Genomic DNA, 54,844 nt, shown 5'->3' on the forward strand with positions numbered 1-54,844 from the left:
GCCGGCGAGCAGGCCATAGGCTTCGCCCAGATGGCCCCACCAGCGGGCATTGGGCACCGGTTGATCGCTGGCCCCAGCACGCCCCGAAAGGCAGTGCAGGCCGGCACCGTAACAGAGCATCTGGCCGTGATAGTCATCGCCGGGCACCGCCCCGCCGGCCTGCCAGACGGGCGTGAGCATCGCCTTCACCGTTGCAGGCTTCAGCAGGCGCAAACCGCCGACCTCGCCGCGACGCAGCAGCAACTGGCCGATGCGGGCGAGATCGGGGATGCTGATCCTGAGGCCACCCTGCGGGGAGAAAATGGTGCCATTGGTGCCAGGCAAATAGGCCGCCAGATCGCAGGCAGCATTGGCGCGCACCGGGCACGCGCTGCGCTGGCCTTTCAGGTCATCCACCTGAGGCACCCATGGCCCAGCCGGGTTCCAGGCGGTTTCATCGCGGCCCTTGCGGTAGAGGACGGCGGCGCGGGCGATGGCGGCATCCGAAGCGCCCTGCCAGTTGTAGCCGGCGTCGATCTTCAGCGGCGCCAGCACCAGCCGGGTCATCAACCGGTCAAAGCGTTCGCCCGTGGCCTTTTCCATCACCGTGGCGATAAGGCCATAATTGAGATTGGCATATTCGAATCGCTTGCCCGGCGCGCCCGCGCCCCAATGCTGCGGGGTGAGCGTGTCCTGCAGCTTTTCTTCCAGCGCAAAGCCATAGCCCGGCCCATCGACGATGCCGCTGGTGTGCGAGAGCAGCTGGCGCAGCGTGACCGGCGTTTCGGGGTGGGTGGGGTGGCGCAGTTGCCAGCCGAGGTACAGGCTCACATCACGATCGAGATCCAGCCTGCCTTGCTCCACCAGCCGCCACACCGCGATGGCGACAACGAGTTTGGAGATGGACGCGACGCGGATCACGCTTTCGGTCTGGAGCGGGCGGCCCGCGGCGATATCGGCAAGGCCATGGGCTTCGGCGCGGATGACGCTGTTCTTGTCGGCCACCACGCCGACGACGCCCGAAAGCTGCGGCGCGCGAGGTTCCGTGCCGGCGACCAGAGCCGCCAGCGGATTGGCGGCGGCCGGGCTGGCCAGCAACAGGCAGAGGGCAAGAACGGCGCGCATTTCCCGCTTCATAGGCAGGCGCGGCAGGCATGGCCAGCCGGCATCGGCTGCGCTAGCGTAGCGGAATGACGACGCGACTTGCCATTGGCCTGATGTCCGGAACCTCGATGGACGGCATCGATGCCGCGCTGGTGGAAACCGATGGCGAAGGCGTGGTGAACCCGATCGCCTTCATGTTTTTCCCCTATGAACCGGATTTCCGCCCGCGCCTGCGCGCCGCCATGGCCCGCGCGCTGGAGATGCACGCCCCGGCCCGCGATGCGTTGATCGACGCGGTGGAACAGGAATCAACCGGCCTGCACGCCATGGCCGTGCACCGCCTGCTCGCCGCCACCCACACGCGGCGTGATGATGTGACGGTGATCGGCTTTCACGGCCAAACGATCGCGCACAGGCCCGACCGCAAGTGGACCTGGCAAATCGGCTGCGGGGCGACGCTGAAGGCCGCGACGCGCATTCCGGTCGCCTTTGATTTCCGCAGCGCCGATGTGGCGGCCGGCGGCCAGGGGGCGCCGCTGGCGCCGGGTTATCACCGGGCGCGATCGGAAGAGTTGGGCCGGCCACTGGGTGTGCTCAACCTCGGCGGGGTTGGCAATCTCACCTGGTTTGCAGCGGACGGCAGTTGGGGCAGTTTCGACACCGGGCCGGGCAACGCGCTGATCGATGATTGGGTGCGCGCCCACACCGGGCGCGGCTTTGACGAGGATGGCAAGGTCGCGGCCAGCGGCATGTGTCACGACAATGTGCTGATGACGCTCGCCGACAATCCCTGGTTCGATGCACCCCCGCCCAAATCGCTGGACCGTAACGCGTGGGATATCGGCGCGCTGCGCGGCCTCTCCCCCGCCGACGGCGCGGCAACGCTGACGGCGTTCACGGCCGAGACGGTGCGCCTTGCCCTCACCCATGTCCCGCCGATCGGCCGCTTGCTGGTGACGGGCGGCGGACGCTTGAACCATGTCTTGATGGCCGAACTTGCCCAGCGCTGCGCCGTGCCCTGCGATGCAGTGGAAGCCGTCGGCTGGAACGGCGACGCGCTGGAGGCCGAAGCCTTTGCGTGGCTGGCCGTACGCGTGCTTGACGGCAAGCCGCTCAGCTGGCCGGAGACGACCGGAGTGCCAGTGGCGATGACTGGCGGGCGGGTGGCTTAACGCCCGCCGTTGGCCAGCCGCATGTCCAGATAACCGTCCACCTCACCCATCAGCAGGTCCATTTCATTCTGGAAGAAATGGTTGGCGCCGGGGATGGTGCTGTGATGGATGGTGATGTGGCGCTGCGTCTTCAGCTTGTCCACCAGCTTGAGCACGGCAGATGGCGGCACCACTTCGTCGTTTTCGCCGTCCACGATGATCCCGCTCGACGGGCACGGCGCCAGGAAGGTGAAATCATACATGTTGGCCGGCGGCGCGATCGAGATGAAGCCCTTGATCTCTGGCCGGCGCATCAGCAGCTGCATGCCGATCCAGGCGCCGAAGGAGAAGCCACCCACCCAGGTGGTGTGGGCTTCCGGGTTGAACTGCTGCAGCCAATCGAGCGCCGAGGCGGCGTCGGATAATTCGCCGATGCCGTTATCGAATGTGCCCTGGCTGCGGCCGACACCGCGGAAATTGAAGCGCAGCGTCGCAAAGCCGCGGCGCACGAAGCTTTGATAGAGCGCCAGCACGATCGGATGGTTCATCGTGCCCTGCGCCGGGTGCGGCTGCAGCAGGATGGCGACCGGCGCACGCGGGCCGGCACCAGGCTGGTAACGGCCTTCGAGACGGCCTTCGGGGCCGGTAAGAATGACTTCGGGCATGCTGATCCCAATTCTGGTGCAAGGCGGCTGTTGCGCCCTATATGGGCTGCAGAGGCCCTGTTGCAATGAAAAGCCGAATCTATCTTGATCATGCCGCCACCACGCCGGCGAGCGATGCTGCGCGTGCGGCGCTGGTAGAAGCGCTGGGCCTGACCGGGAACCCGTCGAGCGTGCATGGCGGCGGCCGTGCGGCCAATGCGTTGCTGGAAGGCGCGCGCGATACCGTGGCGCGCTTTGCCGGGGTGGCACCGGAGCATGTGGTGTTCACCAGCGGCGGCACCGAGGCGATTGCTTTGGCATCGAATGGCGCGCGGCTGGCGGGGCCGACGCGCCCGCGCTTGCTGGTGGGCGCGACCGAGCACAGCGCGGTGTTGCAGGCGCGCGATGATGTGGTGCTGCTGCCGGTGGATGGCGACGGCAAGATCGACCTTGCCGCCTTGCGTGCAGCGCTGTCCGAAGGCCCGGCGCTCGTGGCGGTGCAGGCGGCGAACAACGAGACGGGCGTGATCCAGTCGCTGGCCGAGGTGGCGGCGCTGGTGCGGGACGCGGGCTGCCTGCTGCTGGTGGATGCGGTGCAAGCGGCGGGCAAGATGGCGCTGCCGGAAGCTGATTTTACCGCACTTTCAGCGCACAAGCTGGGCGGGCCGCCCGGCGTTGGCGCGCTGATCGTGCGTGATCCCGAAAGCCTGATCGCCATCCAGCGCGGCGGCGGGCAGGAGCGTGGCCATCGCGGCGGCACACCCAATCTGCCCGGCATCGCCGGCTTTGCCGCGGCCGTGGCACAAGCGCACGACTGGAACGCGGTTGCCGCCCGCCGCATCGCGCTGGAAACACGGTTGAAAGCCGGCGGCGCGATCATCCATGGCGAAGCCGCGCCGCGCCTGCCCAACATCAGCAGCATCGGCCTGCCCGGCGTGGCCGCATCAACGCAGGTGATGATGCTGGATCTGGAGGGATTCATGGTCTCCGCCGGCGCGGCCTGCTCGTCGGGCAAGGTGAAGTCCAGCCATGTACTCACCGCGATGGGGCTTGGGCCAGCGGCGGGGGAGGCTATTCGCGTCAGCCTGTCACCGGCCACCACGGATGCCGAGATTGACGCATTCGCCGCCGCCTGGCTTGCCATGGCAACGCGGTTGGGCCGAAAGGGTGCGGCATGAGCATGCAGATTTACCTTGATTATGGCGCGACGACGCCGCTTGATCCTGCCGTGGCAGCAGCGATGCAGCCATGGGGTGTGGACGGCTTCGGCAATCCACACAGCGCGCACACGTGGGGATACAAGGCCAAGGCCGCAGTGGAACGGGCGCGCGATCAGGTCGCCCAGTTGATCAACGCGCCGGCGGAAAGCATCGCCTTCACCAGCGGCGCCACCGAAAGCAACAACTGGGCGCTGAAGGGCCTGCTCACCGCCCCCGGCCAGACGCGGCGGCGGATCGTGACGCTGGCTACCGAGCATTCGTCCGTGCTGGAAACGGCGCAGTATCTGGCCGGCATCGGGGCGCAGCTGACCATCGTGCCTGTGCGCGAACACGGCCTGGTTGATCTGGGCGACCTTGAGCGCGCGCTGGGCGAGGATGTGGCGCTGGTTTCGGTGATGGCTGTGAACAACGAGATCGGGGTGGTGCAGGATCTGGCCGGCATCGGCCGACGGGCCCACGCGTTTGGTGCGGTGTTCCATGTCGATGCAGCGCAGGGCTTCGGCAAGCTGCCACTGGATGTCGACGTCATGGGCATCGATCTGATGAGTGTCACCGCGCACAAGATCTACGGCCCCAAGGGTGTCGGCGCGCTTTATCGCCGGCCATTCACCGTCATCACGCCGCTGCTGCACGGCGGCGGGCAGGAGGATGGCCGTTCGGGCACATTGCCCACCGCGCTGATCGCCGGATTGGGCGAAGCGGCGCGTATCGCCGGTGAGCGGATGGCCGCCGATCTTGCACATGCCCTGCAGCTGCGCGAGCGCTTGCTGGCGGGCCTGAGCGTGCTGCATCGCATCAATGGCGACCTTGATCGGCGCTGGCCGGGCAATCTCAATCTGTCATTCCCGGGCCTGGTGATGCCGTTGATCCAGCAACTCCCCGGCCTGGCCATTAGTTCGGGTTCGGCCTGCGCGGCCGTCACCGGGCGGGCCAGCCATGTGCTCACCGCGCTGGGCCTGCCCGAACCCACCGCCAAGGCATCGCTGCGGCTGGGCTTTGGCCGTTTCACGACCGCCACAGATATTGATACCGCAGCCATCCTGATAAATGCTGCAGTGCAGCGCCAGCTTGAAGAATTGGCCTGATCGCGCCACTATAAGCGCATGGCCCGCATCCGCTTCATCTCCGCAGATGGCTCACAGGAAGCCATCGCCGAAAGCAAACCCGGCGATCGCCTGCTTGATGTGGCGCAGGCGCATGGCATGCCGCTGGAAGGCACCTGCGAAGGCGCGATGGCCTGTTCCACCTGCCATGTCTATCTCGTCGGCGGCGATGTCGAAAAACTGCCGGCGCCCATCGAAGAAGAGGAAGACATGCTGGATTTCGCCGCTGGCGCCAACCGCCAGAGCCGGCTCGCCTGCCAGGTGAAATTGACGGCGGATATCCACAGTTTGGACGTACGGATGCCGCGCAGTGTGGTCGACAACAGCCGGTAAGGCTGGCAAAATTGCTCCGAAGAACAAACTGGGGAGCTGATTGATGCCTGCCTTGCTTGTCGCGCTGCTGTTGCAGGCGGCAGATCCTGCCCCGCCTGCTGTTGCCCCGCCCGCCACCACCGATACCCCGGTCCCGGCCAGCGCTGACACCCCGGAAGAGATCGCCAAGGACAGCGCCCGCGATCTGAAGCACAGCCGCTATTACAACAAGCCCGGCGCCACCCGCGCCGATTATGACAAGGATTGGCAGGAATGCCGCCTGATCGCCCGCGGCAGCCGCACGCCAGGTGGATCGCCGGTGGTGGTGTATAATCCGGCCATCATCTCGCCCGCTGCTGCCGCTGCCGGTGGCCTGTTGGGCGGGTTGATCGCGGGCGCCATTGCCGATGGCGAAACCCGCCGCGCCAATCGCCGTTCATGCCTGATGTATCGCGGCTGGCGCATGGTGGAAGTAACTGATGCGCAGGAAAAATTGTTCCTCACCATGCCTGATCCCGAACGGGAAGCCTGATTCAACCGCATGCTGGGGTCGGAAAATCCCGAAGGCAAATCGGTAACGCGCTGGAACAATCATTTCGCCGTGACGCCTGCGCTCGCTGCCGCGCCGCCGCCCAAGCCCTGAACACGAGGCCCCGCCCGATGCGCCTTTCGCCCTTCATCCTCGCCGCGCTTCTCGCCACACCGGCCGCCGCGCAATTGTCTGTCACCAAGCCGACGCCGCTGGAGTTGCCGGTTACCATGGCGCCGCACCAGGGCGCGCTGCTGGTCGCCTTCCGCCGCCCCGATGGCTGGAGCGCGGGTAAATCCGGCAGCATTGCCTTTGCCCGTTATGATCCAGCCCGGCACGACATGATCGCCCGGCCCAAGGATGCCAAGAAGAACGGCGACACCAACACCTACTGGATCCAGGCCAGTTCCAAGGATCGCAAGGCGACGCTGGAATATCGCCTGATGCTGGTTTCGGCCGGCGATTACGTGCTCTACGGCGCCGCGCCCGGCCCGGGCGGCATGGTGATGAACAGCTTCTGCTACAACAGTGTCACCTTGCGCGTGAATGCCGGCGAAGTGGTCTATTTCGGTGACATCACGCCCTATATCGCTGCCAAACGCGCCGATGGCGGCCCCTTCTATTTCGGCATGCCGTGGAGCTGGCACCCAGATGAGGCGAAAGCCGCGTTGGCCAGCCAGCCGGCGCTGCAAGCAGCGTTCAAGCCGGGCGAACTGAAGGGCGGCGCCGGCTATAGCTGTTCTGGCCAGATGATGACGGCTTATGATCTGCCGGGGCTGCCGCCCCTCACCGCCGAAGAGAAAGCCAAGATCGCCGCCGAAGCGCTGGTCGCGCCGCCGCGCCAGGCCGGACCGAACACGGCGCAAACGCCGATTCTCGTTCCTGTGCGCTGATGGGGTGGGAGCCGGGAACGACCCAGACCGGAATCGTTGCGGCTGCTTCCTTCCGGACCTGACCGGGTTGGCGAGCGGCCTGTCCGCCCGGCTCCCACGGCGCATATGGCGGCTGTGACGCCGAAGTGCAAGCCCAGCTTCAAAGCCTGCGTGACGCGCCAGCCCGGCCCGGCTAGAACAGGACAACATGTCAGACGAATCCGATATCGCCTTTCCGGGCCTTGAACTGCCGGCCGCAGTGCCCGCACCCGCTTACCGTGTGCTGGCACGCAAATATCGCCCGGCGACCTTTGATTCGCTGCTCGGGCAAGCGGCGATGGTGCAGACGCTGGGCAACGCCATCGCGCGCGGCCGGCTGGCGCAGGCCTGGCTGCTGACCGGCGTGCGCGGGGTGGGCAAGACCAGCACGGCGCGCATCATTTCGAAAGCGCTGAACTGCATCGGCGCCGATGGCCAGGGCGGCCCGACGATCAACCCGTGCGGGGTGTGCGAGCCCTGCACAGCCATCGCGGCCGGCCGCCATATGGACGTTGTGGAAATGGACGCCGCGTCCAACACCGGCGTCGATGATGTGCGCGAGATCATCGAGGGCGTGCGCTATGCCGCCGTATCGGCCCGTTACAAGATCCACATTATCGACGAAGTCCACATGCTGTCGAAGGCGGCGTTCAACGCGCTGTTGAAAACGCTGGAAGAACCGCCGCCGGGCGTGAAGTTCATCATGGCCACCACCGAAGTGAACAAGGTGCCGGCCACGATCCTGTCGCGTTGCCAGCGGTTCGATCTTAAGCGCGTGCCGGCCGAGATGTTGGCCGACCATTTCGCCCGCATCCTGGAGCAGGAGCATGTGCAGTTTGAAACCGACGCGCTGGCGCTGGTGGCCCGCGCCGCCGAGGGCAGCGTGCGCGACGGGCTGTCGATCCTTGATCAGGCCATCGCCCACAGCGGCGAGACGATCACGGCAGATGCCGTTCGCGACATGCTGGGCCTGGCCGATCGCGGCGCCGTGCGCGCCCTGTTCGGCCATGTGCTGGAAGGTCGGGTGGGCGAGGTGATGGCCGCCGTCGCCCACCAATATGATCTGGGGCAAGACCCGGCGCAGCTGATGCGCGAGCTGCTGGGCCTGGTCCACGGCATCACCCGCCAGCGCCTCGCCCCGCGCCGGGATCCGCTGCTCTCGGCGGAAGAGCAGGCGGCGCTGGATGGCTGGGCGCAGGCGCTCACCTTCCCGCGATTGTCGATGCTGTGGCAGATGCTGCTCAAGGGCCTGGAGGAGGTGCAGGCGGCGCCAATGCCGCTGCAGGCCGCCGAAATGGCGCTGCTGCGGCTGTGCCATGCCGCCGATCTGCCCGATCCCGGCGCGCTGGTGAAACAGTTGCAGCAGCAGGGCGCGACGATCACCGCCCCATCTGCTCCAGCCCCTGCCCCATCGGGTGCACCCGCCGCTGCACTGCCCGCAGCACCGCCCGTCAGCGCGCCGCCGGCTGGCGAAATGCCAGACAGTTTCGAAGCGATGGTGGCGCTGTTCCGCCGCCAGAGCGAGGCGCGGCTGGCGCATTACCTGACCGACGATGTGCGGCTGGTAAGCTGGGCCCCGCCCCGGCTGGCGCTCGCCGCTGCCGGCCTGCCCAAGGACGTGCCGCTGGCGATCGCGCGCAGCCTGGAGGAATGGACCGGCCAGAAATGGCAGATTGAATGGCAGACCGAAGGCGGCCGACCCACATTGCGCGAAACCGAGCTTGCCCGCCTGGCCGCGCTGGAAGCCCAGATGCGCGCCGATCCCACCGTGGCCGCGTTGATGGCTGCCTTTCCCGACGCCGAACTTTCCCCCCTCAAACAAACGGCCTGAGAAGAACCATGCCCAGCCTTGAAGAACTGATGAACGCCGCCCGCAACGTGCAGGAGCAGATGGCCCGTGCCCAGGCCGAGCTCGACAATATCGAGGTTGAAGGCGCATCTGGTGGGGGCCTGGTGACAGTGCGCGCCACCGCCCGCGGCGCCGTGCGCGGCCTGACCATCGACCCGTCGCTGCTGACTGCTGACAGCAAGGAAATGTTGGAAGACCTGATCGTCGCGGCCTTCAACGACGCCAAGACCAAGGCCGATCAGGCCGGCAGCGCCGAGATGGGCAAGCTGACCGCCGGCATGCAGCTGCCACCGGGCTTCAAGTTGCCGGATTTCTGATTTCAACCGAAGGACCAAAGTCCCATGCGCCAGATCCAATCGACCATCACCTCCGCCGGTGAACTCATCCTCGCGCTGGCCGACGTGCCGGAGCCGGAGGCTGGGGCTGGCGAGATCAAGATCCGCATCGAAGCCGCGCCGATCAATCCGTCGGACATCGGCCTGCTTACCGGCGCGGCTGGCATGACGACGGCGCGCGGCGAGCCCGACGCCATTCGTGCCACCGTGCCGCCAGCGTTGATGCGGGCAATGGCGGCGCGCGCTGACCAGGCGATGCCGTGCGGCAATGAAGGCGCCGGCACCGTGGTCGCTGCTGGCGCCGGCGCAGAGCATCTGCTGGACCGCAAGGTCGCCATCATCGGCGGCGCGACGTACGCGGATTATCGCGTGGTGAAGGCCGAGGAAGCATTGCTGCTACCCGAAGGCGCGACGGCTGAACAGGGCGCGTCCTGCTTCGTCAACCCGCTGACAGCGCTGGGTTTTGTCGAGACGATGCGCGCTGAAGGCCACAGTGCCATCATCCACACCGCCGCTGCGTCCAACCTCGGGCAGATGCTGGTAAAGATCTGCAAGGCCGATGGCGTTCCGCTGGTCAACATTGTGCGCTCAGCGGAACAGGTGGCGATCCTGAAGGGCATCGGTGCCACCCATGTGATCGATTCCACCGCGCCAGATTTCATGGCGCAACTGGTGGCGGCCTGCACCGAAACCGGCGCGACGCTGGCCTTTGATGCCATCGGCGGCGGGCAACTGGCCGGGCAGATCCTGACCGCTATGGAAGCGGCGATCAACGCGCGCGCCGGTGGCTACAGCCGCTATGGCTCGGAAGTGCTGAAGCAGGTCTATATCTATGGCGGGCTCGACATGGCGCCGACGACGTTCGGGCGCGGGTTCGGCATGGCATGGGCGGTCGGCGGCTGGCTGCTGTTCCCGCGCATGCGCACCTTCGGCCCCGGCACTTATGCCCGCCTGAAGCAACGCGTTGCCGATGAGCTGACCACGACCTTTGCCAGCCATTACAGCCACAAGGTCAGTCTGGCCGGGATGCTGGAACCCGAAGCCGTGGCCGGCTGGTATCGCCGGGCGACGGGGCAGAAATATCTGGTGGTGCCGGACTGACGCCGCCCGTCACTTCCACAGGCAGGTATCAATCCCCTCGTCGCGCACCACCTTCACCCGCCGTTCGATACGGCGGGCGTAGCGGCGCACGGACTTTGATGGCTTGGCCACGCTGCGCTTGATCGGCTGCGGCAGGATGGCGGTCAGCCGAGCCGCCTGCTTGGGGCTCAGGCGATCGACGGTGGTGCCGAAATAATGTTTCGAGGCCGCCGGCATCCCGTAGATGCCCGGGCCCATCTCGACGATGTTGAGATAGACTTCCATGATGCGCGGCTTGCCCCAGAAAATCTCGATGAGGCCGGTGAAATACGCTTCCAGGCCCTTCCGCACATAGGATCGGCCCGGCCACAGAAAGGCGTTCTTAGCGGTCTGCTGGCTGATGGTGGAACCGCCGCGCAGCTTGCGGCCCTGGTAATTGGCCTGCGCCGCCGCCTTTACGGCTTCGAAATCAATGCCGTGGTGATAGCAGAAGTTGGCATCTTCCGCCCCGATCACGGCGCGCGGCAGGCTGCGTGACATGGCGGTGAGGGGCACCCACGTATATTGCACCTTCCGGCCATCCACGGAATCGCGCGCCATCAGCCAGGTCATCGGCGGCGGCAGGAAGCGATAAGCAATCACCCAGATCAGGCTGAGCACGAAAACAGCGCCGAGCACCCGGAAGAACCAGCTGACAAGAAATCCGATGGCGCGCCCGATCATGGCTGCATCTGCCGCCAGTCGGGCGCGGTCGTCAATGTGTTAGCGCTTGTTTGGGCGTACGAAGGGTTGGGATAGCGAGCGATTTTTCGTCACCACAAGGAGCAGCCGCAGCCGCGATGTCTGCGCATCGAGGCAAGGATACGACGCTGGGGTGGCGGAAAAGCGCCGCTAGGCCGGCCCGCCGCACGGCCAAACAGGCGCTCAGACTTGTTCCGGCAGCAAGCGCTGTTCGGCCGCGGCTTCCTGCATCGCCTTGGCGAGCTTTTCAAAGGCGCGCACCTCGATCTGGCGCACGCGCTCGCGGCTGATGCTGTACCGCTGGCTCAACTCCTCCAGCGTTTCCGGCTCGTCGATCAGGCGGCGCTGGGTGAGAATGTCGCGCTCGCGCTCGTTCAGGCTCGCCATCGCGGTCACCAGCAACGTGTGGCGCTGGTCACGCTCTTCGCTGTCGGCCAGCAGTTCATCGGCCAGCGGGCCATCATCGGCCAGCCAATCCTGCCACTGGCCTTCGCCTTCCTCGCGCAGCGGCGTGTTGAGGCTGGCGTCACCGCCATGCCCCATCCTCCGGTTCATCGAGACGACTTCGTCTTCATTCACGCCCAGCGTGGTGGCGATATGTTCGACCTGTTCGGGGCGCAGATCGCCATCCTCCACCGCGCCGATCTTGCCCTTCAGGCGGCGCAGGTTGAAGAACAGCTTCTTCTGGGCCGCCGTCGTGCCGATCTTCACCAGGCTCCAGCTGCGCAGGATATATTCCTGGATCGCCGCCTTGATCCACCACATGGCATAGGTGGCGAGGCGGAAGCCTTTTTCGGCATCGAATTTGCGCACGCCCTGCATCAGGCCGATATTGCCTTCGGCAATCAGCTCGTTCACCGGCAGACCATAGCCGCGATAGCCCATGGCGATGCGCGCCACGAGCCGCAGGTGGCTGGTCACCAGCTTGGTGGCGGCCGCGGGGTCCTGATGCTCGGCCCAGCGCTTGGCCAGCATATATTCCTGTTCCGGCGCCAGCAGCGGGAACTTGCGGATTTCGGCCAGATAGCGGTTCAGCCCGGCTTCCGAGCCCAGGGAAGGAATGCTGGTCTGCTTCACGGCGGGAAGATTTGAACTCATCGTGTCACTCCAGTCCGGTCCCATCAAGGCGACCGATCAACGCCACCATATCGGCTGGCAGGGGGCTTTCGAAACAAAGCTTTTCTTGGGTCACGGGATGCACAAACCCCAGTGTCGCGGCGTGCAGGGCTTGCCGCTCAAAGGCCATATCCTTCAGCAGAGGAGCCAGCTTGCCAGGGGTGCGTCCGTACACGGCATCACCCAATAGGGCATGGCCGATGGACGCCATGTGAACGCGGATCTGGTGGGTGCGGCCCGTTTCCAGCCGGCATTCCACTTGCGCTGCGCCGTCAAAGGCCGCCACGGTGCGGAAATGGGTGATGGCATGCTTGCCGCGGCCATCCTTCACGATCGCCATCTTTTGGCGGTTGGCCGTGCTGCGCGCCAGCGCGCCTTCGATGCGGCCGGCGGGCGGCACCGGCACGCCAGCAACGACGGCGGTGTAGCGGCGATCGACATCGTGGCGGGCGAATTGCGCGGCGAGGCCTTCGTGGGCCTTGTCCGTCTTGGCGACGACCAGCAGCCCCGATGTATCCTTGTCGATACGGTGGACGATGCCCGGCCGCGCCACCCCGCCGATGCCCGAAAGCCGCCCGGCGCAATGGTGCAGCAGAGCGTTGACCATGGTGCCATCATAATTGCCGGCGGCGGGATGCACGACCAGCCCGGCCGGCTTGTCGACCACCAGCAGATGATCATCTTCATGAACGATGGTGAGCGGGATATCCTGGGCGACCGTATCCGATGGGCGGGCTTCGGGCACGTCCAGCGTAAGCGCCTCGCCGCCCTTCATCTTGGTGGCCGGATCCCAGATCACTCCAGCCAGGCCGGACAGGCGCCCGCCCTGCACCAGGTTCTTCAGGCGCTCACGGCTGTACAGCGGCACGGCTTCGGCCAGCGCCTTGTCCAGGCGCTGGCCGGCCGCCGTGGCCGGCAAGGTGATCAATATCGACTTTTCAGCCCCCATAGCCTAGCGATGTTGGCATGAAGTTGCAGATATCAAGCGGGGATCGGCAGATTTTGCTGGAAGCAGCAGCCGCCTCCCCGCAAGCGGAAGTGTGCGGGCTGCTGCTCGGGCAGAACAGGGATGGGGCTGGCCAGGTGGAAAGCCTTGTGCCCGCCCGCAATGTTGCAGCCGATCCGGCGCGCAGTTTCGAGATTGATCCGGCCACGCTGCTCGCCACGCACCGCGCGGCGCGGGGCCAGGGCCGCCAGGTGATAGGCCATTGGCACAGCCACCCCAACGGCCGCACCGCGCCGTCGACCCGCGATGCCGCCCGCGCGACGGAGAATGGCCAGATCTGGCTGATCATCGCTGGCGGCGAGGTCACCGCGTGGGTGCCGCATGCCACTGGTCCCGGTCCGGCTACATTCCAGCCCATCGCCATCGAGGTGGCGTGATGGCCAGTGGCGAAGTGAAGTGGTTTGATGGCAAGAAGGGCTATGGCTTCATCACACCTGATCTGGGGCCGCGTGATGTGTTCGTGCATGTGTCCGCGGTGAATGCTGCAGGGCTGGTGCAATTGCAGCCGGGGCAGCGGCTGGACTTCGAGCTGGCGCAGGATGGCGATGGCCGCCTGATCGCGCTGGGCCTGATGATGCGAGACGATGGCGGGGTCCAGGATCCTTCCGCCGAACCGGGGGTGGTGCGATGAGCGAGTTGAGCCATTGGGTGGTGCGCTGGCTGTGCCATGATCTGGCAACGCCGATCGCCAGCGTGATGACAGCGAGTGAGTTGCTGGACGATGAGACGCCCGATGCCGAGATCAACGAGTTGATCATGTCGGGCGCACAGCGGTTGACCGGGCGGCTCCGGCTGGTGCGCCTCGCGCTGGGTGCCGGCGAAAACGCCATGGCGGGCGCTCCACTGGGCAAGCTGGTGATGGCCGGGCTGGATGGCACCAGCGTTAATTGGCAATTTTCCAGCGATGCCATCGATGGCATGGCCCCGCTGGTGGCCGGCTGTGCCATGCTGGTGGCGGATCTGAACCGGATGCGGGCGCTGGTGGTCACACATGATGGGGTGGAGGTGCCGCAGAGCTGTGCCTGGCCTGATTCGGTGGCCGCCGTGTTTGCCGGCGCCCCGGCCAGCGACAACCGCAGCGCCGTGGCGGCGATGCTGGTGGCCACGGCCGCGCGGGGTGGCAAGACTCTTTCCATTGATAACAGGGGTTTGCGCTGGAGCTGATCATCACCGGCGGAAATTTGCTGCGCTGCAACATACGGCCTCTTGAATCCGGGGCGGCATCTGCATATGGTGCATTGCAGCAAGCCGGAGACACAGATGAACGCCAAGACCTCAGCGCCCAAGTCCAAACCTGCCGCCAAGCGTGCGCCGGTGAAGGCAAACGCGCCGGCGGCGGCGGCGCCTGCACCAAAGGCTGTAGCCCTGACCATCGATTCTGCGCCGGAACCTGCCGTGGCTGAAGTGGTGGTTGAAACTGCCGCGACACCGGAACCTGTGGTGGCACCTGCCACCGCCAGGGTGCCGTTCACGCCCGAACCTGCCGATGTGGCGCCCGTCGCGGCTGTCCCTCCGATTACCTCCACTTCCCTCTCTTCTGATTCCGCACGAAAGGAACCGATTATGGCCACTGCCTTTGAATCCACCCAGGACACTGTTCGCTCTGCCGTCACCCAGCTCAGTACCCAGGCCGAAGCTGCGCTCAGCAACGGCAAGGCTGCCATGGAGCAGGTGACCGCCAAGTCGAAGGAAGCCGTGGAAGCCAGCATGAAGAGCATGGACGAGATGGGCGAAATGACCCGCGCCAACGTCGATGCGCTGATGGTTTCGGCCAAGGCTGCCACCACCGGCGTCGAGCAGCTGATGACCCACCTGACCGAAGCGTCGAAGAAGTCGTTCGAAGACACGTCGGCCATGGTGAAGACCCTGGCCTCGGCCAAGACCCCGAACGATCTGATGCAGCTGCAGAGCGATTTCGCCAAGACCCAGTTCGACGAAGCCGTCGCCCAGTACAGCAAGATGACCGAAATGATGGTCAAGCTGGCCGGCGAAGTGATGGAGCCGATGCAGAACCAGATGGCAGTCGCCACCGACAAGCTGAAGTCGGCCTGGACTGCCAAGTAAGTTCTGGCACGCAAGCGCGACGCCTGTCTGACGGGCGGCCTGTAACAGCAAGGGGCGAGCGGCCGGCATGGTTGCTCGTCCCTTTCGCTTGGGCCGGCTGTGACGGCAGCGCCCCTTTTTTCGCGAATATTTTTTGCTACATAGGGGTGGATTGCTCCCCTTTACCCTCCGGAATTTCCTTGATGCTGGCAGGCCTTGATCCGCGCATGACCGATGAAGAGCGCGACGCTGGCAGTGGCGGCGGCGGCCGCACCGGCGTGGGCCTGGCCACCAAGCCGCTCGCCAAAACGGCTAAGCCAGCACTGTACAAGGTGCTGATGCTGAACGACGATTACACCCCGATGGAATTCGTCGTCCTCACCCTGCAGCGCTTTTTCAAGATGAGCATCGAGGATGCGACGCGGGTGATGCTGCACGTGCACCAGCGCGGCGTGGGCGTGTGCGGCATCTTCACCTATGAAGTGGCAGAGACCAAGGTGAACCAGGTCATCGATTTCGCCCGTCAGCACCAGCACCCGCTGCAGTGCGCGATGGAAAAGGACTGATCGGCCCGCAGCAATCGCGCCTGCGACCACGCGACCTCTGACCCCGCACTGCTGCCGCGCTAAGCGGTGGGCGTGACCCTTCTCCCCAGTTTCCAACCAGGCCTCACTGCGCTGATCGTCGGCGCGACCGGTGGCATCGGTGGCGCCTTTGCGGCCTTGCTTGATGCCGATCCAGCCGTGGCCAGCGTCACGCGCTGGAGCCGCAGCAGCGGCGTTGACCTCACCGATCCCGCCAGCATCGAGCGCGCCGCCGCTGCCCTCACCGTCGCGCCCGATCTGGTGTTCATCGCCACCGGCGTCCTGCACGGGGCGGGACTTGCACCCGAAAAGGCCAACAACCAGCTTTCTGCCGAGGCGCTCTCCACCGCCTTTGCCATCAACACCATTGGCCCGGCGCTGGTTGCCCGCGCGGTACTGCCGCTGATGCCCAAGGGCCGCAAGACGGTGCTGGCCGCGCTCTCCGCCCGGGTCGGCTCGATCAGCGACAATCGCTTGGGCGGCTGGCACAGCTATCGTGCGTCGAAGGCAGCGCTCAACCAGTTGATCCACACCATGGCCATCGAGCAAGCGCGGCGCAGCCCGGAGCAGATTTTGCTCGCCCTGCATCCCGGTACGGTGGATTCCGGCCTGTCCAAACCCTTCCAGAAGGGCGTGAAGACGCTGTTCACGCCGGAAGAGTCAGCCTGCCATCTGCTGCGGGTGATCGATCAGGCCACGCCGGCGCACTCCGGCCTGCTGCTCGACTGGCAGGGCGAAGTCATTCCCTTTTGATATGGCTGCTGCGACAGGGCCGCATCTGGCAGGCCTTGCGCCCGCCCCCATATCGGCTGCATCCACTCCAACCGGAGACAATGACATGCCCACCTATCTGCACCGCAAATCCGAAGACCGTGGCCGCGCCGATCATGGCTGGCTGAAGGCGACGCACAGTTTCTCGTTCGGCAACTATTATGATCCCAAGATCATGGGTTTCCGGGCGCTGCGGGTGATCAACGAGGATCGCATTGCCGGCGGCGGCGGTTTCCCGACGCACGCGCACGACAATATGGAGATCGTGACCTACATCCTGGATGGCGCACTGGAGCACAAGGACAGCATCGGCAGCGGCGCCGTGATCCGCCCCGGCGAAGCCCAGCGCATGAGCGCCGGCACCGGCATCCGCCACAGCGAATTCAATGCCAGTCCAACCGACCAAGTGCATCTTTTGCAGATCTGGCTGCTGCCCAACCAGCAAGGCATCGCGCCCGGCTATGAGCAGAAGGCGCTGCCAGCTGTGGCGGATGGGGAAACGCGGCTGGACGTCGTGGCCGCGCCAGATGCGCCGGAAAGCGCCGTAACCATCCACAGCGACGCCAGTATCACCCGTGCCGTGCTGGCGCCGGGCGGTAGCTTAAGCGCTCCTGTCACGCGCGGCCATGCCTGGGTGCAGGTGGCGCGTGGCAGCCTGGTGGTGGACGGCCACGCGCTGAAGCAGGGCGATGGCCTGGCGGTGAAAGATGCCGCCGAACTGGCGCTGTCGTCGGACGAAGGTGCCGAAGCGCTGGTGTTCGATCTGGCTTAACCCGCTTTCACGGCCGCCCCCTCGCAACTGCAAATGCTTGCAACGCGCGAGCGCGGGCGGCCTCGTGATTGACGATCGGCGCCGGATAATCCCGGCCCAGCTTCACGCCGGCGCGGATCAGCGCCACCCCAGCGTCCCACGGTGCGTGGATCAGGTCGTCGGGCAGCTTGGCCAGTTCCGGCACCCAGCGGCGGATATAATCGGCAGCGTCGAACTTGGCGCTTTGGCCGATGGGGGCGAAAATGCGGTTGAAGGGCGATGAATCGACGCCCGATCCCATCACCCACTGCCAGCCCTGCGCGTTGCTCCCGTAATCGGCATCGACCAGGCAATCCCAGAACCAGCGCTCGCCGCGGCGCCAATCGATCAGTTGGTGCTTCACCAGGAAGCTGGCCGTGATCATGCGGACGCGGTTGTGCATCCAGCCGGTGGCCCACAATTGCCGCATGCCGGCATCAACAATGGGATAGCCGGTCTGGCCGTGGCACCACGCCTTGAACCCGGCCGGGTCATCCACAAACGGAAAACGGTTGAACGCCTCGCGGTTGGGCGCGTCGCCGTGATCGGGGAATTGCTCGATGATGTTGGCGGCAAAATCCCGCCAGCCCAGTTCGCGCAAATAGGGCTCGGCCACGGCCTCGCCCACCGCATCAGCGATCACATGCCAGGCGGTATTTGGGGAGACTTCGCCCAGCGCCAGATGCGGGGACAGGCGCGAGGTGCCTTCCACTGAAGGCAGATTGCGCGCGGCGTCGTAACGGGCGGCACGGCGGGCAAAGTCGGCTAGCCGCGCCGCAGCGCCGACTTCACCTGGCTGCCAGTCGCTGAACCCGCCCGACCAATCCGGCGTCGTCGGCAGCAGGCCCCATTGGCTGAGATCATCGCTGGCGATGGCGCTCGCATCGGCCCAGCGCAGGTCGGGCACCGGCCGTGGGCGCGGCGGCGGCATCTGTTCGAGCAACTTTTTCCACCACGGCGTGAAGATGCGATAGCGCCCGCCAGTGCCGCTCAAGACGCTGTCCGGCGGTGCCAGCGTGACGCCGAGATGCTCGGTTACCGCGCCCGCTTCTGCCACTTGTACCGCAGCCCACGGCTCATGATGGATCAGCGTGTGCACCTCGGCGTCCAGCTCTGCGGCCAGCGCCTGCACGATCGGCCCGGCTCGGCCGCGGCGCAGGATCAAGCGGCCGCCACGTTCGGTGATGTTCCGCGACAGGCTGACCAGGCTGTGATGCAGCCACCAGCGCTGCGCCGCGCCCATGCGCCATGCGCGCCCTGAGTCATTGGGGGTCTCATCATCCAGCACATACACCGCCGCCACCGGGCCACCTGCGGCAGCGGCGATCAGGGCGGCGTGATCGGCGAGGCGCAGATCGTTTCGGAACCAGACAAGCTGGATGGTCATCGTGTCTCTCTCGACAATCAGGAGGGTCAGCCGCTAGACGCTTCCGATCATCAAGTCACCGGGGTCGCAACACCATGCCGCAACTGGCCTATGTCAACGGGCGCATCCTGCCGCTGGCCGACGCCAGCCTGCATATCGAGGATCGCGGCACCCAGTTCGGCGATGCCGTCTATGAAGTGTGCGCGGTGATGAACGGGCACATCCTTGATTGGCAGCCGCATCTTGTCCGCCTGCGCCGTAACCTGGCCGAACTGGGCATCGTGCTGGACATCGCCGATGGCCCACTCACCTTGCAGGCACGGCGGCTGATCGCAGCCAACGGCCATGCTGAATGCATCATCTACATGCAGGTCAGCCGCGGCACGGCGAAGCGCGATCATGCGTTTCCGGGCGCAGCGCCAGCCAATCTGGTGATGACCGTGCGGCGCTTTGATTTCGCCCAGCGTCTGCGTCAGCTTGAAACCGGCATTGCCATCATCACCCAGCCCGACAATCGCTGGGGCCGCGTTGATATCAAGACCACCGGCCTGCTGCCCAACGTGCTCGCCAAGCAGGCGGCCAAGCAGGCTGGCGCGTTCGAAGCCTGGCTGGTGAGCGGCGATACCGTGCGCGAAGGCAGCAGCACCAGCGCCTGGATCGTGAAAGACGGCCGTATCATCACCCACCCCACCGGCACGGCGATTCTGCCCGGCATCGCGCGGGACAGCCTGATCCGGCTGGCGCGGGAGGCGCAACTGGTGGTGGAACAACGGCCGTTCACGCTGGCCGAAGCGATGGCAGCAGACGAGGCCTTCCTCACCTCCACCACCGCCCCGATCCTGCCGGTGGTGCGCATCGATGGGCAGGCGGTAGGCAACAGCACGACCGGGGGCAAAACCGGCCCCATCGTGCGGCGTCTGGCGGAACTGACCTGGAACGAAGTGGCCCGCCAGACGGGCTGGCGGGCCTGAGTTTCGCAGTTCGAAGGCTGGATCAGCCTTCGGTCGGCGGCGTCGGCGGTACCGGTGGGGCCGACGGCTGGCCCATATGGCGCATCTGCATGCGACTGCGCAGCATTTCGCGCCGGCCTTCCATGCGGCCCTGCATGCGGGCCTTCATGGCACGACTGTCAGTCACGAAGGCCTTGCGGTCTTCGGCGCTGAGCTTCTGGAAGGCGGCGAGCATTGCCACCTGGCGCTGCTGACGGCTGGCGTCGGAAAGCGCGCGTTCCTCGTCCATGGCCCGCTTCACGGCGCCGGCATCGAACCGTTCGGCCTCCAGCGCCGCCAGCATCTTGTCGCGCGCGGCTTCCACCTTCTGGCGGTCGTCACGGCGGTTGCCGCCAGTCATCATGGCGTCGTGCATGGTCTTGCGGCCCGCCTCGCTCATCGAGGGGAACATGCGGGCGTTCATGCCCATACCATGCGGGCCTTTCTGGCCGGCGTGGTGGCCCATCTGGGGCGGTGCCGGCGGCGCGGGGGGCGCCGATTGGGCAAAAGCGGGGGCGGCGGCAATCAGCGCCGCCAGCAGCAGCGTCTTGCGGGTCATATCAGGTCTTCCTCGGCAGCCGTCGGCGTGAATACCAGGGCAAAGGCTTCGGCCTCGCCCACTGCTGCCTCGGCCGACGGCGAGACAACAGCAATTTGCGTTGGGGGGGACGCAAAACGATCAGAAAAGCCGATCCAGCCGCCAACGGCGACCACCAGCGCCAGGCTGGCGGCCATCAAGGCCGGACGCCAAGCGCCGACACGGGCGGGCGCAGCGCGTTCCTGCGGCAGCGCCAGGATGGCGGCGACATCAACCGACGCACCTGCGACCGGGGCCGCGGCCCACTGGGCAAACAGCGCATCCAGATCGGTTTCGGGGGGTTGGGCGGCGGTCACGTGCGTGAGCTTTCGTTCATCAGGGTTCGCAATTCATTACGGGCGCGGCCGAGCAATCCCTCGACGGCCTTGGCGGTGGTGTCCATGTGATCGGCGATTTCGGCCATGCTGAGCCCGTCGCCATGAAACAGGCTGAGCGCCAGGCGCTGGCGCGGATTAAGGCGGGCCATCGCCAGTTCCAGCCTTGCATGGCCATCGGCGCGGATGGCAGCGGCTTCAGGATCAGGGCGGTGATCGGCCAGTTCGGCAGCGGCATCGAGCGGCTGCACCGGGCGAATGGCGCGGCGGCGATCGAGGCAGAGATTGACGAGGATGCGGCGGAACCAGGCCTCGGCCGAACCGCGCGCCGGATCGAAGCGGGGGCCATGGGTCCACAGCCGGGTGAAGGCCTGCTGGCAGACATCCTCGGCTCCGGCGCGATCGTTCAGCGTGCGAAACGCCAGCGCCAGCGCCGGGCGTTCGAGCAGGCGCACCAATTGGGTGAAGGCGGCGCTGTCGCCTTGCGCCACGCGCAGCATCAGCACCGTCGCCAGGGTGGCGGCGGGAGGAGCTGATCCGGGCGCGGGTGCTTCCATCTTCACATTGGCCTTACGCGATCAGGCGGCGGCATCCCTCGCGCGGGCGCTCCATGCCTGCCAACTCGCCGTCAGCGCCAGCGCATAGCGGCGGGCAACATCGGCCGGATCAGTGGCATAGCCGCCGCCCAACGTGACCGCCAGCGCTGCCCCGGCCCGCCCCGCCAGCCGCGCCACCAGCGCCTCGCGGGCGGCCAGGCCATCATCTGTCAGTGCCAGCCTTCCGAGCCGGTCGTCGCGGTGCGGGTCCACGCCGGCCTGATGCAACACCAGCTGCGGCCGATGCCGGGCAAGCAGTGCGCTGAGCGCCGGCTCCAGCGCGGCGAGATAATCGGCGTCGCCGGTGCCATCGGGCAGGCCGATATCGTGGGTGGAGCGGGCCTTTCGCACCGGGAAATTCTTTTCGGCATGGATGGAGAGCGTGATGATGTCGTCGCGCCCGGCCATGATGCGGGCCGTGCCATCACCCTGGTGCACGTCGCAATCGACAATCAGGATGCAGCGCGCGGCACCTTCGGCCACCAGTCGGTTGGCAGCGATGGCGAGATCATTGGTGACGCAATAACCGGCACCGCCGTCGGGACCGGCATGATGGCTGCCACCGGCGCCGTTTGCAGCCCAGCCGTGGGTAAGGGCGTGGAGCGCTGCGGCGTGCGTGCCGCCGGCCACCAGCCGCGTGCGTCGGGCAACGGCGGGGGTAACGGGCAGGCCGATGCGGCGTTCCACTTCGGGCGGCACGCTGGCTGACAGCACGGCATCGACATAGGCCGGATCGTGGACGGCGTGCAGCCATTCCACCGGCATCAGTTCAGGATCGAGCATTGCCACCCTTTGCCCGCGCGCCGCGAGCGCCGGCAGCAGGAGCGCATATTTCGACATCGGAAAGCGGTGCCCCGACGGCAGCGGCGGGGCGTAATCGGGGTGGTAGAACAGCGGGAGCGGCGAAGCTCCGTATGTCATGCCAGCGCCCGTGACGCCATTTCCAGCACGTCCTTCGACATACCGGCGGTACCGGCGATGCGTTCCAGTTCGCCGCGCATCAGGGCGCTGCGGGCGGCATCGAACCGGCGCCAGCGGCCAAGCGGCACGGCCAACCGAGCGGCGCTCTGCGGGTTGACCCGGTCCACCGCAATCAGTTGATCGGCGAGCAGGCGATAGCCGGCGCCATCGGCATTGTGGAACCAGCGTTGATTGGCCGCGAAGGCCCCGATCAGGCTGCGCAGGCGGTTGGGATTGACGATGGTGAAATCGCGGTGGCCGATCAGCGCCTTCACATTGTCCAGCATATCCGGCCGGTTGGCCAGCGCCTGCACGCTGAACCATTTGTCGATCACGTCGGGATTGCTGGCAAAGCGCTGGTGGAAATCCGCCAGCACGGCTTCGCGCTCAACCGAGGGACTGTTCACCAGCGCCGTCATCGCGCCCATGCGATCGGTCATGGTCGCGGCCGTGTCGTACTGGCGGCGGGCGGCCGCAAAGGCTTGGTCCGAACCGGCGGTGACCAGATAGCCCAGCGCGACATTGGCCAGCCGGCGGGCGCCTTTGGCTTCGGGGGTGAGCGCCGCCGGATCAGCGCTGAGCGCTGCCGTGGCGTGCGCATAGGTCTGCCACCACTGTTCCTCAAGGCCCTGGGCGATGGCCATGCGCGCGGCATCACGGCGGCGGTGGATGGCCTCTACCTCCACAGTTTCCGCAGCATCGCCGATGAAAGCCTCGGTCGGCAGCAGCACCGCCTCACCCTTGAAGGCGGCATCAAGGCCGGGGTCCTGCAACGTGCCGCGCACCGCTGTCACCAGTTCGGCCGGATCATCATCGGTGGAGAGCACCGAAAGGGCCAGGCGCTGGAACGCCTCCCAGCGCGCAAACGGATCATCATCATGGGCGGCCAGGAAGGCGAGATCAGCGCGGGCTGTCTCGGCCTCCACCACCACCGGCGCCGAAAAGCCGCGATTGAGGCTGGGGAGCACTGGTTCGGCCACCGCGTCGAAGGTGATGTGGGTGACAGCCTCCTTCAGCTGCACCACCAGTTCCTCGCCGATGCGCTTGCCGCTGCCGCGACCGATCAGCGCCAGGCGGAACGGCATGTGCATGGTCATCTTGTGTGGCTGGCCCGGCGTGGCGGCCAGCGACTGGCGCAGGGTCACCTCCACACGGCCACCCGCCTGGCGCAGATCGACAGTAACGCGCGGCGTGCCGGCTTGTTCATACCAGCGCCGGAACTGGCCTAGCTCGACGCCACCCGCATCTTCCATCGCCTTCACCAAATCCTCGCAGGTGACGGCCTGGCCATCGTGACGCTCGAAATACAGGTTCGCGCCGCGCCGGAAGCCTTCGGGCCCAAGCAGCGTGTGCAGCATACGGATCACCTCGGCGCCCTTGTTGTAGATGGTGGCAGTGTAGAAATTGGCGATCTCGACATAATGATCGGGGCGGATCGGATGCGCCAAGGGCCCGGCATCTTCGGGGAACTGCACGGCGCGCAGCGCCCGCACATCATCGATGCGGCGCACCGCGGCGCTGCCCTGATCGGCACTGAACTGCTGGTCACGGAAAACCGTGAGCCCTTCTTTCAGGCTGAGCTGGAACCAGTCGCGGCAGGTGACGCGATTGCCGGTCCAATTGTGGAAATATTCATGCGCCACCACCCCGGCCACGGCATCGAAATCCTGATCGGTGGCGGTTTCGGTATCGGCCAGAATATATTTCGAATTGAAGATGTTGAGGCCCTTGTTCTCCATCGCGCCGGCATTGAAATCAGCCACCGCCATGATGTTGAATTCGTCCAGATCATATTCGCGGCCATACACACGCTCATCCCAGTCCATGCTGGCTTTCAGCGCCGCCATGGCATGGGCGCAGCGCGATACATCGTCCGCCGCCGTCCAGATCGCGAGCTTCACATGGCGGCCGCTGGCCGTGGTGAATTCATCTTCAAGCGCGCTCAATTGCCCGGCGACCAGCGCGAACAGATAGGCGGGCTTGGGCCAGGGATCGGTCCAGCTGATGTCGTGACGGCCGCCGGGCAGATCCTGCGCCGCGCCGCGATCACCGTTGGACAGCAGCACCGGGAACTGTGCTTTGTCTGCCTCCAGCCGCACTGTGTAGCGGGACAACACATCCGGCCGATCGGGGAACCAGGTGATGGAACGGAAGCCTTCCGCCTCGCACTGCGTGACCAGCCGGCCCTCGCTGGCATAAAGCCCCATCAGCCGCGTATTGCGCGAGGGCAAGATGACGACTTCGGTTTCGACCACCACGCTGTCACCGGTGATCGGCAAGGTGAGTGTATCGCCATTGGGCCAGGCCGCCACGCCCACGCCATCGATGCGGATGGCGGTGGTTTCCAGCGCATGGCCATCCAGCACCAGCGGGCGATTGTGGGTGCCATTGCGCTGCACATGCAGCCGGGCCTTCACCACGGTGCGAACATTATCCAGCCGGAAATCAAGCTCCACCTGCGGCACCAGCCAATCTGGCTCGCGGTAATCCGTCAGGCGCACTTCGGCCAGCGGCGGGTTGGTTCGGACATCAAGCATGCACCCATGGTGCGCGAAAGGGGTGCCAAGGGGAAGCGGTTTCTGGTGTTACTCCACGGGAACAGGCGGCGGCAGCATCAGCCCGGCCAGCACCTGCCACTCGGCAGCGGCTTCGGCCTTCAGCAAGGCCAGCGCGTTTCTGTCACCTTGTGCCAACAACGCGCCAAGCGCCGTCGCCCGCGTATCGCGGCCTGTCGCTGCGGCGCCGACGAGCGGGCGAGCCGCATCGGCGCAAACAGCTTCGCGGGCCGGCCTGGCCGCCGTTTCCGCCGCCGCGATCATCAGGATCAGGGCGGATGTCGCCGCGGTGCCGCCGGCATAACTGGCATCGGGCGCGTCGGCCTGCCCAAGCAATTGCAGGGCCGGCGCCACTTCATTGGCCTGGGCGTTGGCCAGAGCGGCGAGCAGGGCGGGCAGCGGCAGGCTCATGAGCACGCCTCCAGTGATTGCGCCAGGGTGAGCGTGTGGAAGCGATAGGGAATGGTGCCGGCGAACATCAGCACCGGATCATGGCTGCGGCCATCGATGATCTCGCGCGCGGCGCTGATCCAGATCACCAGTCCCTGCACCTGCGCAAACAGCCGCCACCAGCGCCAGCTTTCCGGGTTCAGCGTCAGGCCGGAAGCGGCTTCCCACGCAGCGATCGCCTCGGCCAACGGCAGCGTGGCAGCGGGCCGGCCGGAGAAGTTCGACCACAAGGGATCGCAGGCCCAGGCCAGATCCTCGTGCGCATCGCCGGGGTGGACCATTTCCCAATCCAGCACGGCCAGCAGCCTGCCAGCCCCGTCATGCAGGAAGTTGCCGGAGCGATAATCGCCATGCACGATGCTGATGCGTTCCGGCGGCGGCGGCAGATTGGCTGCCAGCCAGCGGAAGGCGGCATCAAGCAGCGGTTCCGGGCGGAAGGCATCGGCGTCAAATGCCGCCTTCCAGTGCGCCAGCCGCGCCGGTGCAGCATCCGTTAGGGCCATGGCGGGCAATCCCGCCTTGCCCGGATCCTCGGCGTGGATGCGGCCAAGTGCGGTGAAGAATTGCCGACCGATGGCAGCGGCATGATCGCCATAAGGTTCGGGTTCCAGCAGGCCGGCCGCTGCACCGCCCGGCACTTCACGCATCAGGAAGCCGGGGGAGCCAAAGCTTTCCGGGCCCTCATCACAGAACACGGGCTCCGGCACCGGAACGTCGCTGCCGGCGAAACACTGGATGGCGCGATATTCGGCCAGCCGGTCCGTCTCGATCAGGCTGGATGGCGGGTCACGGCGCAATACCAGTGGCTCGCGCCGGCCCGATGCGCCGATGGCATCAAAGCGATAGGTCTGCCGCGCCGAACCACCATGGAAGCGCTTGAGGCCGGCGATGCTGACCGGTTCCCCCCAGTGTTCGGACAGGAATCGGGCGAGATGCTCAGCCGGCAAGGTCGAACAGGTCCTTGAAACCCGACGGTGCGTGCGGGCCAATCGCGAGTTGCTCGAACAGGCCGCGCCCCATCAGCGGTGCCACACCGCCAATGGACAGGCTGGCCTCGCTCAAACCCTGCACATGCGCGTTCATCGGGTTGGCCGGATCGACGCCGGCCAGATCAATCACCTCGTGTGCCACCACGTCAGGCCCCTGGAACATCCCGTGCCCGCGCACCGGGTGGCCATAGCCGATGCCGCGCATCATGAAATTCTCGCCAATGCGGAAATCCACCGTCACGGGGCGGCCGTCCTGCAACCGCGCTTCCAGCCGAGCGGCACCAGCATGGCGGCTGCCAGGGCGGAAAGCGAGTGCCATGCGCGGGTCTTCCAGCGGGAATTCGGCACCGTCTTTCAGGCGCACCAGCACGCCGGCGCGGTTCCACGGCCGGCCATGTTCGTCGTCGTTACTATGGAAGAACAGGTGCCAATCATCGAAAGCCGTCGGCGTCCACAGCCAGAAGAATTGCGGCGGGGTTGCCGGCTGCGGGGTTTGCGGATCGGCTGCGCCAATCGGGCGCACACCCCAGCTGCGATCGCGAGTGCCGCGCCAGCCGGTGAGATCATGCGCCACCCCAGCGGCGCTGATCTGCCCGCTCCACTGGCCGCCCTGCGTCATGCGCGTCATGTCCATCATGGTGCGGGTGCCGATGCGACGGATGAAGCGCGGCTCCAGGATCGGCGCGGCGCGGCCGGTGAAGAGCAGTTCCCCGGCGATGCCGGTGTCGTTGGGCGCAATGCTGAGGCGCAATTTGTGCAGCGGCTCCAGCACCTCCAGCGTGACCGGGCCAACGCGCAGATCCATGCGCTCGCCATGCAGAATGCGGCTGGCGAACAGGCTGTGCTGCTGGCCGCCCGCCAGCACCGAAACCGCGCAATCGATGATGTTGAGGTGCGGGTAGATGCCCATCGCCACGCCCACCACCGCGCCGCCATCCGGCGCCTGCGCGCTGAAGAAATAGCGATCATAGAAATTGCGGTCCGTCCCTGAAACCGCGATCGGCTCCGGGGTCTGGTGGATAGGAAAATCGTCGGCGCGGCTGAGCATGTGCGGATGGTGGCATGGCTGCGGGGTGCGGCAAGCTGTGCAAAAGCGGCGGGTCAGCGGTTTGGCCGCGGCACAAGCTTGTCTATCTGTATTGTTCATACAATACAGATGCCAACAGGAGACACCATGGCATTTGATCCGGAACTGGCCACACAGGCCTACATGGCGACCCTGAAGGGCGCGGCGCGGGCGAAATCCGATGCCTATTTCGAGGGTGGCTACTGGCTGATCCTCGCCGAATTTCTCGTCACGTTGGTGGCCAATCTGATCGTCTTGCGCCTGGGCTGGGCGGCGCGGCTGTCGCGCTGGGCGCGCAGCAAGGCGGGACCGTTGCTGGCCGCTTTCCTGTTTGCCGTGCCCTATCTGCTGCTGATCACCATCATCACCGCGCCCTATGTCCTCTACACCGACTTCTTCCGCGAACATGCTTATGGCCTGTCGAATCAAGGCTTTGCCGAATGGGGCGGCGAGCAGCTGATCTTAATTGCGGTCGATACGCTGCTGGCGGCGCTGCTGTGGATGGGCGTGCACGCAGCCATTCGCCGTTTCCCGCGCAATTGGTGGCTGGGCGGCGCCGGCCTGACCATCGGGGTGATGATGGTCACGATCACGATGGCGCCGGTCTATCTTGATCCGTTGTTCAATGACTACACCCCGCTGCACGATGGCCCGGTGAAGACCGAGGTGCTCAAGCTGGCGCGTGCCAATGGTGTGCCGGCCGACAATGTCTATCTGGTCGACGCCAGCCGCCAATCTGATCGCATTTCCGCCAATGTCACCGGCCTGTTCGGCACCACCCGCATCGCGCTGAACGACAATCTGATGAAGCAGGACATTCACGAGATCCGTTCGGTGATGGCGCATGAGCTGGGCCATTATGTGCTCAATCACATGGGGAAACTGATCATCACCGTTGCGCTACTCATCGCGGTCAGCCTGGCGGTGGTGGCAGTGGGCACACCGTGGCTGCTGGCGCGCATTGGCGGGCGCTGGGGGATCGAGGGCATGGCCGATCCCGGCGTGCTGCCGGCGCTGACCATCGTGATCAGTTTTCTGTTCCTGCTGGGCACGCCGATCACCAACACAATGATCCGCATCCAGGAACAGGAAGCCGATGTTTTCGGCCTCAATGCCGCCCGCGCGCCCGATGGCTTTGCCCGTATTGCGATGAAGCTGTCGCAATATCGCAAGATCGAACCCGGCCCTTGGGAAGAGATCATCTTCTTTGATCATCCCAGCGGCCACACCCGCGTGATCACCGCCATGCGTTGGAAGGCGGAGCATCTGGACGCACCGGACATCAAATAGGCCGGCAGCGCTGGCGCCTGCCCACGTCGTGGCCTAGACAGGTGCCATGCATCTGCTGGTTCTTGGCCTTGGGTACAGCGCGGGTATGATCGCCCAGGCCGCGCAAGCGGCGGGCTTTGCGCTGACTGCGGTGCGCTCGCGCCCCGGCCCGGGTGTGCTCACTCTGGACAGTGTGGGGTTGCCGGGCGTCATCGCCAGTGCCACGCACATCTTGTCTTCGGTCCCGCCCGCCAGTGACGGCAGCGATCCGGTGCTGGTCGCGCATGGCGACGCACTGGCCAGGGCCCCGGCGAAATGGATCGGCTATCTGTCCTCCACCGGTGTTTATGGCGATGCCGGCGGTGCCTGGGTTGATGAAAGCGTGCCCCGCCAGGGTCGTCGCGGCGGGCGCAACCTGGCCGATGAGCAGTGGGAGGCGTTGCACCCGCAATCCCGCGTGTTCCGCCTGCCCGGCATCTATGGCCCCGGCCGCTCCGCACTCGATCGGCTGCGCGCCGGGCCGGTCGCGCGGATCGATCTGCCGGGCCATGTGTTCAGTCGCATCCATGTTGACGATATTGCAGGCAGCGTGCTGGCCAGCATGCACGGTGGCCCGGCCGGCGTTTACAACATCGCCGATGATCTGCCCGCGCCGGGTGAAGCCGTCACGGCGGCCGCCGCACGGCTGCTGGGGATGGAGCCTTCGCCGCTGATCCCGCTGGAACAGGCTGCTCTGTCGCCCATGGGCCGCGCCTTCTATGCCGAGTGCCGCAGGGTGGCCAATGGCCGCATGAAAAGGCAGCTTGGCTATTCGCCGTTATACCCCGATTATCACGCCGGCCTGTTGGCCTGCCTTGAGGAGTCTGCCCCATGAAGTTCGGCACCGGCCAATCGATTACCCGCGTCGAGGACGCCCGCCTGCTCACCGGCCAAGGCCGTTTCACCGATGATCTGTCGCGGCCCGGCATGCTGTATGGCGTTACCCTTCGCAGCCCCCATGCCCATGCCGAAATCAAGGATATCGACGTGTCGGCCGCGCTGGATGTGCCGGGTGTCGTCGCCGTCTACATCCACAAGGATGTCGAAAGTTACGGCCCGATCCCCTGCCTGGTGCCGCTGTCAGGTGAGGTGAAAACCCCGCGCGTGCTGCTGGCCGATGATCGCGTGCGCTTCGTGGGTGATGGTGTCGCCTTTGTTGTCGCCGAAACCCGTGAGGCGGCCCGCGCCGGTGCCGAAGCCATTTTCGTGGATTATGAAGAACTGCCCGCCGTGGCCAGCATCGCTGCCGCGCTTACGCCTGATGCATCGCTGATCTGGCCGGAAGCCAAGTCGAACAGCCTGTTCGATTGGCAGGTGGGCGATGCGGCCGCCGTGGAGGCCGCCATTGCCGGCGCCGCGCATGTCACCCGCCTCAACATTCTGCAGAACCGCATCGCCCCCACTTCGATGGAAGTGCGCGCCGCGCTGGGCGAATATGACGAAGCCGACGGTTTCACGCTCACCACCGGCAGCCAGGGCGTCGCTTCCATGCGCCGGGAACTGGCCAAGGTGGTGCTGCAGGTGCCGGTGGAACAGGTGCGGGTCGTTACCCACGATGTGGGCGGCGGCTTCGGCATGAAGAGCTTCCTCTACCCCGAATATGCGCTGTGCCTGCACGCCGCCCGCCACTTGCGCCGGCCTGTGAAGTGGACGGGTGAGCGCAGCGACGCCTTCCAGACCGATACCCACGGCCGTGCAATGGAAAGCGAAGCTGCGCTCGCGCTCGATGCGCAGGGCCGCATCCTGGCGCTGAAAGTGGAAACCTGGTCCGATCTGGGCGCCTATCAGGCGCAGTTCGGCCCGGCGATCCAGACGATGGCTGGCGGCCGCATCATGGGCGGCGTCTATCGCATCCCGGCCATCCACAATCTGGTGCACGGCGTTGTTACCAACACCACGCCGGTCGACGCCTATCGCGGCGCCGGCCGCCCGGAATCGGCCTATGTCATGGAGCGGCTGATCGAAGCCGCCGCCCGTGAAATCGGCATCGGCGTTGACGAGATGCGCAGCCGCAACCTGCTGCTGCCGGCCGAACTGCCGCACGAAAATGGCCTGGGCCTCACCTTCGACATCGGCAATTTCCCCGCCGTGCTGGAACGCGCCAAGCAGGTGGCCGATTGGGCCGGCTTCCCCGCCCGCAAGGCCGAAGCCGCCAAGCGCGGCAAGCGGCTGGGCCGCGGCATGGCCTATTATGTCGAGATCGCCGGCGGTGGCGGCACCGAGGAACATGCCGATGTGCGCGTGGCGGCCGATGGCACCATCGAAATGTCGGTCGGCACCCAATCCAACGGCCAGGGCCATGAAACGGTTTATGCGCAGGTCGCTGCGGCGAAACTCGGCGTGCCGATGGACCAGATCCGCATCGTGCAGGGCGACACAACCCGCATGGAAGTGGGCGGCGGCACCGGTGGTTCGCGATCGATGGCGTTCGGCGGCGGCGCCGTGCTGGTGTGTGCCGACGACATGATTGCGCGCGGCACCGCGCTGGCCAGCGCCGATCTGGGCAGCGACGTCGATTACGGCGATGGCCTGTTCAAGGCGCGCGGCAGCAATGCCACGCTGAGCTGGGCCGAACTCGCCCGCCGCCATCCCGGCGCATTGGATGGCCGCAGCCGGTACACCACCAAGGAATCCAAGCCCGCGCCCACCTTCCCCAACGGCTGCCACATCGCCGAGGTGGAGTTGGACCCGGATACCGGCATGATCGCCGTGACACGCTACAGCTTGGTCGATGATTTCGGCGTGCTGGTGAATCCGATGCTGGTGGAAGGCCAGATCCACGGCGGTATCGCGCAAGGGCTGGGCCAAGCCGTGCTGGAGAGTATCGTTTATGATGAGGCCGGCCAGCTGATCACCGGCAGCCTGATGGACTATGGTATCCCGCGCGCCGACGTGATGCCGCCGGCGGTCGCCTTCGAAACGCTCAACACCCCCTCGCCCACCAATCCGCTGGGCGTGAAGGGCTGCGGCGAAGCTGGCACGATTGGCGCCATGCCATCGGTGATCAACGCCATCATCGATGCGCTGGATGGCCAGCAGGTGGAAATGCCGGCCACGCCGGAGAAATTGTGGCGGCTGGCGCAAGGTATGCCAAAGGCCGCGTGACACACCAGAAAGAAGGAAGGCCGCCGTCCCTGCCCGGGTCGACGGCCTTCCGTTGGTTGATCGGCCCGGCGTCACCCCCCGCAGGATGGGTGGGAGACGAAGGATGCAGTCCGGTCGACAACCAACCCCTGAAACGGGGAAATCAGGTGATCACGGCCACGAAGACGGCCCAAGCCACCATCAGCAACGGCACCGTCATCACCTGAGCATAAGCCGCACGGCCTGAAAGATAACCACTGGCAGTATCAATACCCCACGCTCCCTTGCGCGGGACGTCATCCTTGTTGGGGCCCGACGCCTGCTGCATCATCAAGGGCAACCCATAATTGGGCAACCAGCACCAGACCGAACACCACGAAGATCAAACCAAGCCCGGCGCCTGCCTGAAACGCAACATACATGATGGAAAGATAAGCCGCCCCAGCCCCCACCAGTTGCGCTAAGAGTTTGTTTGGCAAGTCAAAATCCAGTCGCCTTACACCTTGTTCAGGTGCAGGAACGCCCTGTTTGGCGCCTTCGATCGCTACGCCATGCTCTTCGCGGAATTCGAATTTCATTGCCTCTCTCCCAAGCTGCGCCCGCCATCGGGCGTCCCTCAAGAAACTGCCAAGGCTGTCCGGCCCTTGCCTTGATCCAGATCAATGGGCGATCAGGATTGGTGCCGGCGCATCCGCCAAAAGACCGCGCGTCACCCCGCCAAACAGCATCTGGCGCATGCGGCTGTGGCCATAGGCGCCCTGCACGATCCACGCCGCCTGCCGTTCCGCCGCCACCGATCGGATCACCTGTTCGATGCTGGAACTGCCCTGTGCGCGTTCCACCACATCGGCATGGATGCCATGGCGCGACAGGAAGGCCGCTGCGACGCGCACGCCGAATTGCGTGTCTTTCTCTTCCACCGTCAGCAACGTCACCGCCTCACTCAACGCCAGCAGCGGCAGCGCCGCGCGCAGCGCCCGCGCTGCTTCCTGACCGCCATCCCAGCACACAAGCGCCGGGCCGGCCACCGTGATGCCGCGGACGTTGGGCGGCACCGCCAGCACCGGCGCCGGGGAACGGATGGCGACATCGCCGGTAATCCCCAGTTGCAACGCGGCCTGGCGCGAGAACGGCCCGGCGCTCATCACCACCACATCGGCCAGCCTTGCATGTTCGACCAGCCGATCGCTGGAATCGCCATCGGCAGACTGCCATTCCCAGCTGATGCCCTCTTGGGTGAGCCGCGCTTCCACGGCGGTGCGCTCTTCCTTGCGGCGGGCTTCCACCGCGTCGATCAGCGTGGTCACCGGAAAGGCACCCATCGCCGGATCGCCCAAGGCATAAGCGGCATAGGGCATCACCGACAGGCAGACGAGATGGCCGCCGGCTACGCGCGCCAGATCGAAGGCCGCATTCAGCCGAGCCTCCTGGCCATCGTCACCTTCGATATGCACAACGATCGTCTTCATCGCGGTCTCTCCCTTCAGACAAGTTCTTCGGCGGCTTCGGCCAGCGCGTCGGGATCATGGATCTCCACGCGGCGGCCGCCGGGCAGGCCGATCACCCCGGCATTTTTCAACCGCGTCATCTGGCGGCTGACGGTTTCGATGGTCAGGCCAAGCAGATCCGCGATCTCGCCACGGCTGAGTGGCAATTCGATGGTCGTCACCGTTTCGCCATCGTCTGCCGCGCTGCCCACTGCTTCCTGACGTCGCGTGGTTTCGACAATGAAGCCGGCGACGCGGGTCAGCGCCGTGGCGCGCGCCAGCCGCGAAAGCCGGGTGCGCACCGCGCCCAGTTCGGCCAGCGTGCGGTTCAACAAAGCACGCTCCATCACCGGATGGGCCACCATGGTGCTTTCAACGCGCGCTTGCGGAAACTGGCACAGGCTCACAGGGGTAAGCGCCACGATATCGTGCGCGGCGGGCAGCGGCTGGCCACCGGCAAAGGGCGTGCCAACGAAATCACCTGGCCACAACAGGCCCACGATCACTTCCTGCCCTGCCGGATTGATATGGCTGATCTTCATCAGACCGCGCTGGATATTGGCGCAGATCGGCGCCCTGTCTCCGGCGTGCACCAGCGTTTCGCCGCGCGCCAGGCTGCGCTGCACCCCGCAGGCGGCCAGCGGTGCCAGCTCCTCATCGGCCAGCACACCGCACAGCGCCTGCCCGCGCACACGGCATTGCTTGCAGCTGTTCCCGAATACCATCGTCGCTCTCCCGCGCTGATAGTGGCAGGAAGTACAGCCGTTGGAATCGGGGCAGCTACTTAGGGGGAATTACCCTTGCTTGGCCTTAAGCGCGATGATGAGGCCGATCATCGCCAGCGCAATGCCGGCCACTGCGGTGAGGGTCCATTGATAGCCTTCCAGCAGGGTGGACAGTGCCATCGCCACTATGGGCACCGCGACGCCGTTCCACGCCGCCGGCCCCGCCCCCACGGTGCGGATCAGGATGTAATAGAGGTTGAAGGCCACCGCCGACGCGGCAATGCCGAGATAGGCGAGGCCGGCCAGATAGACGGGCGCCGTGGAAATGACCGGCGGGCCCGAAATGCCCCACGCCACCGCGCCATCGATCAGCGCGCCCCACGCCATTGCCCAGGCGATGCTAGCTTCCAGAGGCATGGCGCGGCCTTGCGGCGTGGCTTGCAGCACATTGGCGATGCTGGCCGAAATGACGCCGCCGAACGCGAGGGCCAGCCCAAGTCCCATCTGTTCGCCGCCCGGCTTGCCCAGATCGGGCGCGAACAGCAGGGCCACGCCGGCCAGCCCGACGGCGCTGCCGATCATGAAGCGGCCGGTGACGCGCTGGCCCAGGAACGCCGCCGACAGCGCGGTGTTGGTGACGAGCAGGAAGGCGAAGGTGAGGCTGACCAGGCCGGAGGCGAGATATTGTTCGGACCGGTAGACGAGATTGAAATTGAGCACGAACTGGCTGACCGCGACGAGCAATGCAAAACCGTGCTGACGGCCGGTGAGCCGCAAGGATTTGCCCCTGACCAGGCACAGGCCGAACATCACGGCGGCGCCCAGCGCAAAGCGCCAGGTGACCGACCAGCTGGGCGGCACCTCGCCCAACTGGGTGCGGATCACGAACCAGGTGCTGCCCCAGATCAGGGTGCAGACGATGAAGGCGAACCAGGCCAGTGGGGTGAAGCGGCCTTCAGTCGTTGCCATCAATCTGCTGCCAGCGCGCGAGCCAGCGCCTCGACGTGCGCGGCGGGCGTGTCCCAGCTCACCACCAGGCGGGCTTCGTTCGAACCGGCATCGCCCCAATCATAAAAATTGAAACCCTGCGCGCGCAGTCGATCGGGTTCACCTGGGGCGAGTTGCACGAAGACTTCGTTGGCCTGCACCGGGTGCAACAGGCGATCTTTCGCGGCGGCGGCGAGCGCCTGGGCGCCGGCATTGGCCGCGCGGGCATTGCGCAGCCAGACATCATTTTCCACCATGGCGATGGTCTGCGCCGCGTTGAATCTGCCCTTTGAAGGCATCTGCCCGGCGCGCTTGCGGCGCCAGCGCAACTGATCGGCCAGGGAGAGATCGAACAGCACCAGCGCTTCGGCCGACAGCCCACCATTCTTGATGCAGCCAAAGCTGATCGCGTCGACACCGACTGCCATTTCGCTTGGGTTACAGCACAATTGCGCCACGGCATTGGCAAAGCGCGCGCCGTCCAGATGCACACGCCAGCCCTTCGCCGCTGCGTGTGCGGTGAGTGCCGCCAGTTCGGCCGGCGTGTAGACGGTGCCGCATTCGGTGGCCTGGGTGAAGGACAGCGCCGACAATTGCACCTGGTGCACATCATTGCGGTGGCTGGCGAGGCCGGCATCCAACCCGGCCGGCGTCAGCTTGCCGTGATCGCCCGGGCACAGCATCAGCTTGGCACCGCCGGTGTAGAATTCCGGCGCGCCGCATTCATCGACATGGATATGCGCTTCGGTATGGCAGGCCACCGCGCCCCACGGCGGCACCAGGCAAGCCAGCGCCAGCGCATTGGCTGCGGTGCCGGTGCTGACCGGCAGGGCCATGCATTCCCTCCCGAAAAGCGTGGAGAACAGCGCATCGAGCCGGCGCGACCAGTCATCCCCGTCATAACCGGCATTCTGGGCCGGGGCGGCTGCGGCAAGCGCGGCCAACACCTCCGGGCAGGGCGCGGCGGCGTTGTCGGACATGAAGTTGGCGGCAAAGGTCATGCGGGTTCCGATAGGAAGCCAAGGGGTGCGCGGTCAATGGCACAGAGCGCGTCGGACGGCCCCTCCCCTGTGTGGCAGGTCGAAGCAGGGGCGCCAGGCCAAAAGCGAAACGGCGGCCCCGAGGGGACCGCCGTTCCTGTGTTCAGCCCTGTGGGCTTCGCGATCAGAACGCGAAGTTGAGGGTGGCACGACCGCCGTGATCGTCGTTGCGGGCGCCGATCAGGCCCGAGTAATCGACGCCGATCCGGATCTTGTCGGACAGGTTGGCACCAAGCCCGGCCTGCAGCAGCAGGGCATCCTTGTCGATGCTGACCGAGCGGATGTTGCCCACCAGGCCGTTCACCGTCTGCTTAAAGCCATTCAGATCAGCCGTCGCCAACCCCGCCACCGGACCGGCAATGGCCAACAGCGAATTCGCCGACAAGGCCGTGGCCGAACCGGCGATCAGGCGACCGCCCTGCACCGTGGTCTGGCCGCTGTGGGTGTTGACGCCCGCCAGGGTGAGATCGTTGGCACCAAACTTGAGCAGTGAGAAGGTGCCGCCGCTGTCCGTCAGGTCACCGGCGAAGGTCAGCGACGCCAGAGGGTTGATCCGCAGCAAGCCATTGGTGATTTCGGTCGGCTCGATGCCGATGCCGGGCGGGTTGAAATTCACAAAGTCGTTGCGGGAGACCGTCAGGCCACCAAGATCAGCGGTCTGGGCAAAGGCAGGCGCCAGCGCCGTGCCCGCCAACATCAGGGCGGCGACTGAGAAGCCAATGTGGCGCGCGGCGCCAGCACCCTTGTTGCCATTGGCACTCAGGCTGAGTTGGTCGAAAGCTGGCATGTTACCCCCAATAATGTACCCATTTAGGTATATTTACGGGCGTATATCTGCCTTCGTTTCGCGCTTTTGCAATCTTTTTAGTTGCTAATAGTTAATTTCATACTGCGTATGGTTACGGCAAGACGATGCAGGAATCAGGGTGCGCAGCATGCGCCCAAGCAGTCGCGGCAATGCGCGATTCCACCGCCAGCAGACGCGAAAATACATCAAGAGCCAGTGCGAACCGGCGGGCGTTGTACAGTTGCGGTACAAGGCAGAGGTCGGCCAACCCGGGGGCATCGCCAAACAGATAATTGCCCCCATGCCGGGCTGCAAACTGCTCCAAAGCTGCCAGACCATCGTGCATCCAATGGTGCAACCAGGCCGTGACGGCAGCATCATCGGCGTGCATTTCGGCTTTCAGCCAGCGCTGCACACGCAGATTGCCGAGCGGGTGGACTTCTGCGGCAATGGTGAGCGCCGCGGCTCGCACCTGTGCCCGGCCGAGCGCATCGGCTGGCAGCAGCGGCGGCTGCGGAAAGCGCTCGTCCAGGTATTCGATGATGGCCAGGCTCTGGCTCAACGCGGCGCCTTCGGTTTCCAGCACCGGCACGAGGCCTTGCGGGTTGAGCTCCAGATGCGCGGCGCTGCGTTGCTCACTCTGCGGCAAATTCACGGCCACCTGTTCATGGGCAATGCCCTTAAGGTGGAGCGCGAGCCGCACCCGCCACGCTGCCGTTGAGCGCCAATATCCGTGAAGCTTCATCGCCCTGCCCCCGTGCCACCCCTTTGTGTCCGGGGCCGGCAGCCCCTATTTCTCGTGATATGGGTTGCGCCCGCCGCGGAACGTCAGTCGGATCGGCAAGCCGCCAAAATCCAGATCGGTCGAAAGGCTGTTGGTGAGATAGCGGGCATAGCTGGCCGGCAGACCTTCGGTGCGGTTGCCGAACACCACGAAGGTGGGCGGCCGCGTCGCGACCTGCGTGACATAGCGCAGCTTGATGCGCACGCCGCCCGGTGCCGGCGGCGGGTTGCGATCGGTGGCGGTTTCGAACCAACGGTTGAGCGCGGACGTCGGCACCCGCCGCGACCAGCGCTGGCGCGTCGTCATCGCCACTTCGATCAGCGTGTCGAGGCCCTTGCCGGTGGCACCCGAACAGGTGAGCAAGGGCACGCCCTTCACTTGGCTCAAACCATCGTCCAGCGCTCTTCTCACGCCCTGGAACAGGCGGCTCTGGTCGTGGGCGGCATCCCATTTGTTGAGTGCGATGATCAGCGCGCGGCCTTCGGAAAGCACCTTGTCGGCAATGCGCAGATCCTGCGCCTCCAGGCCCAGCGTTGAATCGAGCAGCAGCACCACGACTTCGGCAAAATCGATGGCCAGCTTGGTATCGGCGGCCGACAGCTTTTCCAGCTTGTCGGTGACCTTGGCGCGTTTCCTGAGGCCCGCAGTGTCGATCAGGCGGACGTGCTGCACATTGCCGTCGCGGTCCACCCAGTCCCAATCGATGGCGATGGAATCGCGGGTGATGCCGGCTTCCGGCCCAGTGACGAGGCGCTGTTCACCCAGCAGCTTGTTGATAAGGGTCGACTTGCCGGCATTGGGGCGGCCGACGATGGCGAGCTTCAGCGGGCCGGGCGGGGGTTCCGGGATTTCGCTGTCTTCGTCGGCAGGCGGCGCGTCATCATCTTCGCTCTCGGCAACAGGGGCTTCGGCCAGGAACGGCGCCAGCGCCTGATAGAGATCAGCCAAGCCCAGGCCATGTTCGGCCGAAAGCCCGATGGGTTCGCCAAAGCCCAGTTCATGGCCTTCGTTGATGCCGGTTTCGGCCTGCATCCCTTCGGCCTTGTTGGCCACCAGTACCATCGGCACACCGCTGCGCCGCAGCCAGGCGGCAAAATGCCGGTCCATCGGCGTCACCCCGGCGCGGGCATCGTACACCAGCAGCGCCACCGTGGCGCGGCCGACGGCGGCCTCGGTCTGGGCGCGCATGCGGCCCGACAGGCTTTCCTCGTTGCCGTCTTCAAAGCCGGCGGTATCAACCGCAACGAAATTCAGATCGAACAGGCTGGCACTGCCTTCGCGGCGGTCACGGGTGACGCCGGGCTGATCGTCAACCAGCGCCAGGCGGCGGCCGACCAGCCGGTTGAACAGGGTGGATTTGCCGACGTTGGGGCGGCCGACGATGGCCACGCGCGGCGCGTCGGCGTCGAAATCGAGAATGTTGGCAGAGGACATGCCGCGCGCTTTAGCAGCGCGCGGCCATTAACGATAGGCTGTCAGCGAACCATCGTCGGTGAGCATGTACATCATGCCGCCCGCCACCACCGGCGGCAGATAGGCTTCGGCCTTCAGCTTGATGCTGGCCACGCGCTTGCCTTCGTAGGCATCGAGCGCAACCAGTTCGCGGTTGGAACTGGCCACCCACAGGCGTTCGCTGGCCAGAATTGGCCCGGCCCACAGGATCGGCCCCTTCTGCGTGCCCGGTTTGCCGTTCTTGCCCGGCTTGTCCTTCTTGAAGCGGGCGAGCCGGCTGACCCAGCGCAACTTGCCTTCGCTACGGGTGATGCACAGCACTTCGCCATCCACCGTCACCAGATAAAGAAACTCACCGGCGGCCCACGGCGTCCACACGCCGGCGAAATTGCGTTCCCACACGCGCTGGCCGGTCGCCAGTTCCAGCGACACCGTGCGGCCGCCATGACCCACGGCAAACACCCGGCCACGATCGATCACGGGCGAACCATCGATATCGGCCAACGCCGCCATCGCGGTCGAGCGCCCGGTGCGCGCCAGTTGGTCTTCCCAGACGGTGCGGCCATTTTCGCCGCGCAGGGCCTTGAGCTCGCCCGAGCAGAAGCCCGCCACCACCGTGTCCAGCGAAACCGCCGGCGCACCGGTGCCCAGAATACAGGCCGGCTCAACCGTGCCGGGCACTGTCCAGCTCACCTCGCCGGTGGCGCCATCGAGCGCGTGCAGCTGATTGTCCTGGCTGAGGAAGAAAACCCGTGTGCCAGCAACGCTGGGCGCGCCGCGCAGCGGCTGCACCAGTGGGCGTTCCCACAATTGCTTCCCGGTTTCGGCGTCATAGGCCAGCGCCAGGCCATAGCCGGTGGCGACATAAACCCGGCCGTCGCCATAGGCGACACCGCCGCCAAAGGCTGCGCGGCTGCCGCGCTTGGGAATCTTCACAGTGACGCGCCAAGCCACAGCGCCGGACTTGGCATCAAAGGCGCTGACTTGGCCGCCAATATCAACGGTGAAAACCTTGCCGGCGCCCACCACCGGCGCAGCATTCAGCCGAGCGGTGCCGCTGCTGCCCTTGCCGATGCTGGCGCTCCACGCCTGCGTTGGCTGTTCGGCCAGCACGAGGTGGCCACCAACCTTGGCGGCCGAACCGCCCGGCTGCGCCCATTCCGCATTGGTTTCCGGCGGCGGCAGCACGATGGCCACATCCTTCAGCTCCGGCTCGGCTTCGACGCGGGTTTCAAAGCTGAGGATCGGAATACGCTCGCCGATGGTCGGGGTGCGGGACCTGCCACCCCCCTTCTTGAAAACGCCGCAACTGGCCAGGGCCAGGCTGGCCATGGCCACGATGGCGACGGTGCGGACTGTGCTGCGGTTGTTCACCTGCTGTCCCTCATTTCGCCGGCTGGGTGTTGATGCCCAGCGTCGCGATATCCACCCCGGCGGCAATCGCCAGCTGCGCTGCGCGGCTGCGAAGGCTGGGGCTCAGCAGTTCGTCCTTGGCCATGGCCATCAGGATCGGCTTGGCAAGTTCCGGCTTGCCATCCTTGAAATGGGCAACCGCCACCAGTTCACCGGCCACACCGAACCAGGCATTGCCCGGCACCGCCAGCGGTTTCAGCTTTGCCACCACCTCGGCAGGGCGCATCTGATCAAAGCCAACGCGCACCGCCTTCACCAGCGCGGCATCGCGCAGCGGCTGCGGCAGCCCGGTGTCGTTTGCCACGGCTTCATACAGGCCGCGGGCCTTGGGCTTGTCACCGCCCGCCAGCGCATCATTGGCCAGCACCATGCGTGCCAGCCCCGAATAGGCACCGGGGCCATCGCGGGTCATCGCTTCCAGCACCGGGCGGGCGCGGGCGCCATCGCCCACTTCAAGCTGCTCGATGGCGCGGGTCAGCGCGGCACCGGCTTCGCCAGCGGCCTTTTCCTGACGGTCCTGCCAGAACAGCCAGCCGGCAAGGCCAGCCAGCGCCAGGATCAGCGCAGCAATGGCCAGCGTGCCAAACCGCTTCCACAGGTTGGCGAGCTGCGAGCGGCGATATTCCTCGTCCACTTCACGCAGAAAGGCATCTTCGGGATTGGCAGGCGTGTTGGCCAAGGTCGTCAAGCTCCTCAAGCGTGGGAATGGCACCGCCACTCTTGCCGGGGCGTGAATGCCCGACAGCGCATCAAAGGTAAAGACTTACCGATAGAGCTGCGCATCACCCGGAAAACGCCGTTCCCGCACGGAGCCGGCATAGCGCGCCGCCGCATCGGAAATCCGCGCTGCCAGATCGTCAAAACGTTGAACGAAGCGCGGCACGCGTTCGAACATGCCCAGCATATCGTCCACCACAAGCACCTGGCCATCGCAGGTAGGCGACGCGCCGATTCCGATCGTTGGGCAGGCCACAGCCTGCGTGATGGCGACCGCCAGCGGCTCCACCACACCTTCAACCACCAGCGCAAAGCAGCCGGCCTCGGCAATGGCCTTGGCATCTTCCAGGATCTTGGCCGCTTCGGCTTCACTGCGCCCGCGCGCGCCATAGCCGCCCAGCGCATTGACCGCCTGCGGGGTGAGGCCAACATGCGCCATTACCGGGATGCCGCGTTCACTGAGGAACTTGATCGTCGGCGCCATCACTGCGCCGCCTTCCAGTTTCACGGCGGCGGCACCGGTTTCCTGCATCACGCGCGCCGCGGTGCGAAAAGCGGCCTGCGGACTTTCCTCATAGGAGCCGAACGGCAGATCAATGACGACGACACTGCGATACGACCTGCGCACCACGGCGGCGCCATGGGCAATCATCATGTCCAGCGACACTTTCACCGTGGTATCGAGGCCATAGATGACCTGCCCCAGCGAATCGCCGACCAGCAGCAGATCGCAATGCGGATCGAGCAGCTGCGCCATGCGCGCGGTGTAAGCCGTGAGCATCACGATCGGCTCGCCGCCCTTGCGCTTCTGGATGGCCGGCACGGTCAGGCGGCGCAGCGGCACCGGCACCGGCACCGGCACCGGCACCGGGTGGGCGCGGCTTGTTGCGGTGTCCAGTGTGAAGGTGGTGCTCATGGGCGGGCCTTTAGCCCCCCGGCCCCTGCACATCAACCAGACTGGCTTGGCCGCCGGCCGTGCGATCCGATCACCGTGGCGGCGCGCTGACTGACGGCAACGGCCAGACCGGCTTTACAGGCCGCCCTTCCCCGCTGATAGTGCAGCACAAAGTGGCCAACGCCGGCGCATGATCGGCAACGCCAAGGGGACGATCAGCATGGCAGCAGCTGCAGCCGAACATCCCGACAAGCCGGGCCTGGGGACACGCATCGCCTATGGCTTTGGCGCCGGCGCCTATGGCGTAAAGGATGGCGGCTTCAGCTATTTCCTGCTGCTGTTCTACAGCCAGGTGATCGGGGTGGATGCGCGGTTGGTCGGCTTGGCCATCACCATCGCGCTGGCGATCGATGCGGTTGCCGATCCGATCATCGGCTACTGGTCTGATAATCTGCGTTCGCGCTGGGGGCGGCGGCACCCTTTCCTCTATGCTTCGGCGCTGCCCACGGCCGCCACCTATTTCCTGATCTGGGATCCGCCGGCCGGCTGGTCGCAGACTTCGCTGTTCTGGTATCTTCTGGGGCTGGCCACGCTGATCCGCATCAGCATCAGTTTCTATGAAATTCCCAGCACCGCGCTCGGGCCGGAACTGGCGCGCAGCTATGATGAACGCAGCGCACTCTTCGGCTGGCGGCTGTTCTTTGCCTGGGTGATCGGCAGCATCATGACGGTGGCGAATTTCACCCTGATCTTCCCGGCCTTTGTCACAGCGGCCATCCCCAACGGCCAGTTCAACCGCGATTCCTATCAGCTCTATGGCATGATCGCTTCGGTGCTGATCTTCGTGGCCATAATGATCTCCGCGCTGGGTACGCACGGCCACATCAAGCACATGCGCGCCGCCCAGGCAAAGCGCGCGCTGGGCCTCAAGGCGATCTTCGGCGAGATTTTCGAAACCATCGCCAATCGCGATTTTTCCGCGCTGTTCATGGCGGCGCTCTTCGGTGCCATCGCCACCGGCATCTCGGCCTCGCTCAGCTTCTATTTCTCCGCCTATTTCTGGGGGTTCAGTTCCGAACAGATCGGGCTGATCACCATGAGCGTGTTCCTTTCCGCCGCCATCGGCGGGGCGATGTCACCCGTTGTCAGCCGCACGCTGGGCAAACAGCGCGGGGCGGTGGTGATCGGGCTTCTGGCCGGGATCGTGCTGCCGCTGCCGATTATCCTGCGGCTGTTCGGGCTGCTGCCGCCCAACGGCGATCCGGCGATCTTCTGGATCGTGTTCTTCGTCACCATGATCGATGTTGGCCTGATCATCTGTTTCCAGGCGCTCACGGCCTCGATGCTGGCCGATCTCGTCGAACAGGCTGAAGTGCGCACCGGCCGGCGCAACGAGGGCATCTTTTTTGCCGCCAATACATTCATCCGCAAGGCGGTGCAGGGCCTGGGCGTGATGGCCGCCAGCTTCGTGCTGACCCTGGCGCAATTCCCCAAAGGCGCCAATCCAAGCCAGGTTCCCGGGTCCAGCCTGTGGCAGCTGGGCGCGACCTATGTGCCGGCGATCTGGCTGGTGTGGGCGCTGATGATCTTTGCCGTCTCGCGCTACCGCCTCAGCCGTGCCGGACACGAAGCCAATCTGGCCACGTTGGCGGAGCGCGGTTAGGGTCTGACAAACACCGATTTGGGCAGCACCACGTGCACGCCCTTGTTGCGGTCCACCAGCTCGGTGATCTCAACGTCGCCGGAAACGCTGATCAGCATATAGGCGTCGTCACGGGTCATGCCTTTGGCGCTCACCAGGAAATCGATCATGTTGCGCACCGCCTTGCGGGTGGCGTTGCTCAGATCATCATCGAAACCCATGGCGATATAGGCGGTGGGGGTTTCGGCGCGCGGATAGGAGGTGGCGACCTTCTTGTGCAGGATGAATTCGAACGTGCCGATCAGCGAGGTTTCCAGCGCCGTGATCGTCACTTCGCCATTGCCTTGCGCCGCATGGCCGTCGCCCGCCTGGAACAGCGCACCGGGCACATAGACCGGCAGGAACAAGGTGGTGCCGGCGACCAGCAACTTATCATCCATATTGCCGCCGTTGATGCCGGGCGGGGCTGAATCCACCCGGCCGAAGGTGGCGGGCGGCGCCACGCCCATGCTGCCAAAGAACGGCGCCAGCTTCACCTCAATGCCGGGGCCGAACTTGCCAACCATGCGTTCGCGGTCCAGCGGCACGATCTTGATGCGCGAATAGGGGAAATCGTCGGTGAGGAAACCGGCACCGTAACGGAACGAGGTATAGCTGTAGGGGATGGCGAGATCGATCTTCCTGATGCGCACTTCCAGCGTGTCTCCGGGTTCCGCGCCTTCGATGGCGATCGGGCCGGTGAGGATATGCCCGCCCGGCCCACGCGCGGAGGGCGGCACGCCATCGAACACGGCGCGCAATTCCGGTTCGATATCATGCGGCGCAACCCCAGCCCGTTCCAGACCAATGGGGCTGTTGGTGAGCAGCGTGTGCATGACCACCGTGTCACCCGATCTGATGGTCAGCACCGGCTTGTCGGCGGCATCATAATGGCCCCACGCCACGGTTTGTGGGGTGGGTTTGAGCTGGTGGGTGGCGGCAAAGGCCGGAGCAGCGACGGCAAGGGCAGCAAGCAAAGCAAGGCGCATCACGTTCGTCCTTTTTCGAAAAATCGCTCCAGCTCAGGCGCCGGCCATCTCCATCACCACGTCCCACTCTTCATCGGTGATCGGCACAACGCTCAGGCGAAACTGGCGGAACATCGCCATGCCGGCCAGCCGCGGTTCGGCCTTCATTTCGGCGAGCGTGATGGGGCGCGGCATCGGCGCTTTCGGGCCGACCAGCACGGCCGGAAAGCGTCCCTTGGGGTCGCTGGGATCGATGAAATGTTCGCCCACAACCTGCGCGATGCCAACGATGCACAGGCCTTCGTTGGAGTGATAGAAGAACAGTTCGTCACCGATCTTCATGGTGCGCAGGTAGATCGCGGCCTGGTTGTTGCGCACGCCGTCCCACGCGGTCTGGCCGTCCTTGTTCAGCTGTTCCCAGCTGTATTTGAACGGTTCTGATTTCACCAACCAGCGCGCCATCTCAGAACGCTCCTGCCCAGGCATCGGGCTTGAAGCCGATCAGGGCCACGCCATCACCTTCCACGATCGGCCGTTTGATCATGCTGGGATTGGCCAGCATCAGCGCCATAGCCTTGTCCGCGTCCAGACCCTGCTTGTCCGCATCAGGCAGCGCCTTGAAGGTTGTGCCGGCGCGGTTCAGCACCGCCTCCCACCCCCAGCGCGCCACCCAGCGGGCGAGCGCATCGGAAGGCACGCCGGCCTTCTTGTAATCATGAAAATCATGCGCCACGCCGGCAGCCGTCAGGAAGGTGCGCGCCTTCTTCACCGTGTCGCAGTTCGGAATGCCGTACAGTTGCAGCGCCATCGCCCGCCTCCTTTGCCCGGCGCCTCCATGCCAAGTCACAGGCCCGCTGCCAAGCCGGCGCGCATCAGGTCGCAGGCGTTGGGTGGATTCCGAAGCTGTCAATCAATCAGGGAACTGATGATCATATCGTTTGTAAAAGCCTTCGCAAGGAACGGATATGGGTAAAAGTCTCATGCTCTTTCTGTTCGGCGTGCCAATACCGATCGTCATCATCCTCTATTTCGTGTTTTTCCGTTGAATGAAAAACAGTAACGCTCATTCAGTGAAAGGAATATCCGATGGCCACCACTGAAAAATCGACGCCAAATGTTGACGCTATTGCCTTGCTGAAGGCGGATCATCGCACCGTGGAGGGGCTTTTCGCCAAATATGAAGCAGCCACTACCCGTGCGCAAAAGCGCACGCTGGCCACGCAGATCTGCACTGAACTCACTATCCACACCTGGCTAGAAGAGGATATCTTCTACCAAGCGTGCAAGGGCGTGGTTGATGCGGCGCTGCACGACGAGGCGCACGTGGAACATGATGCCGCCAAGCTGATGATCGCGGAAATCGCGCGCGACAGTGGTGAGGACCGGTTCCACGACGCCAAGGTGATGGTGCTGAAGGAAGAAATCGCCCATCATGTTGGCGAAGAAGAAAGCGCCGGGGTTGGCCTGTTTGCGCAAGCCAAAAAGGGTGGCCTTGATCTCGCCGAACTAGGCGCCCGCATGGCGGAGGAAAAAAGCGGCTGACAGCCGATTACAGGGCCAACGGCCTCCCCATGCCGGATGCCACCACGCTGGTAGCGACCAGCATCGGCCAACTCGCGCCGGCCTGAACGAAACGCCTGGGGCCGGGCCTTGTGGCCTGGCCCATGCGACACGCCGCCCGGCGCAAACGCAGAACAAAGCGGCTACACCGGAGCGCATGGAAATTGTCTGGTTCAAGCGCGACCTGCGCGTGCATGATCATGCGCCGCTCGCCGCTGCCTGCGCCAGCGGGCGGGCGGTGCTGCCGCTGTATATCGTCGAACCGGAATTGTGGGCGCAGCCCGATGCCAGCGGACGGCAGTTCGCGTTTCTTGTTGAAAGCCTGACCGATCTGGACCGCAGCCTAACCGCCCGCAGTGGCCGGCTGGTGGTGCGGATGGGTGATGCCATGCAGATCCTGCACGATCTGCATGCAGCGCACGGCATCACTGGCATCCACGCCCATCAGGAAACCGGCAATCTGTGGAGCTTTGCCCGCGACAAGGCGGTGCGGCGCTGGGCACGGGGTGCCGGCGTGCCCATGCATGAAGCGCAGCAGCACGGCGTGTGGCGGGCGCTGAACAACCGCAACGGTTGGGCGGCGCGGTGGGAGGCGATGATGCGTGAACCCCGAGTGCCGGCACCGCAGGCGATCCCTATGGCCGATGTCGCCAGCGAGACCTTGCCGGAAGCGGCAGCGCTTGGCCTGGCACCAGACCCCTGCCCCGGCCGCCAGCGCGGCGGGCGGCGCGCGGGACTGGCCTTGCTGAGGAGCTTTCTGAGCGAACGCGGCCGGCCCTATCGGGCGGCCATGTCTGCGCCCGACAGCGGGGCGGATCATTGTTCCCGCCTGTCGCCACATCTGACGCTGGGCGCGCTTTCGATGCGCGAAGTGCTGCACGCCGCCGCCGCACGGCTCCGCTGGAAAGACGCTGGCGACACGCGCTTCACGGGTTCCATCGACAGTTTCATCAGCCGGCTGCACTGGCATTGCCACTTCATCCAGAAGCTGGAGGATGCGCCGTGGCTGGAACAGCACTGCCTGCACCCGGCCTATGCCGCCCTGCCCGCCCATGATGCCGCGCGGCTGGCGGCGTGGGCGGAGGGGCGCACCGGCTGGCCGTTCGTCGATGCCTGCATGCGCAGCCTTGCTGCCACCGGCTGGCTGAACTTCCGGATGCGGGCGATGGTGATGGCGGTGGCGAGCTATCACCTGCGGCTGGATTGGCGGAACAGCGGTGCGGCGCTGGCACGGCTGTTCACCGATTATGAGCCGGGCATCCATTGGCCCCAGGTGCAGATGCAATCAGGCACCACCGGCACCAATATCCCGCGCATCTACAACCCGGTGAAACAGGGCCATGATCAGGATCCAGATGGGGACTTCATACGGCGCTGGCTGCCAGAACTGGCGCACTTGCCGACGCCCCTTGTGCACGAGCCGTGGCTGGCACCAGACGATAGGGTGATGCGCCCCGCATACCCGGCGCCGCTGGTTGATCATGAACAGGCGGCGCGCGATGCCAAGGCCGCCATCACCGCTATCCGCCGCGATCCCGCGCACGGGGGCCCGGCCCGGGCCATCGTGGCCAAACACGGCAGCCGCAGGGCCGGCTTGCCAGACACCACCCGCCGCCGCAAAACTGCAGCCGTGAGCAACCAGGGCCAACTTGATCTGTGACCACAGAGGGCAACCCGATCACGCCCGCCGGCATGGCGGCCCTGCGCGCCCGTTACGAGCAATTGCTCCACACGGATCGGCCCGCCACCGTGGAGGTGGTGCGTTGGGCCGCTGGCAATGGCGATCGCAGCGAGAACGGCGATTATATCTATGGCCGCAAGAAGCTGCGCGAGATTGACCGGGAACTGGGCCATCTCGCCAAGCGCATGGCGGCCGCCCGGGTGGTCGATCTCGCCCGCCAGACCGAGCGGGATCGTGTGTTGTTCGGCTGCACGGTGGAAATCGCCGATGACGACGACAATCGCCGAACGCTCACGCTGGTGGGCGATGACGAGCAGGATGCAGGCCTTGGCCTGATTGGCTGGAGCGCCCCCATCGTGCGCGCACTGCGGGGTGCACGCCTGGGTGATGTGCGCAGTGTTCGGTTGCCCGGCGGCGAGAAGAACTGGGAAGTGCTGGCTATCCTGTGGCCAGCCGGACATCCCGGCTGACCATCTCCCCTGCCATCTCAGCCGCCCCAACCGTTATCGGCCGGGACGACTGATCACGGCAGAGTTCAGAATGGCCCCGACTTGCGCTTCGTCAAACCCAAGACCGGTCAGAACAGATGTGGCGCAATCGCGAGGAACGCCATAGCCACCCTTGAGCACCGATATCTCGACATCCACGCCATGAGCCCTGAACAGGTTGCGCAAGCGGCAGACGTAGACTTTGACTATCTGCGGTGACTCGGTTCCCAGCGCCTTACGGAAATCATCGTTTGAAACGATCCGGCCGTTATTGGCGAGCAGCGTGGTCAGGACCACCAGCGGTGCCATGCTGAGATCCGGCAAGCGTGATTTGAAAATCTGCAAGAGATCGACGTCGAAATCCATGTGGTCGTAACGACGCCATGTCCGCTTGTCGCTCTTGTCGGATTTGCCCGACGGCGAGCGCGCACGCCAATCAATGCCGGTCTCGTCATGCGGTTCCGGCGCGTCCCTCATCGCCTGAGTTGGCCACAGGAGCACGCCGTTTGCTGGCGTTTCGCGCGCCTGTGCCACAAGGGCACGACAGGTCCGGAGCAACGTTTCAGCTTGCAGGATCATCGATTGCAGCGCGCCAGCCGGATCGCCGAAATCAATCAGTTCGACGGCCCGGCGTTCGGGAATGGCAGTCCGAACGCCATCCAACCTGTTATCTACCTGCTCCGTCATACCGTTATCCTTGTCGCCTGGCGCGGTGCGGCAGGCTGCTGTTGATGTTGAACGCGACTGACCAAAGCCTCTATGGCGATGCCCGATTTGGACGGTTCGCCATGATTCAAGAATAGGATGTTAAGTTCATCAAATTGCCGCCAACCCCGTTCACGATGATTGACCTCACGACAAGCGTCATTACTTCCGATACCGGAACATTTACGTTTGTGTGCCGGCGCAATTCAACAAGCCAATCAGGTACGAGACGGCTTTATATGCTCCAATAATCCTATCCTGCTTCACTCGGATGCAGTATTGTCATCGTGAACTAAAATATACGTAGATAAAAAGCGGATACTGATTATGATCCGAAATAAATAAATTATTCATTTCCTCAAACTTCCGTAATATATCCGCAGCAGAGATGCTCATTGCAATATATTGCAACTTATTTTCCAATGAAAAATATTGATTCATTAGAATTATTTTTCATAACTAGTCAACAAGCTCGGCTTTTTCTGATGATCGCTGAGAATGCTCACGATTATTTTTCATTTCATCATCAATGTTTTTCGCCCTGAGCAATCTCGATATGAACAAAACCCTAAATTTATCTTGATCGTAGCCAGTGATTTTTTCATTTGTCGCATAATGTTGCAACGCAATCTGGGTAACGAGCAAAGACACGAGCCAAACGGGCACAAGAATTACCCATAAGGACATATCCGACAACAGCAGGACCGCCAGGATCGCTACCGCGGCCATGGCGAACACCCTATTGGCTTGTAGTTCCCGTTTTTAGCACATTTAATTAACCTCTGCGCACGTAGTTATCGCAGTTTTTTAGCCGGGTCGGCAAAACGCTTCACATCCACAAGCGAACGAATTTGTTTGATCAGGCAGCATGATCGCGGGGCTCCCCGTCTCTGCCGCCCACTGTCCGCCAGGCGCAGACTTTCACCGCAACCGTTGGATTTGGCGCGCCTGATTGGCCCAGCCTTCCCCGCCGACGCCATTCTCGAACAGATCATCGTGGCAGTGACGGCCGATTGAACCCTGTCGGCGGGTGGGAGGGGGCTTCGCTGATCGCGCGCTAAGCTCTTGATCCCGATGCCAGGATGTCGGCAGCGCGCAGCCTGCCGGCCAGCCAAGTTTTGCGGGCCGCACTTCCTCGGCCGCTCAGCCCAGAATGAATTCGGCAATAGTGGCCATGTCAGCGAACCCCATCCTCCTCACCCGCTTGTCGACAGCGTCCGCGGTGATTGCGATGAGGCGCTAACTGCTCAACCGATTAAGCAATGTATAAGGTCCGCGATCGGATAGATCGCTTGCGCTCATCGCCTGTTTGATGCTGATCGAAGCCCTTTTATTGATGGGCAACAGCAATTTGGCTTCAAGTCGAAATGCGCCCAGTCCGACGCGGGCCCATGAAGTGTCGTTCCATATCAAGCGACTGCATGATGAACATGTCGGCTGATGGCTGCCCATCATCTGTTTTTTAAAGATCTGTTTCAGCGGACCAGTGGCCCGTGGTGAACCGAGAAACTTATGAATAATATAGGATTTATACTAAATTCCATTAAGAATTTCAGAAGTTCATGGGCTTCCGGGTGAACCACGCAGTCATTCGGTTTGAACAGAGTTCGCTTCTGAATGTGATGGTCTTGGCGATAGCGTGAGATTTCAATGCGGCGAGGTAAACTACACAGTTTGGAGACGGTCCGGTCATCGAAACGTTCGAGAATGAGACGCCGTCTCAACATGATCTGTAACCAACAAACGGTGAGTGGCACGGATAACCGCAAAATGCTTGCCTGATTTGCCACAGGATCGGCAAAAATCAGCAAGGATGGACATGGGTTTATACGCTGCCGGCAGCGGCATGTGCGCATGGCCTTGCGCGAAGACTGCTTCAGCGATGCCGTGACGGGCCCTCTCGCCAGCGGTTGGGCGGCACAATGGCCCGTATCCGTTTACAGGTCTGCCAGATCGGCAATATAGCTCTTGAGCGCCCGTTCGACGGTTGGCTCGATGGCCAGGAAATGGCGCCGGCCATCACTTTCATCCGGGACACGCATCAACACGCCATCGTCAACCATGCGCGTGATCAAGCGCAGCGCGGTGGTGGTCGCCACCCCAGCGACGATGCAGGCGCTCGAAACGGCAACTTTGCGATCTTCCAGCGAGGCCAGAATCAGATCGAGCAGGATGTTCCAGGCCGGGTCGCCCAAAGCCTTCCCGCCAATCGCCATCGCCCTGGTGGATTCCGCACGGATCAGCTTCCGGAGCAGGGCTGCGTCTGGATTGGTCCGCATGGACGTGGGGACATCCACCGCAGCCGCCGCATGACCAGCCTGATTCTGCAGCAGGCTGCCGAGCAGGCGGATTTCGACGGTCAGGGTTGAAAGCTTGTCGTCCACGGATTCTGTGCGCGCGGCCTTCGCCCGCATGTCCCGGATCAACGCGAGCGGGGCATCGAGTGCCGCCATCGCAAACGGCTTGATCAGCAGGTCCACCGCCGACGCCCGCAGCGCCTCGATTGCCAGTTCCACCGTCGGATCGGCCGTTGTCAGGATGAAGCGCGGCCACCCCTCACCCCGGGATGAAGGGCGCAACGCCGCCATCTTCATCAGGGTCATCGCGGCGCCGCCGTTCAGGCCGCCATCAGCGATCACCGTCGAAATGGCCGGATCGGCCAGTTCATCAACAACCTGCGCATGGCTGTGAGCGATCACAACCGTATATCCAAGATTTTCGAGGTGATTCAGGCACGCCTTCGCAAATGCGAAATCGCTATCGGCGATCAGGATCCTGTCCGGCCCTGCCATGTGTCAACTCTTACCTCCCGGTAATTTACAATAACAAGTTCTTGTGAAACGATAATAAACGCTTAAATCGCAAACAACTCTTGCCTTGGCACTAGTTCTAACGGCGCCTGTTATCGGCCCAAACTGCAAAAAGATGCAATACCGGAGATATATTCATCCGTTTCTGACAAAAAATCCGCTTTTGGGCGTATCAGTAGATTCACTTAGATAGTTCTAGGGAACATTATTCGGTAAAAACCGACACTTGCAGGTTTCTACGGTTACGGCCGCTATCGGTGCCAACTTGATTTGCCGCTGATTGAACGCCGCTGCTGGATTTTCGGCACTCCGAAAGGAGGTCTGCCGGATTGCGTTGGCCTGCAGGTTGAATGGCGGCGCATTCGTTCCGTTGGCGACCAGGGGGGTGAACCGCCGGAGATGCGCGTCCACTGCGCGCATGGCCCGGAATGTCCAGCAGACGAGACGCCACGGTTGGGGTTGGTTGCGCGCCATCCCACTTGATGCGCAACGGCCCACGGGTCCTGCCGTGGCGTCTCCCCGCTCTCACGATATCGCCTTGATGGCCGGGGAAGGCCCCGGAAAGGATCGGCGTTCTCTTGCAAAATAGATTGGTTACATTTTTGCAAGGGTCGCCTAGCCTCTGCTTGTCAAGTTAACATGTGTAGTGGAGGTTAGAGCGTTTTCCACCTGAACTGGCTCGTTGGGGATTCCCTTTTGGGCGGCGTTGTGATTCAGACTTCCTGCTGGTGGCAGGAGGCCAGCATGGATGGTACGAACGCTCTCACAGGATCTTCGGGACCGAGTTGTCGGTGCGATTGACGGCGGCATGAGCTGCCGAGCGGCAGCAGCACATTTTGGGGTCAGCACTTCGAGCGCGATCCGCTGGCGGCGCCTGGCCCTTCAGCATGGCCGGGCAGTCGCGAGAGCTCGTGGCGGGGACCGCCATTTGGGCAGGATCGAAGTGCACGGCGATTTCATCAAAGGGCTGATTGCCGAGGTGGGCGACATCACCTTGGTCGAGGTCCAGGCACGGCTGATCGAGCGCGGCGCTCCCTTGGGGATCGGAACTGTGCATCGCTTCTTCGCCCGGCACGGGATCACGCGTAAAAAAAGACCGGGCACGCGCAAGAGCAAGACCGTCCCGACGTCCTGAGGCAGCGGCAGCGCTGGTTCGACGGCCAGTGCGATCTGGATCCGGAGCGCCTCGTCTTCATCGATGAGACGTGGACTGCAACCAACATGACCCGCAGCCATGGCCGATGCCCGAGAGGCGAGCGGCTGCGCATGGGCTTCCCACATGGCCACCGCAAGACGACCACATTGGTCGCTGGCCTGCGCATGACCGGCATGGTCGCCCCCATGGTGCTCGACGGGCCTATCAATGGCGACTGGTTCGAAGCCTATGTCACCCAGGTGCTGGTGCCCGAGCTGCGGCCCGGCGATGTCGTCATCATGGACAACCTGTCGAGCCACAAGCGAACCGCCGTGCAGACGAAAATCGAAGCGGCCGGCGCCACCCTGCGCTTCCTTCCGCCCTACAGCCCGGACTTCAACCCAATCGAAAAGGCGTTCTCGAAGCTCAAGGCCATGCTCAGAAAGATCGGCGAGCGAACCGTCACTGGGCTCTGGGACCTCATCGGCAGGCTCATCGATATCTTCCAACCCAACGAATGCGCAAACTACTTCAGATCGTGCGGGTATGAACCAAAATGATTGGAAACCGCTCTAAAATCCGAATTCGCCCTGCCCGTCCACCAATTCGCGGGCCAGCGGGATGGTGATGGCACGCCGGCGGGCCAGCGCGGCGGCATCAAGCGCGTCGACCACTGCCTGCGCCGTGACCAGGCTGCGTTCGATGCGCACCACCAACCAGCGGATCAGATCATCGCCCACCTTTATCCCGCGTTCGGCAAACAGCTTGGCCAGTACGGCGGCCAGCAGTTCATCATCCGGTTCCCCCAACCGCACCAGCGGCGTGGCGGCCAGCCGGCTGGCCAGATCGGGCAGGCCGTGGCCCCAGTCGCGCGGGGCCAGCGGGCTGGTGAGCAACAGCGGCGTTTCGCGGCTGGCGGCGTTCCAGGCGTGAAACAGGCGTTCCGGGTCTTCGGCCTCGGCGCCTTCGATCACGCTGGCCCGGTGATGGGCAGAGAACCAGCGCGCCAGATGGGTCTTGCCGCTGCCGGCCGGGCCAACAACCAACGTCACTGGCACCGGCCACAGGCCGGGCGCTGCCAGCCAGGCCGCCGCCGCGCGATTGGCTTCGGTGATGGCAAGACGGTCCGGGCTGAGATCAGCCGGCCAGGCCAGCGGCAACGCCGGTTCGGGCGCCTGCGTCATGGCGCAGGATTGGTAGCAGCCGGCGCCGCCGGTGGCTTTGGCGCAGCAGCCGGCGGTGCCGGCAGCCGGCGCAGCACGAGATCGGCGCCCTGCCGCTCCAGCCCCCAACCACGGGCAGCCAGTGCCGTGCGCAAGGCCGCTTCGCCGCCGGGCATCGCCACTTCGATGCGGCTGGTGCCACCCACCGCCACCTGGGCCATCAACACATCGCCGGCAATGCCGCGCAACAGGCGTTCCGTCGCTGCCAGGCTGGCATTGTCCGGCGTGATGGCGGCAATCAGCACCGGGGTCGAATCAGGCGGCGGCGTGCCAATCTGCACATCGGCCGCAATGATCGCCCCCACATCCACCGCCAGATCGGGATCGGCGCGCAAGCGACCATCACGCAACGCCTGCGCATACAGCGCATCGATGCCCTTCACCCCTTCATCCAGCAGTCGGGCCAGCCCAGCCTCGCTACCCACCTTGAGTGCCAGCCGGCCCAATTCGGTGCCAGCCGCGCCGTGGCGGGCGATGAACAGGGCGCGGATCGGGCCACCGGGATAAACCCTTGTCAGCCGGGCTTCGGCGACCAGCACATCGACCGTATCAAAGCGGGTGATGATGCTGCGCCAGCCGGCCGGATCGGTGCGCCGCACCTGCGCCGCGCTCAACCACAGATTGTCGGCCGCGGTGCCGCCGGGCAGCACATAATCAATGGGGGTCACATTGCCCTGCCAGCGCCCCCAGGCATCGCGCCAGGCCGTGCGCGACTGCGTTACCTGCGCGGCACCGCCATCCACCAGCAGCGGCAGCAGCAGCA

At 64.8% G+C, this 54,844-nt stretch carries 58 protein-coding genes and 1 other RNA gene (1 of these 59 cut by a window edge); 25 read left to right on the forward strand and 34 right to left on the reverse strand.

Annotated elements, in window-relative coordinates; all coding sequences use genetic code 11:
* The coding region (locus Q7O19_RS02870; protein WP_303808544.1) for a serine hydrolase at positions 1-1,104 on the reverse strand (1,104 nt) is incomplete at its 3' end.
* Between the two features lie 65 nt (positions 1,105-1,169).
* On the opposite strand from Q7O19_RS02870, the gene Q7O19_RS02875 reads away from it, so the two are divergent.
* Entirely contained in the window at positions 1,170-2,255 is a 1,086-nt protein-coding gene (locus Q7O19_RS02875) for an anhydro-N-acetylmuramic acid kinase (protein ID WP_303808545.1), read from the forward strand.
* Here Q7O19_RS02875 and Q7O19_RS02880 read toward each other — a convergent pair.
* Positions 2,252-2,899: an alpha/beta hydrolase gene (locus Q7O19_RS02880; protein ID WP_022680120.1), complete on the reverse strand. Its 648-nt coding sequence runs from the start codon at positions 2,897-2,899 to the stop codon at positions 2,252-2,254. The genes Q7O19_RS02875 and Q7O19_RS02880 overlap by 4 nt on opposite strands.
* Positions 2,900-2,964: 65 nt before the next feature.
* Here Q7O19_RS02880 and Q7O19_RS02885 point away from each other — a divergent pair, with 65 nt between their 5' ends.
* The 5 genes from Q7O19_RS02885 to Q7O19_RS02905 all read left to right on the forward strand — a co-directional run bounded on the left by Q7O19_RS02885 (position 2,965) and on the right by Q7O19_RS02905 (position 6,935).
* Complete coding sequence (locus Q7O19_RS02885) at positions 2,965-4,056, forward strand: cysteine desulfurase family protein (protein ID WP_303808546.1); 1,092 nt, start codon at positions 2,965-2,967, stop codon at positions 4,054-4,056.
* Entirely contained in the window at positions 4,053-5,183 is a 1,131-nt protein-coding gene (locus Q7O19_RS02890) for a cysteine desulfurase family protein (protein WP_303808547.1), read from the forward strand. Before Q7O19_RS02885 ends, Q7O19_RS02890 begins: the two co-directional genes overlap by 4 nt.
* Positions 5,184-5,201: 18 nt before the next feature.
* Positions 5,202-5,534 carry a 2Fe-2S iron-sulfur cluster-binding protein gene (locus Q7O19_RS02895; RefSeq protein ID WP_022680123.1) on the forward strand — a complete coding sequence of 111 codons (333 nt, stop codon included), beginning with the start codon at positions 5,202-5,204 and terminating at the stop codon, positions 5,532-5,534.
* Positions 5,535-5,577: 43 nt separating this feature from the next.
* Entirely contained in the window at positions 5,578-6,045 is a 468-nt protein-coding gene (locus Q7O19_RS02900; protein ID WP_303808548.1) for a hypothetical protein, read from the forward strand.
* Positions 6,046-6,173: 128 nt separating this feature from the next.
* The gene (locus Q7O19_RS02905) at positions 6,174-6,935 is read left to right on the forward strand and encodes a hypothetical protein (protein WP_303808549.1); all 762 of its coding nucleotides are present in this window, start codon (positions 6,174-6,176) and stop codon (positions 6,933-6,935) included.
* 2 nt (positions 6,936-6,937) lie between these two features.
* Here the strand turns inward: Q7O19_RS02905 and ffs are convergent.
* Positions 6,938-7,032: signal recognition particle sRNA small type (gene ffs, locus Q7O19_RS02910), an RNA gene on the reverse strand.
* Positions 7,033-7,122: 90 nt separating this feature from the next.
* On the opposite strand from ffs, the gene Q7O19_RS02915 reads away from it, so the two are divergent.
* From Q7O19_RS02915 to Q7O19_RS02925, 3 genes are read left to right on the forward strand one after another with little or no spacing between them, the layout of a single operon-like run.
* Complete coding sequence (locus Q7O19_RS02915) at positions 7,123-8,784, forward strand: DNA polymerase III subunit gamma/tau (protein WP_303808550.1); 1,662 nt, start codon at positions 7,123-7,125, stop codon at positions 8,782-8,784.
* An 8-nt stretch (positions 8,785-8,792) separates the two neighbouring features.
* A complete protein-coding gene (locus Q7O19_RS02920) occupies positions 8,793-9,119 on the forward strand; it encodes a YbaB/EbfC family nucleoid-associated protein (RefSeq protein ID WP_273434065.1) in 327 nt (108 codons plus the stop codon).
* 24 nt (positions 9,120-9,143) lie between these two features.
* Entirely contained in the window at positions 9,144-10,238 is a 1,095-nt protein-coding gene (locus Q7O19_RS02925) for a zinc-binding dehydrogenase (RefSeq protein WP_303808551.1), read from the forward strand.
* A 9-nt stretch (positions 10,239-10,247) separates the two neighbouring features.
* Here Q7O19_RS02925 and mtgA read toward each other — a convergent pair whose 3' ends face one another.
* From mtgA to Q7O19_RS02940, 3 genes are all read right to left on the reverse strand, one after another.
* Positions 10,248-10,940: a monofunctional biosynthetic peptidoglycan transglycosylase gene (gene mtgA / locus Q7O19_RS02930; RefSeq protein ID WP_022680129.1), complete on the reverse strand. Its 693-nt coding sequence runs from the start codon at positions 10,938-10,940 to the stop codon at positions 10,248-10,250.
* A gap of 201 nt (positions 10,941-11,141) precedes the next feature.
* Positions 11,142-12,056, reverse strand: a complete 915-nt coding sequence (gene rpoH / locus Q7O19_RS02935; protein ID WP_303779709.1) for an RNA polymerase sigma factor RpoH — start codon at positions 12,054-12,056, stop codon at positions 11,142-11,144.
* Between the two features lie 4 nt (positions 12,057-12,060).
* Positions 12,061-13,023 carry an RluA family pseudouridine synthase gene (locus Q7O19_RS02940; RefSeq protein ID WP_303808552.1) on the reverse strand — a complete coding sequence of 321 codons (963 nt, stop codon included), beginning with the start codon at positions 13,021-13,023 and terminating at the stop codon, positions 12,061-12,063.
* A gap of 53 nt (positions 13,024-13,076) precedes the next feature.
* Between Q7O19_RS02940 and Q7O19_RS02945 the strand changes: the two genes are divergently transcribed.
* From Q7O19_RS02945 to Q7O19_RS02975, 7 genes are all read left to right on the forward strand, one after another.
* Positions 13,077-13,457, forward strand: a complete 381-nt coding sequence (locus tag Q7O19_RS02945) for a M67 family metallopeptidase (RefSeq protein ID WP_303808553.1) — start codon at positions 13,077-13,079, stop codon at positions 13,455-13,457.
* A complete protein-coding gene (locus Q7O19_RS02950) occupies positions 13,457-13,711 on the forward strand; it encodes a cold-shock protein (protein WP_022680133.1) in 255 nt (84 codons plus the stop codon). Before Q7O19_RS02945 ends, Q7O19_RS02950 begins: the two co-directional genes overlap by 1 nt.
* Positions 13,708-14,244, forward strand: a complete 537-nt coding sequence (locus Q7O19_RS02955; protein ID WP_303808555.1) for a hypothetical protein — start codon at positions 13,708-13,710, stop codon at positions 14,242-14,244. The genes Q7O19_RS02950 and Q7O19_RS02955 overlap by 4 nt, the downstream gene beginning before the upstream one ends.
* Positions 14,245-14,340: 96 nt before the next feature.
* Positions 14,341-15,144, forward strand: coding sequence for a phasin family protein (locus Q7O19_RS02960; RefSeq protein WP_303808556.1), 804 nt, complete (start codon positions 14,341-14,343; stop codon positions 15,142-15,144).
* Positions 15,145-15,350: 206 nt separating this feature from the next.
* The gene (gene clpS / locus Q7O19_RS02965) at positions 15,351-15,689 is read left to right on the forward strand and encodes an ATP-dependent Clp protease adapter ClpS (RefSeq protein ID WP_303808618.1); all 339 of its coding nucleotides are present in this window, start codon (positions 15,351-15,353) and stop codon (positions 15,687-15,689) included.
* A gap of 72 nt (positions 15,690-15,761) precedes the next feature.
* Complete coding sequence (locus Q7O19_RS02970) at positions 15,762-16,460, forward strand: SDR family NAD(P)-dependent oxidoreductase (RefSeq protein ID WP_303808557.1); 699 nt, start codon at positions 15,762-15,764, stop codon at positions 16,458-16,460.
* Between the two features lie 85 nt (positions 16,461-16,545).
* Positions 16,546-17,250, forward strand: coding sequence for a pirin family protein (locus Q7O19_RS02975; protein WP_303808558.1), 705 nt, complete (start codon positions 16,546-16,548; stop codon positions 17,248-17,250).
* A 7-nt stretch (positions 17,251-17,257) separates the two neighbouring features.
* Here Q7O19_RS02975 and Q7O19_RS02980 read toward each other — a convergent pair whose 3' ends face one another.
* Complete coding sequence (locus Q7O19_RS02980) at positions 17,258-18,655, reverse strand: deoxyribodipyrimidine photo-lyase (RefSeq protein WP_303808559.1); 1,398 nt, start codon at positions 18,653-18,655, stop codon at positions 17,258-17,260.
* 74 nt (positions 18,656-18,729) lie between these two features.
* Between Q7O19_RS02980 and Q7O19_RS02985 the strand changes: the two genes are divergently transcribed.
* Positions 18,730-19,605: a D-amino-acid transaminase gene (locus Q7O19_RS02985; protein ID WP_303808561.1), complete on the forward strand. Its 876-nt coding sequence runs from the start codon at positions 18,730-18,732 to the stop codon at positions 19,603-19,605.
* A 22-nt stretch (positions 19,606-19,627) separates the two neighbouring features.
* On the opposite strand, the gene Q7O19_RS02990 is transcribed toward Q7O19_RS02985, so the two are convergent.
* From Q7O19_RS02990 to Q7O19_RS03025, 8 genes are read right to left on the reverse strand one after another with little or no spacing between them, the layout of a single operon-like run.
* A complete protein-coding gene (locus Q7O19_RS02990) occupies positions 19,628-20,182 on the reverse strand; it encodes a periplasmic heavy metal sensor (RefSeq protein ID WP_303808563.1) in 555 nt (184 codons plus the stop codon).
* Complete coding sequence (locus tag Q7O19_RS02995) at positions 20,179-20,517, reverse strand: hypothetical protein (RefSeq protein WP_303808564.1); 339 nt, start codon at positions 20,515-20,517, stop codon at positions 20,179-20,181. The genes Q7O19_RS02990 and Q7O19_RS02995 overlap by 4 nt, the downstream gene beginning before the upstream one ends.
* Positions 20,514-21,092: an RNA polymerase sigma factor gene (locus Q7O19_RS03000; protein WP_303808566.1), complete on the reverse strand. Its 579-nt coding sequence runs from the start codon at positions 21,090-21,092 to the stop codon at positions 20,514-20,516. The genes Q7O19_RS02995 and Q7O19_RS03000 overlap by 4 nt, the downstream gene beginning before the upstream one ends.
* A gap of 21 nt (positions 21,093-21,113) precedes the next feature.
* The gene (locus Q7O19_RS03005) at positions 21,114-22,052 is read right to left on the reverse strand and encodes a histone deacetylase (RefSeq protein WP_303808568.1); all 939 of its coding nucleotides are present in this window, start codon (positions 22,050-22,052) and stop codon (positions 21,114-21,116) included.
* Positions 22,049-24,628 (reverse strand): aminopeptidase N, encoded by a 2,580-nt coding sequence (gene pepN, locus Q7O19_RS03010; protein WP_303808570.1) that lies wholly within the window; start codon positions 24,626-24,628, stop codon positions 22,049-22,051. The genes Q7O19_RS03005 and pepN overlap by 4 nt, the downstream gene beginning before the upstream one ends.
* A gap of 48 nt (positions 24,629-24,676) precedes the next feature.
* Complete coding sequence (locus Q7O19_RS03015) at positions 24,677-25,057, reverse strand: hypothetical protein (protein WP_303808571.1); 381 nt, start codon at positions 25,055-25,057, stop codon at positions 24,677-24,679.
* Complete coding sequence (locus tag Q7O19_RS03020) at positions 25,054-26,043, reverse strand: phosphotransferase family protein (protein WP_303808573.1); 990 nt, start codon at positions 26,041-26,043, stop codon at positions 25,054-25,056. The genes Q7O19_RS03015 and Q7O19_RS03020 overlap by 4 nt, the downstream gene beginning before the upstream one ends.
* Positions 26,033-27,133 (reverse strand): hypothetical protein, encoded by a 1,101-nt coding sequence (locus tag Q7O19_RS03025; RefSeq protein WP_303808574.1) that lies wholly within the window; start codon positions 27,131-27,133, stop codon positions 26,033-26,035. Before Q7O19_RS03025 ends, Q7O19_RS03020 begins: the two co-directional genes overlap by 11 nt.
* A 126-nt stretch (positions 27,134-27,259) precedes the next feature.
* Between Q7O19_RS03025 and Q7O19_RS03030 the strand changes: the two genes are divergently transcribed.
* Genes Q7O19_RS03030 through Q7O19_RS03040 form a run of 3 tightly spaced genes read left to right on the forward strand, consistent with a single transcriptional unit; the run spans position 27,260 to position 31,564 of the window.
* Entirely contained in the window at positions 27,260-28,441 is a 1,182-nt protein-coding gene (locus Q7O19_RS03030; protein ID WP_303808576.1) for a M48 family metallopeptidase, read from the forward strand.
* A 46-nt stretch (positions 28,442-28,487) separates the two neighbouring features.
* A complete protein-coding gene (locus Q7O19_RS03035; RefSeq protein WP_303808577.1) occupies positions 28,488-29,294 on the forward strand; it encodes an SDR family NAD(P)-dependent oxidoreductase in 807 nt (268 codons plus the stop codon).
* Positions 29,291-31,564 carry a xanthine dehydrogenase family protein molybdopterin-binding subunit gene (locus Q7O19_RS03040; RefSeq protein ID WP_303808579.1) on the forward strand — a complete coding sequence of 758 codons (2,274 nt, stop codon included), beginning with the start codon at positions 29,291-29,293 and terminating at the stop codon, positions 31,562-31,564. The genes Q7O19_RS03035 and Q7O19_RS03040 overlap by 4 nt, the downstream gene beginning before the upstream one ends.
* A gap of 275 nt (positions 31,565-31,839) precedes the next feature.
* Here Q7O19_RS03040 and Q7O19_RS03045 read toward each other — a convergent pair whose 3' ends face one another.
* The 11 genes from Q7O19_RS03045 to panB all read right to left on the reverse strand — a co-directional run bounded on the left by Q7O19_RS03045 (position 31,840) and on the right by panB (position 41,851).
* Positions 31,840-32,121, reverse strand: a complete 282-nt coding sequence (locus tag Q7O19_RS03045) for a hypothetical protein (protein WP_303808580.1) — start codon at positions 32,119-32,121, stop codon at positions 31,840-31,842.
* An 81-nt stretch (positions 32,122-32,202) separates the two neighbouring features.
* Positions 32,203-33,012, reverse strand: a complete 810-nt coding sequence (locus Q7O19_RS03050) for a universal stress protein (RefSeq protein ID WP_303808581.1) — start codon at positions 33,010-33,012, stop codon at positions 32,203-32,205.
* A 14-nt stretch (positions 33,013-33,026) separates the two neighbouring features.
* Positions 33,027-33,755: a Crp/Fnr family transcriptional regulator gene (locus tag Q7O19_RS03055; protein WP_303808582.1), complete on the reverse strand. Its 729-nt coding sequence runs from the start codon at positions 33,753-33,755 to the stop codon at positions 33,027-33,029.
* Between the two features lie 69 nt (positions 33,756-33,824).
* Positions 33,825-34,724, reverse strand: coding sequence for a DMT family transporter (locus Q7O19_RS03060; RefSeq protein WP_303808584.1), 900 nt, complete (start codon positions 34,722-34,724; stop codon positions 33,825-33,827).
* Positions 34,724-35,743 carry a low specificity L-threonine aldolase gene (locus Q7O19_RS03065; protein ID WP_303808585.1) on the reverse strand — a complete coding sequence of 340 codons (1,020 nt, stop codon included), beginning with the start codon at positions 35,741-35,743 and terminating at the stop codon, positions 34,724-34,726. The genes Q7O19_RS03060 and Q7O19_RS03065 overlap by 1 nt, the downstream gene beginning before the upstream one ends.
* A gap of 163 nt (positions 35,744-35,906) precedes the next feature.
* Positions 35,907-36,569, reverse strand: coding sequence for an autotransporter-associated beta strand repeat-containing protein (locus Q7O19_RS03070; RefSeq protein ID WP_303808586.1), 663 nt, complete (start codon positions 36,567-36,569; stop codon positions 35,907-35,909).
* A gap of 112 nt (positions 36,570-36,681) precedes the next feature.
* On the reverse strand, positions 36,682-37,314 hold the full coding sequence (maiA, locus tag Q7O19_RS03075) for a maleylacetoacetate isomerase (RefSeq protein ID WP_303808588.1): 633 nt from the start codon (positions 37,312-37,314) through the stop codon (positions 36,682-36,684).
* Between the two features lie 45 nt (positions 37,315-37,359).
* Positions 37,360-38,787, reverse strand: coding sequence for a ribosome biogenesis GTPase Der (der, locus tag Q7O19_RS03080; RefSeq protein WP_303808590.1), 1,428 nt, complete (start codon positions 38,785-38,787; stop codon positions 37,360-37,362).
* A gap of 27 nt (positions 38,788-38,814) precedes the next feature.
* Entirely contained in the window at positions 38,815-40,179 is a 1,365-nt protein-coding gene (locus tag Q7O19_RS03085; protein WP_303808591.1) for a PQQ-binding-like beta-propeller repeat protein, read from the reverse strand.
* A gap of 10 nt (positions 40,180-40,189) precedes the next feature.
* Positions 40,190-40,897 (reverse strand): tetratricopeptide repeat protein, encoded by a 708-nt coding sequence (locus Q7O19_RS03090; RefSeq protein WP_303808592.1) that lies wholly within the window; start codon positions 40,895-40,897, stop codon positions 40,190-40,192.
* Between the two features lie 84 nt (positions 40,898-40,981).
* Entirely contained in the window at positions 40,982-41,851 is an 870-nt protein-coding gene (gene panB, locus Q7O19_RS03095; RefSeq protein ID WP_303808593.1) for a 3-methyl-2-oxobutanoate hydroxymethyltransferase, read from the reverse strand.
* Positions 41,852-42,050: 199 nt separating this feature from the next.
* Between panB and Q7O19_RS03100 the strand changes: the two genes are divergently transcribed.
* Complete coding sequence (locus tag Q7O19_RS03100; RefSeq protein WP_303808595.1) at positions 42,051-43,493, forward strand: MFS transporter; 1,443 nt, start codon at positions 42,051-42,053, stop codon at positions 43,491-43,493.
* Here the strand turns inward: Q7O19_RS03100 and Q7O19_RS03105 are convergent.
* The 3 genes from Q7O19_RS03105 to Q7O19_RS03115 are packed head-to-tail and all read right to left on the reverse strand — an operon-like array spanning position 43,490 to position 45,287.
* Positions 43,490-44,500, reverse strand: coding sequence for an acetamidase/formamidase family protein (locus tag Q7O19_RS03105; protein WP_303808597.1), 1,011 nt, complete (start codon positions 44,498-44,500; stop codon positions 43,490-43,492). The two genes, Q7O19_RS03100 and Q7O19_RS03105, sit on opposite strands and share 4 nt — an antisense overlap.
* 33 nt (positions 44,501-44,533) lie before the next feature.
* On the reverse strand, positions 44,534-44,941 hold the full coding sequence (locus tag Q7O19_RS03110) for an EVE domain-containing protein (protein ID WP_303808599.1): 408 nt from the start codon (positions 44,939-44,941) through the stop codon (positions 44,534-44,536).
* A gap of 1 nt (position 44,942) precedes the next feature.
* Positions 44,943-45,287 carry an arsenate reductase gene (locus Q7O19_RS03115; RefSeq protein WP_303808601.1) on the reverse strand — a complete coding sequence of 115 codons (345 nt, stop codon included), beginning with the start codon at positions 45,285-45,287 and terminating at the stop codon, positions 44,943-44,945.
* 278 nt (positions 45,288-45,565) lie between these two features.
* Here Q7O19_RS03115 and Q7O19_RS03120 point away from each other — a divergent pair, with 278 nt between their 5' ends.
* The 3 genes from Q7O19_RS03120 to Q7O19_RS03130 all read left to right on the forward strand — a co-directional run bounded on the left by Q7O19_RS03120 (position 45,566) and on the right by Q7O19_RS03130 (position 48,190).
* Positions 45,566-46,021, forward strand: a complete 456-nt coding sequence (locus tag Q7O19_RS03120; protein ID WP_303808602.1) for a hemerythrin domain-containing protein — start codon at positions 45,566-45,568, stop codon at positions 46,019-46,021.
* Between the two features lie 175 nt (positions 46,022-46,196).
* Positions 46,197-47,699: a deoxyribodipyrimidine photo-lyase gene (locus Q7O19_RS03125; protein ID WP_303808603.1), complete on the forward strand. Its 1,503-nt coding sequence runs from the start codon at positions 46,197-46,199 to the stop codon at positions 47,697-47,699.
* A complete protein-coding gene (locus Q7O19_RS03130) occupies positions 47,696-48,190 on the forward strand; it encodes a GreA/GreB family elongation factor (RefSeq protein ID WP_303808604.1) in 495 nt (164 codons plus the stop codon). Before Q7O19_RS03125 ends, Q7O19_RS03130 begins: the two co-directional genes overlap by 4 nt.
* A gap of 33 nt (positions 48,191-48,223) precedes the next feature.
* Here Q7O19_RS03130 and Q7O19_RS03135 read toward each other — a convergent pair whose 3' ends face one another.
* The 3 genes from Q7O19_RS03135 to Q7O19_RS03145 all read right to left on the reverse strand — a co-directional run bounded on the left by Q7O19_RS03135 (position 48,224) and on the right by Q7O19_RS03145 (position 51,705).
* Positions 48,224-48,895: a helix-turn-helix domain-containing protein gene (locus Q7O19_RS03135; protein WP_303808606.1), complete on the reverse strand. Its 672-nt coding sequence runs from the start codon at positions 48,893-48,895 to the stop codon at positions 48,224-48,226.
* A 477-nt stretch (positions 48,896-49,372) separates the two neighbouring features.
* Positions 49,373-49,642, reverse strand: a complete 270-nt coding sequence (locus Q7O19_RS03140; RefSeq protein WP_303808608.1) for a hypothetical protein — start codon at positions 49,640-49,642, stop codon at positions 49,373-49,375.
* Between the two features lie 1,208 nt (positions 49,643-50,850).
* Positions 50,851-51,705, reverse strand: coding sequence for a response regulator (locus tag Q7O19_RS03145; RefSeq protein ID WP_303808609.1), 855 nt, complete (start codon positions 51,703-51,705; stop codon positions 50,851-50,853).
* Positions 51,706-52,471: 766 nt separating this feature from the next.
* Here Q7O19_RS03145 and Q7O19_RS03150 point away from each other — a divergent pair.
* Positions 52,472-53,418, forward strand: a protein-coding gene (locus Q7O19_RS03150; protein WP_303808610.1) for an IS630 family transposase whose coding sequence is annotated in 2 segments (ribosomal slippage) — positions 52,472-52,811 and positions 52,811-53,418 — 948 coding nt in all. Because the reading frame shifts where the segments join, the coding sequence is not laid out codon by codon here.
* A gap of 12 nt (positions 53,419-53,430) precedes the next feature.
* Here the strand turns inward: Q7O19_RS03150 and Q7O19_RS03155 are convergent.
* Together Q7O19_RS03155 and Q7O19_RS03160 are read right to left on the reverse strand one after the other, a co-directional pair.
* Positions 53,431-54,042 carry a chromosomal replication initiator DnaA gene (locus Q7O19_RS03155; RefSeq protein WP_303808611.1) on the reverse strand — a complete coding sequence of 204 codons (612 nt, stop codon included), beginning with the start codon at positions 54,040-54,042 and terminating at the stop codon, positions 53,431-53,433.
* Positions 54,039-54,844, reverse strand: partial view of a heavy-metal-associated domain-containing protein gene (locus tag Q7O19_RS03160; RefSeq protein ID WP_303808613.1) — the 3' portion only. The gene runs 424 nt beyond the window's last position; the window shows 806 of its 1,230 coding nt (coding positions 425-1,230); the start codon falls outside the window, past its right edge — the gene reads right to left on this strand; it ends in the stop codon at positions 54,039-54,041. Before Q7O19_RS03160 ends, Q7O19_RS03155 begins: the two co-directional genes overlap by 4 nt.

It is taken from the genome of Sandarakinorhabdus limnophila DSM 17366 (genome assembly GCF_945882885.1).
GTDB lineage: Bacteria > Pseudomonadota > Alphaproteobacteria > Sphingomonadales > Sphingomonadaceae > Sandarakinorhabdus > Sandarakinorhabdus limnophila_A.

Coding starts and splice junctions, on each gene's coding strand:
- Q7O19_RS02875 (WP_303808545.1), top strand. CDS start 1,170: ATGACGACGCGACTTGCCATTGGCCTGATGTCCGGAACCTCGATGGAC.
- Q7O19_RS02880 (WP_022680120.1), bottom strand. CDS start 2,899: ATGCCCGAAGTCATTCTTACCGGCCCCGAAGGCCGTCTCGAAGGCCGT.
- Q7O19_RS02885 (WP_303808546.1), top strand. CDS start 2,965: ATGAAAAGCCGAATCTATCTTGATCATGCCGCCACCACGCCGGCGAGC.
- Q7O19_RS02890 (WP_303808547.1), top strand. CDS start 4,053: ATGAGCATGCAGATTTACCTTGATTATGGCGCGACGACGCCGCTTGAT.
- Q7O19_RS02895 (WP_022680123.1), top strand. CDS start 5,202: ATGGCCCGCATCCGCTTCATCTCCGCAGATGGCTCACAGGAAGCCATC.
- Q7O19_RS02900 (WP_303808548.1), top strand. CDS start 5,578: ATGCCTGCCTTGCTTGTCGCGCTGCTGTTGCAGGCGGCAGATCCTGCC.
- Q7O19_RS02905 (WP_303808549.1), top strand. CDS start 6,174: ATGCGCCTTTCGCCCTTCATCCTCGCCGCGCTTCTCGCCACACCGGCC.
- Q7O19_RS02915 (WP_303808550.1), top strand. CDS start 7,123: ATGTCAGACGAATCCGATATCGCCTTTCCGGGCCTTGAACTGCCGGCC.
- Q7O19_RS02920 (WP_273434065.1), top strand. CDS start 8,793: ATGCCCAGCCTTGAAGAACTGATGAACGCCGCCCGCAACGTGCAGGAG.
- Q7O19_RS02925 (WP_303808551.1), top strand. CDS start 9,144: ATGCGCCAGATCCAATCGACCATCACCTCCGCCGGTGAACTCATCCTC.
- mtgA (WP_022680129.1), bottom strand. CDS start 10,940: ATGATCGGGCGCGCCATCGGATTTCTTGTCAGCTGGTTCTTCCGGGTG.
- rpoH (WP_303779709.1), bottom strand. CDS start 12,056: ATGAGTTCAAATCTTCCCGCCGTGAAGCAGACCAGCATTCCTTCCCTG.
- Q7O19_RS02940 (WP_303808552.1), bottom strand. CDS start 13,023: ATGGGGGCTGAAAAGTCGATATTGATCACCTTGCCGGCCACGGCGGCC.
- Q7O19_RS02950 (WP_022680133.1), top strand. CDS start 13,457: ATGGCCAGTGGCGAAGTGAAGTGGTTTGATGGCAAGAAGGGCTATGGC.
- Q7O19_RS02955 (WP_303808555.1), top strand. CDS start 13,708: ATGAGCGAGTTGAGCCATTGGGTGGTGCGCTGGCTGTGCCATGATCTG.
- Q7O19_RS02960 (WP_303808556.1), top strand. CDS start 14,341: ATGAACGCCAAGACCTCAGCGCCCAAGTCCAAACCTGCCGCCAAGCGT.
- clpS (WP_303808618.1), top strand. CDS start 15,351: ATGACCGATGAAGAGCGCGACGCTGGCAGTGGCGGCGGCGGCCGCACC.
- Q7O19_RS02975 (WP_303808558.1), top strand. CDS start 16,546: ATGCCCACCTATCTGCACCGCAAATCCGAAGACCGTGGCCGCGCCGAT.
- Q7O19_RS02980 (WP_303808559.1), bottom strand. CDS start 18,655: ATGACCATCCAGCTTGTCTGGTTCCGAAACGATCTGCGCCTCGCCGAT.
- Q7O19_RS02985 (WP_303808561.1), top strand. CDS start 18,730: ATGCCGCAACTGGCCTATGTCAACGGGCGCATCCTGCCGCTGGCCGAC.
- Q7O19_RS02990 (WP_303808563.1), bottom strand. CDS start 20,182: ATGACCCGCAAGACGCTGCTGCTGGCGGCGCTGATTGCCGCCGCCCCC.
- Q7O19_RS03000 (WP_303808566.1), bottom strand. CDS start 21,092: ATGGAAGCACCCGCGCCCGGATCAGCTCCTCCCGCCGCCACCCTGGCG.
- Q7O19_RS03005 (WP_303808568.1), bottom strand. CDS start 22,052: ATGACATACGGAGCTTCGCCGCTCCCGCTGTTCTACCACCCCGATTAC.
- pepN (WP_303808570.1), bottom strand. CDS start 24,628: ATGCTTGATGTCCGAACCAACCCGCCGCTGGCCGAAGTGCGCCTGACG.
- Q7O19_RS03015 (WP_303808571.1), bottom strand. CDS start 25,057: ATGAGCCTGCCGCTGCCCGCCCTGCTCGCCGCTCTGGCCAACGCCCAG.
- Q7O19_RS03025 (WP_303808574.1), bottom strand. CDS start 27,133: ATGCTCAGCCGCGCCGACGATTTTCCTATCCACCAGACCCCGGAGCCG.
- Q7O19_RS03030 (WP_303808576.1), top strand. CDS start 27,260: ATGGCATTTGATCCGGAACTGGCCACACAGGCCTACATGGCGACCCTG.
- Q7O19_RS03035 (WP_303808577.1), top strand. CDS start 28,488: ATGCATCTGCTGGTTCTTGGCCTTGGGTACAGCGCGGGTATGATCGCC.
- Q7O19_RS03040 (WP_303808579.1), top strand. CDS start 29,291: ATGAAGTTCGGCACCGGCCAATCGATTACCCGCGTCGAGGACGCCCGC.
- Q7O19_RS03045 (WP_303808580.1), bottom strand. CDS start 32,121: ATGAAATTCGAATTCCGCGAAGAGCATGGCGTAGCGATCGAAGGCGCC.
- Q7O19_RS03050 (WP_303808581.1), bottom strand. CDS start 33,012: ATGAAGACGATCGTTGTGCATATCGAAGGTGACGATGGCCAGGAGGCT.
- Q7O19_RS03055 (WP_303808582.1), bottom strand. CDS start 33,755: ATGGTATTCGGGAACAGCTGCAAGCAATGCCGTGTGCGCGGGCAGGCG.
- Q7O19_RS03060 (WP_303808584.1), bottom strand. CDS start 34,724: ATGGCAACGACTGAAGGCCGCTTCACCCCACTGGCCTGGTTCGCCTTC.
- Q7O19_RS03065 (WP_303808585.1), bottom strand. CDS start 35,743: ATGACCTTTGCCGCCAACTTCATGTCCGACAACGCCGCCGCGCCCTGC.
- Q7O19_RS03070 (WP_303808586.1), bottom strand. CDS start 36,569: ATGCCAGCTTTCGACCAACTCAGCCTGAGTGCCAATGGCAACAAGGGT.
- maiA (WP_303808588.1), bottom strand. CDS start 37,314: ATGAAGCTTCACGGATATTGGCGCTCAACGGCAGCGTGGCGGGTGCGG.
- der (WP_303808590.1), bottom strand. CDS start 38,787: ATGTCCTCTGCCAACATTCTCGATTTCGACGCCGACGCGCCGCGCGTG.
- panB (WP_303808593.1), bottom strand. CDS start 41,851: ATGAGCACCACCTTCACACTGGACACCGCAACAAGCCGCGCCCACCCG.
- Q7O19_RS03100 (WP_303808595.1), top strand. CDS start 42,051: ATGGCAGCAGCTGCAGCCGAACATCCCGACAAGCCGGGCCTGGGGACA.
- Q7O19_RS03105 (WP_303808597.1), bottom strand. CDS start 44,500: ATGCGCCTTGCTTTGCTTGCTGCCCTTGCCGTCGCTGCTCCGGCCTTT.
- Q7O19_RS03110 (WP_303808599.1), bottom strand. CDS start 44,941: ATGGCGCGCTGGTTGGTGAAATCAGAACCGTTCAAATACAGCTGGGAA.
- Q7O19_RS03115 (WP_303808601.1), bottom strand. CDS start 45,287: ATGGCGCTGCAACTGTACGGCATTCCGAACTGCGACACGGTGAAGAAG.
- Q7O19_RS03120 (WP_303808602.1), top strand. CDS start 45,566: ATGGCCACCACTGAAAAATCGACGCCAAATGTTGACGCTATTGCCTTG.
- Q7O19_RS03125 (WP_303808603.1), top strand. CDS start 46,197: ATGGAAATTGTCTGGTTCAAGCGCGACCTGCGCGTGCATGATCATGCG.
- Q7O19_RS03135 (WP_303808606.1), bottom strand. CDS start 48,895: ATGACGGAGCAGGTAGATAACAGGTTGGATGGCGTTCGGACTGCCATT.
- Q7O19_RS03140 (WP_303808608.1), bottom strand. CDS start 49,642: ATGGCCGCGGTAGCGATCCTGGCGGTCCTGCTGTTGTCGGATATGTCC.
- Q7O19_RS03145 (WP_303808609.1), bottom strand. CDS start 51,705: ATGGCAGGGCCGGACAGGATCCTGATCGCCGATAGCGATTTCGCATTT.
- Q7O19_RS03155 (WP_303808611.1), bottom strand. CDS start 54,042: ATGACGCAGGCGCCCGAACCGGCGTTGCCGCTGGCCTGGCCGGCTGAT.